Origin of the sequence: Defluviitalea phaphyphila (assembly GCF_001466305.1) — a bacterium.
Taxonomy (GTDB): domain Bacteria; phylum Bacillota; class Clostridia; order Lachnospirales; family Defluviitaleaceae; genus Defluviitalea_A; species Defluviitalea_A phaphyphila.
Map to the genome: position 1 here is coordinate 1 of NZ_JWID01000008.1, position 57671 is coordinate 57671.

Consider the following 57671-nt stretch of genomic DNA (forward strand, 5'->3'; position numbering starts at 1 on the left):
ATTGTAACGTCGTACATGTTTTTTACATTTGTATCTGCTGGGATAAAGGCATAGTATTGTTGGTCGTCGCCTACATCAAATTCTACTAGCTTGGTTTTTTCATCTCCCCAGTAATTTTTTATATTTAAATATTTTGTGGAAAATTCTAAAATTAGCTAGATTTATTAAGTACGCCCAAAAATAAGAAAAAATATTAAAATTTAATTTATACATTAAAATAAGCTTAAAATCAATAATGGAGCGAGATTTAAAATAATCCCACCCCAACTATTGACAACGAGTCACAATATTATCATATTCACTCTGTAAAGACGATATAAATTTAAGTATTTCTTCCTTTGTCACTTCCATTTTTAATCCAATTTTTGATTCAAATATCCAATCTATTGAATTATTTATATTAAATTGATCTGAAAATATCTCTATAATATATTTATCTTTATTATTTTTAAACTCTAACCTAAAATCTTTTTCATCAATTGGTTCAAATATAAATTTATTTGTATTTTTATTAATAACCGATAATAAACCTTTACATATCTTAGGTACTTCTGGTTCAAGAAATGCATCCAAATATAACTGTGAATTATTTAATGATAATACTGTCACATATTTATAATTTTGTTTAATTCCCAAATTTAAAATATATTTGAGCCAAAAATTATTTTCTTTATTATTCTTTAATTGTAATTCTATAAATGTATCATATTTAGTATTATGTAGATATGCCATTTCATTCTCCTTTCTATTGAGCAGTTAAAATAGTATTTAATTGCCATACATCTGAATCTTTTGCTTTGTATAATCTTACCCCAATCTTTAAATTACCTCCTCCAGTTTTAGGCATTATACCATTTATCTCAAGAATATCACCATTTGGTATTTTTTTATATGTTCCTTCACCTGTTGTTGCTATTTTATTAATATATTGCATCCACTTATCTGTATTACCTTTTGGGTCAATAACTTTAAGACTGTATTTACCATTTCCGAAAAAATGTTTCTTTTTGGCATGTTTTAATCCATGAAAAAATTTTACTTTTCTTAATGTGCTACCATCGCCTATTAATTGAAAACTTTTATTTATACCCTTTACATCATCATCTGCTTTATTCGGAATATCAATTTGATTTTTATTGTTTTGATTTTTGTTATTTCTATTTTTATTATTTTGATTTTTCCATTGATCGTTTGTATCGTCTAAGCCAACGACTTTTCTTTCTTGTTCAAAGTTTTCATTTAATAATCTATTAGATTCACTATTTATGCCTTCTCCTATATTATCTCCTTTTTTAAGGGNCTTTTCTTTCTTGTTCAAAGTTTTCATTTAATAATCTATTAGATTCACTATTTATGCCTTCTCCTATATTATCTCCTTTTTTAAGGGTTATTTCTACTCCGTCGTCTGTGTTTTTTAAACTTGTTTTTAAACCATCATCAGCAAAATTTCTTGTTTGAGAAATTCTCTTATTAGAGAAATTATTGAGTTCATTTTGAATTCCTATTCTTGTATTATCCCATAAATCACCACCTTTTTTAAAGGTTATTCCTTCATTTACATTTCTTAATTGTTTTGTAATATTATTTTGAGTTGTATTTTTAAATGCTTGAGTTTGCAATTTGCTATTTGTCCTTATATAGTCTACTGAAGAGTCTATTAATTCTAGTTCTTTTTTAGATAAGTTATCTATATTCTTTAATACACCCTTTTTAACAGGTTTTGCTCCTATTATCATTTTACCTAATTTGGATTTTGAAAGCAACTTTAGTAAGTCTTTTAATATATTATCTACATTTTTAAACAAAAATTTTCCTAAGGGTGTTTTTAGTAATTTTGTTCCTATTTTCCCTAATCCTATTACATCTCCTATAAATGGTATTGCAGCTATACATGATAATCCCGCATCTGACCAGTTTCCTCTTGCTGCTGATATACCTGCGTTAATTAAATCTGGTACTACTCCTAAAACAGTGAACATACCTGCTATATCTAATCCTAATTGTAATGCATCTAAATATGTATCTGGATTTTCTTTTACATGATTTACTACTTTTTCTCCTATGTCTACTGCTTTATCAAAAGCCTTTTCTCCTATGTCTATTGCTTTATCAAATATATCTTTTGGACTAGGTATATCCCAGTTTTTTAATGCATTACTTACACACGACCTTATATTTATCATTTTACCCCTCTCTTTTATTCCTTTTACATTTTAAACTTTTCTTACCTCCTATAAGTGTGTATTATATTCTTCCTTTCATAGTTATCTTTGAGCTTTTGAATTCCGTTTTTCCATAAAGCCTTGCTGTACTTAGAAAAGCTTCTTTTCTTATTTCTTCTTTATCACTTACATTTATCTTATTTCCTGTTATTGTTATGTCGCTTTCTGATATTATTTCTATTTTTTTATCACTTTCTAGACTTATACCCTTTTCTTCTTCCATGGATATATGCATTTTACCTTTTTTTTCTTCTTTTGCTGTTATTTTTAGTTCTGATTTACTCATTTTTATTTGTTTATGATTTATAGTTCCTAAATATTTTGTACTTGGGTCTTTGGTTAGGGGATTACTTTTCCCATCTGTCCTATTTATAACCCTTACATAGGCTTTGGTTTCGTCTGCCTCTGGTATATATAGTTTTGCACTATCTCCTTCCTTTGGCATTACATACCAGCCTGTTGTTCCTTCTGAGGTATATGGTGTGTTATATTTATAGGGATATGCTTCTTTTTCTGTTTGTTCTTTGTCTATATTTAAATGCAGCTTTATGGTGTCTTTTTCTACTTTTAATATTTTCCCGTCAAGGCTTGCTCCTCTTATTTTTTCATTGTATATTTTTCTTACTTTTATGCCTTCTGGTTTTTGAAATTTATAGTTTAGATACACTAAGTCTTTTTCAAAATTAAATTTTATTTCTTTTACTATAAAGGGAACTTCTTTATAAGTTACTTTATCTCCTATGTTATATAGATTTTTACTTTCGACTTCGTATATTATATGGTTTAAATGGCTTTGTTTTCCTACATTTTGGTCTATAATTCCAAAGGTTTTTATGTCTTTTTCTATGGTGTAGTATAATTCTTCTTCTTTATAGCTTTCTCCATTGGGTATTCCTATCCATATCTTAGGAGTATCTCCTGTGGTTTCGGGAACTATTACTCCATTAAAATGGGAGGCTAATCGTTTAATAAATTCCCAGTCTGTTTCTTGATATTGTATAATGCTTGCCCCTTGAGAAGCTTTTTTAGTTAAGGTATCTATGTAGTCCCCTTTATATTCTTCTCTTATTATTTTTTTGAATATATTTTCATAGGTGTTGTCTTTATTTTGAAAACTTCGGCTTTTCTTTTTTATATCCATTAAAAAGCTATGACTTAAAGCCTTTATTTTTATGTATTTTACTTTGTTTACATGTTTAAGCTTTATGTCTATTACTACTCCAGTAAATATTGTTTGTTCTTTTTTGGCTTTACATTTTATTTCTACTTTATCTTTTAAACTTGCATTCATTATTAGGTCATCTTGTACATCTTCTTCTAGTATTCCTTGTATTTCTGCTTTCCCATGTTCATTTATTTTTTTCTCTACTGCTATTTTGGTTATTGTTTTTATCTTATAAGGTATTTCTACCTTTATATCTTGATATGTAAGCTGATTTTTTGTATCACTCATTTTATCCCCCTTTTAATACTGTTTTAGCTTTTTCATTCTTATCCCTGATAGATTATTTCTTAGAATGCTTTCTGCTAAGGCTAAAGGGACTATGGTTATTTTTTTGAATTTCCCCAATTTTGCTATAAATAATGTCCTATCTTCTAATTCTTCTTTTTTTATTTTTATCTGTTTATCTTCATCTTCTTCTACAACTTCTTCTACTATTTCTTCCTCTAACAGCCAATACACTAAATTTTTATCTTTTGTTACGACAAATATAGGCCTCCAGTTTAAGTCTGGATAATATGTGGATGCTATATCTTTGAATTTATCTGAGAATAGGGGAATGGGACTTGATATAAAGTCTACATATTCTACTTCACAAACCATTCCTTCTTGGGATACATTTATTTTTTTTGTTATAGGTTCTTCACTTTTTAGTTCACTTTCTAGTAATGATATTTTTAAGGGTTTTGATCTTCTATCATCAGTTTCTATAACAAAATATTCCACTGTCATCTCCCTTTTCTTTTAGGTATTAATTATGTCTTCTTCTTTTGTTTTTTCATATAAAATGATGGTATTGTCCATATATTCTCCTATTAAAAGTTGAAAGTCATCTTCTACTGATATGGTGTTCATTAGAGTTTCCATATCCATCTCTTCTACTGCCTCCATGTATGCATATACCATAAAGTTATGAATTTGTTCTATTAATATTTGTATTATGTTATCTACATCATTTGGTGTAACATATAAAAAGTATTTTTTAGCTTCTTTATAAAGGGTATCCCACATGGTATCTAAATCATTATAAAAATAACTAACATCTATATCCGTTATATCTTTTGGATTAATATCAAAGTATAGGTATTTGTTATATGCTTTTATTCTGTATTTGTAGTTTCTTTGGGCTATTTCTGTTCTTAACATGGTGATTATTAGATATCCTAAGGTTTTTAATTCTCCTTTTTCTTGAAGTTCTTTTATGATTTCTACTGTTTCTTCTAGGTTTCTTTTGAAGTCTTTTTTTATTTTGTAAATATCTTTTCTTAAATTTTCTACTAATTTATTCATTATTTCCTGAAATAAAGGCATTACATCTTTATTTAAAAACTGCTCTATTCTTTTTTCTTTCAATATCATTCCTCCAAATTAACAGTTGTTTTTTATCTTTCTGCCTTCTATTACTATATCTTTACCCATTTGTATTTTGCTTTCTTTACATTCGTATTTGATCTCTTCCTTGGCTGATATATTTATTTTTTTTGCTGAACTAATACTAAGATTTGATTCTGTATTTATTGATATAGGTTTTTTACTAAATATTGTTATTCCCGTTTTTTCATTTATTTTGATATATATTTCTTCATCTTTAGCTGTTATTAGTATTTCTTCTGGACTTAATTTGATTTCTTTTCCATCTTTGGTTCTCCAGTACTTTGTTGCAGGATCTGTTATTTTATCACTGCTATTTTCTTGAGTTCTTATGGAATTTATGGATACAGCTTCTTCTTCTTTATTACTAGGATGATATATATATACTGTATCTCCTATTTCAGGCATACAGTACCATCCACTATTGCCTTCTGCTGTATAACTAGTAGTGTATTTAAATAGATATGCTGTATTAACATCTTGTTTTTCATCGATTGGGAATATATGTACTTTTACACAATCATTTTTTACTTCTAATACTTTCCCTTGAAGGGAAACTCCACAGATTTTATCATTATAAATTTTGTCCACTGAAAGCCCTTTTTTAGTTGTTAGTACATAGGTATTAACTACTAAAGAATCCTTTATTTCATATGTTAGTTTTCTGACATATAATTTAATGTTTTTATATTTTACTGGTTCAGCTAACTGTAAATACTCTGTTGTTTCAACTATGTATTCTGTTCTATCTAATTCAGTAATATTTGGATTTGTATTTTGAGAACTTATGGCAAAGTCTTTTATTCGTTTTCTTAGGCTATAATTAAAATCATCTAATTCTTTTTTACCATCTAATTCTGGTATTCCTATATAATATTTGGGTTCATTAAATTTGCAATCGGGTAATATAGGACTATTAAAGTGAGAAGCTAGTCTTTTTACAAACATCCAATCTGTTTCTTTATACTGGATTATATATTTCCCTGTGGTACTTCCATTAGTTGCTTTATCTAGGGAATCTCCTTTGTATTCCTTTGCAATATTGTTAAATATTTCTTTGTAGGTTTGATTTATATCTTGAAATGTTCGGCTTTTTTCTTTTATATCCATTAAATAAGTGTTTGATACTGCTTTTATTTCTAAATAATAGGTATCATTTACATTTCTAATTTTTATATCTTGTACTAATCCTTTAAAAAGTATTTCCTGCTTTTTATCTATATTTTGATATACTTCTACTTGATTCCCTAATTTAGTATCTTCTATATATTTATCTTTGTTTTCCTTATCAATCATTCCTGTCAAATGTAGATATGCATGGTCATTTATCTCTTGAGTTATTTTAAGGTTTTTGAGTTGTTTAAATTCAAAGGGATATACACTTATATCCATATATGTATTGGTAATGATAACTACCACCCCCTTTATACTATTGTTTTAATCATAGCTTTTGCTATTTTATGCCAATCTTCTTTATCTGATATTAAACAATTAAAGGTTCCCATTGTAAATTTTTCTTTGACGGATAAAAAAAACATAAGATTATATATATCTCCATCAAAGGCAGAGGTCTTTATCTCAAAATAAGGTATATCTAAAAATTCAGCTTCTATTACTCCTTCTCCTAAAAATTCGCTGGTAGGATTCATTATTTTAACTGCATTTTTAAAGCTATCTCTTATTTCAACTAAATCTTCTTCTTCTACATTTTCTTCATAAGGTTTAAAGGTTAAATTTATATCGTAAGTTTTATTTGCATAAATATATTCTGGTCTATTTTCATTGGGATATTTTAATTTTTTTATTTCTTCTGGTATTAATTTAAATTCATCTGGAATGTACATTTTTAATTTTTCAGGTATTACTTCTACTTCAGAAAATTTTATTATTTCTCCATCTATATTTATATCTTCTACTTTAATATCTGGTATAGCATCTTCTTCCTCTATTATCATTTGTGCTATACTTTCTTCTACTTTATTTATTAAATCAACTATTTCTTTTTCATCTTTATTGGCCATACTATCCCTCCTTTTATTGACCATCATCTACAATACTTATGACTCCCCCTATTGAACAAAAGCATTTAGAGCTTTTTAGTAAAGCTTTATCATTCCCCACATAGACATCTCGTTTTGTTAATATCCATTTTGAGTTAGTTGCTACCACACATGGTGGTGGGGGAGAAGAAATTAGACAATTTCCAAAGCATCCTATATTTTTTATGGGTATATGGTCGCTTGCATTAGCTTGTTTTTTATTTTTTAGATATACTCCATGCCCTTTTGGTAAAGTAAGTTTTGATAATTTTGTTCCTAAGGAGCATTTTAATTTTGCTCCTTCTACAACATATGAATTCATAATATGCCTCCTTTTTATAAAATTTTATTCTTTATACTCTAGCTACATTTTTTACATGTTTAAAACGCAGTTCCATTTCTGTTACATTATCTTCAAATATAATATGTAGCCTGTCATCATAATGAAGTATTTCTTTTTTGCCTCTTGGTACAGTCTGATTTTTAAAGGTTATTATGCAGTCTGTTTCATGGTAAAATATTACTGTTCCATTTCTTCCTGCTTCAAAGTATATCTTATAAGCTTCTCTTAAGTTTTCATTTACATCTAGCATAGAAAATAAGTCCCCTAAACTAATAAAATGTATATCTTCTATATAAGCTGCATTCCAATTTAATACTGGGATTTTATTCCCACTTAATGTTTTTAAAAAATATCCTTCAAATTTAACTCTGTGAAAGCCTATTCCTTTTCTTATTGGCAATGCTTTTGATAGTTTAAATTCAACTGATCTTGATTTTTTTAAAAAAATCAAATATATAATTAGCAAAATACTAAAAATACCCAATACTCCTAAAATAGGTTTTTTGTAATATATCCAAAAGGGCATAATATCTAATTGTATATTAGCTTCTATAATACCCCCTCTATTATCAGATACTTGCAACTTAACACTATCTAATCCACTTTTTATAGGAGTTAATATAAGCATATTATCTTTAATTTCTGCTTTAGCTAAATTTTCATCATGATTTATTATGGTATATGTTAATAAATCTTCATCAATATCAGAAAAATAATCATTTAAATCAAATGTAATTTCCTTATTTTGTTTTAAAACATTAATTTTTTGCTGTTTTGATTGTTCTGGGTTATTATTTTTAAAAACTACTTCTTGTATTGTTGATTTTTCATTATAATCTTCTCCTCTAACATTTACCTGTAAAGCATATGTTTTTGGATTTTTATTATTATATATAGCCAAAAAATTTGTACCTGTATTTTCCATGGGTAAAACTTCTATTGTATTGTTTTGTAAATCTTGTATAATTAATTCTGCAGTTAAACCATCATAAAATGTATTATCCGATACTGGAACTTTATCTTCTAAATCAAATAATTTTACTTTAATTGGTATCTGAGCATTGTTTAATTTTTCTGATATTTCTATTTTGGGAATTACATTGGCATAATTTATCACATTGATTTTTATGGTATCTCCTAGAGCTGCATAAAAATTAAGGGTAAGACTATCTGTCATAGGGTCATTTATTTTTATCCCTGTATATCTTTTAGAATTATATAAATTCATATCTGATGAAGAATACTCAGTTTTTACCTTTCCTATGGATTTATTATGTTGTATTAATATATTAGTTTCACTTATGTATTTATTAGGAATAGATAAAGTAATTTTTTGTTCTGCTCCACTTCCTTCTATTATTCCATTAGTTATGACTGGTACTTTTGTGACATCTTCAAAAAGGGTGTTAAATAGTTCAAGAAGTTCACTGGAATTTTGTATTTTGTATAATTTCCCTCCTGTTTCTTCTGATATTTTCTGTAAATAATCAGTATTTAAATTCCCATTTCGGCTTAATCCTATAGTATAGATAGGGCAATTTATATCCTTTGCTATTTCAAAAGCTAGTTCTTCATCCTTTTTTGAGTCTTCATAGGTTCTTCCTGTTTTTGAATATGTTAAATCTGTTTCTCCGTCTGAAAACAATATTATGGCAGGTCTAGTATTTTCCTTATAGGCTTCTTTTAACATTTCCATTCCATATCTAAGTGCCATACCTATATCTGTACTACCTTGTCTTTTTAATTTATCAATTTGAGTTTTTATATCATTTCTATCTTCTATTTTTTTAATGGAAGTTAAAGGATAAGATGATAGAACTTTATCACTATAACTTACAAATCCTATTTCTGTTTCTTCACTATAACAACCATCTATAAACATTTTAATTATTTCATTGGTTAACTTTTCTTCATCTTGATAATTCATAGAATTACTACAGTCTATTAAAAATAAAATACTATTATATTTTTTTTCAGTGAGTTCCTCACCATAAACTGCTATTGTTTTTATAGGCGATATTAATAAAATGAGTATTATTAAAAAAATATTTATAATCTTCCTTTTTGAATCCATTTGCCCACCCCTTTAGCTCATATCATCCTAAATTTTCTTGTATATTATTTTCTATTTCATACTTTTTTACTTCCCCATCTAATCCATATAAAAATTTTATTTCCATATTGTCAGACGTAATAATTTTTCTTATTTTATTAATGCTGTTATATGTATATGCTGTAACTTGTCCTGATTTATCAATAAATTTTGTTATATTATTTGCACAATCATATTCAAAAAGTTCATATTCTCCATTCGGATAAATTATTTTAACAATTCTGTTATATTTATCATATATATACTTTAAGTTTTGTTTTGTATTTATTTTTACTTTTTTAATATTATTATATTTTTTTTCTTTTTTTTGGCTTTGTAAGGTCAAATAAAAAGAATTTTTATAATCATATTCTAAAAATTCCGTATTACTAGAACGTATCATATCTCCATTTTTATCATATTCAATGACTAGGGTGTCTCCTGAAGGAATTGTAATTTTAGTTAAATTTCCATTTTCATCATATTCGTATAAGGTTTTTATTTTTGCTGATGACATATTCTTTATATCTATTTTTTCTGATTCCAAATCTATATCATCTATATCTATCAAATCTATTTTTTCTGATAATAATCCTATTTCATTATATTTATATATAATTTTTTGTTTGGTATAATCATTAATCTTAATGATTTCTTTTACTAATCTATCCATTCCTTCATATATATAATGTATTTCTTCTCCTGAATTAGAAGAAAAATAGGTTATATTATTCCCTCCATTATATTCATATTTTTTTATTTCATATGTTAATGGTTCTTCGTCTTTTAATACATATTCTGCTCCCTTTTTTTCTTGTATAATATTTTGGTTTTTATCATATGAATATTTGATAACTTGATATAAGGTTTCTTCATATTCATTTTTATCTACGGGAATACGTTTTTCTAATATATTACCTACATAATCATATTTAACTATAATATCAGTATCTATTTTCTCTACTAAACTTTTTTTATTTTCATCTTTATAATCATTTAATAATACCTTACCTGTAGGAGTTTTTATGCTAACTAGTATATTATTTTCATCGTAGTTATAAATGTATTTACAAGCAGGTCTTTTATTTATACTAGATTCTTTTATCTCCTTTGGTAATATTACTTCTTTAAGATTTCCCATAGGGTCATATTGTCTAAAATCATAAGTTCCATTAGGGGAAATGGATTGTACTAATAAATCTTTATTATTGTATATAAATCTTGTTTTAACTCCAAGATAATTTTCCATTATCATGCGAGAAACTTCATCATATTCTCTTTCTATTACTTCTTTTTTCTCTTTATCTTTCTCACTATAACGAATTATAATTTCAGGAAATACACTTTTTTTCGTCTTAAAAATATTTTCTGTGATATTTTTATTCGGATCTATGATTTTTGTTATTCTTCCATTTGCATCATACTCATATTTAGTTACAGCTATCATTCCTTTATATATTTTTTCTCTTACTTCTATTAAATTGTTATTTGAGTCATATGAAAAAAATTTTTCATATCCATTTGGTTTAATAATCTTAGAAACTAAATGTTTATTATTATAAAAAATATTTTCTATAACTCCATCTGAAGATTGATAAGATATCAACTGATTATACTGATTATATATATATATTTGCTTATAATCTTTTATATCTGTTTTTGATATGATATTTCCCCATGTATCATATTGATATGTATAGATATTATTATTGGTTATAATCTCCTTAATGAATCCTACATTATCGTATTTAAAAGTAATTGGAAAATCTTCATTATGAAATATTATCTCTTTGCTTTCTAAGTTATATGTTATATTCCAAAATAAATTATTAGAATAATATAATTTCTTAGGAGTCCCTAATTTGCTGTATTCCATATGAAATTCATTATTCCCATTACAATCTACAATCTTAAATATTTTTTTACAATTATCATCATAAAAAAATCTATATTTACCTCCATTAACTTGCTGAACCATTATTAAATAATTATCTTCGTAAAAATATTTTACCTTTCTTCCAATATTATCTGTTATTTCGGATATTTTGTTATTTTCATATTTAAAGCTTAAACTTTTTCCACATGAGGAAATAATTTTATCAATCAAATAAGAATTATTTATATATCTTAATTCTAAAAAGTTGTTATTATTATCTTTTATAGCTTTTAATCTTCCATCAAAACTATATATATATTTAAAACCTAATTTATTTACTGTTATTTCTTTTCTTTTGAAGTCTTCATCTTCTATAAAAACTAAACTTCTTTCATCTGTATTTATCCATTTTTCATTTTGTTTTAAAAATATATATTTTTCTCCATTAATTTCATAAACTATTAGCTTATCTTGAGAATAATCACAATATGTTTCATATTCTATAACCCAGTTATATCCTAATAATCCTATTCCTTTTGTTTTAGTAGACTGTAAACTCATTATTTTTTTAGAATTTGAGTTATAAAAACGTTTTATAGATAAATTTTTCCCTATACATAAAATGTCAAAATCAACATATTCTTTTGAAATATCTCCTTTTACAATATCCATAATACAATTTCCTAATTTTATGCTTCTTCCATTTAGCAATATAGGATCTTTATTATTTCCACAAACTTTTATATTTTTAATTTTATTTAAAATATAGGGTCTATCTTTATTGCATTTTTTAGCAATGTTATATGCTTTGGCAAAATCATATTGTTTTTCTGAAAGTAAATTTTCTGAAATACCATAATCTAATTTGGGTAAAATGATTTCTTTTTCATTATTAGGAGAAATAGGTATTTTTATAGTTTTTTTTATTATATTCATGTCATCACCATTTTCATATCCTGATCTCAATAAGCTTTATATTGATAAAAGAAGTTAGTCTAAAATAATTTTTCTTCCTGGTACTTTTGAAGTTTTTGAAATAGGATTTTCTTTTTTAATCATGTCTAAAATTTTAACCAATCTACTGTGAATTTCTTTATTAGTTAAAGATTTTATTTCTTCGCCTAATTTATATGAAATATAATTATAAATTACTTCTCTTTCTATTCTAGTGCTATTTAAACAAAGCATGGCAAAGTTAATATCTAATGGATTTTGAGTTCTGCACGCCATTACTTGCCTTGCAAAATATTTTAAAATAGTATTACTAATAGTGGGCTCTTTATATCCTGAATATTCAACATTTACTATATTTATAGTATTGTATTCTGTTGTAAAATCATATAAGTCTTGATAGTTACTGCGTAAATATGCACCTTTTTTTAATTTAAAACGTCCAAGTTCTTTTTGATTATCCATTAAATTCATATCTTGATCTATTTCTATTTCGATATATTGGGTTAAATAATCATGATCTTTTAATTCATCATAAAAATTTACTTTTATCATAACTTCAACTTCTGTTTCTCCATAAGTTATGGATGTTGGATTATTTAACACATAAAGTTTTCCATTATGTTTTATAATTCCTTTAGTAAAAGTTATAATATTTTCTTCTACTTTTGGTGTTAATCCACATACTATCCCATCAGATAAATTTTCATTATATATTTCTAATACATCTCTTGGATAATCTCTAAGATTTTCTAACATAGAACTTTTTAATATTCTACCTTTTTTAAAATATGGATACTTTATTTCTTGCATATCTCCTACTTCCTTCCGTCAAAAAAGTTAATCTCCCATTCTTCATTCTCAAATGGAAAATATTTTCTCTCTCCCATAAGTAGTACTCCTTCTTTTCTTGCTAAAGGTAGAACATAAAAACCCCATTTGTCTTCAAAAGCAAATGTAAATATTTTTATTTCTCCATCTTTAATACTATCTACATCATCTTGTAAAATTTTATCTCCATAGTGTTCTTTTATTTCTGTATATGTAGTTTTTTTGAAACGTTTTATATTAGTATATAAATAATATTTATGTAAGATGTTATTATCTCCATCTAATAAAGTTAATTCCACATCTTCTGTATTAATATTTCTAGAAACAAATCCATAGCTTCTATTGATCTTTTCTAAGTTTGAAATCATTGTGATTTCTTTTCCCATATGGTTTAATGCTATTAATTTATATGGAATGACTGGAGCTTTATTAATAATAGTTGGAGATATTAACCCTATTCTTTTAGCATTTTGATATTTTATAGCTCCCTCTAAACATATTAATTTAAAGTCTTGAACATTTTTTTCTTTTTTAGCCGATTGAATAATTCTTCCTGGAATAAATTCTTTTAAGGCATCTCTAAAAATATCTATTTTACAAGTTTGTCCAGTTAATTTGATAAAATTAATATCATCAAGTTGTCCATCTAGATAAATAGGCTCTATAAATTTTTTAATTACATAATAAATATCTCCTTTTATTAAAGTATTGATTTCTTCTTTTGTAATAATAATTTGAGGAATTTCTGTATTAAGTTTTAATATATTTTTTTGATCATATACATTAATTCTCCAACTTTCTTCTGGTATAATCTTAGAATCTTTTTCATTTGATTTTATTCCTTTAATATGAAAATCTGTCTGCCTTACACTTACTCCTTTATAGAAATCAATTTTGATTTTTTCTGCTAAATTCCATAAAAAATAAAAATTACTTCTAACCTTCATATATTCATTAGTGGAATTATTAATATAATCATTAAATCTAGTTGGTATGATAGCTTCACTCTCTTTATATAATTTTTCTAAAGGTTCGTATAATGTTTTATGTCCATATGTATCTATATATCTGTAAATATTTGAAATTTCAGAATCGAATATCTCATCTATTCTTATAATATCTTCTTTTCTATAATATTTTGAAAAAACTATTTTAAGGTATTGAAAAATTCTATAAGTTATATTATTTCCTCCATAATTTGTTTCTCCATTAGCATATGTAGTTGTAATATTTAACTCATATGTTATAGGGTCTTGTTTTATATAGTAACTACAATTTGTAAGATCAGTCGTTCCTCCTCCACAGTCAATAATCAATGCTTTATATTCTTCCTCATATCTAAAATTATTTTTTTCTATTTGATTTGAAATAGAATTGTATAAAACTGCAATTCCTTCATCTAAAGCATTATTAATCTCTACATTATAATCATTAAGAACCTCTTTATACATTTCAAGAAATTGTCTTTTTTGTTTTATTGGACTTGTTATATGTATATTTTTATATTTACATTTGTGCTGCTGTTCAGCAGTATGTATAAGATATTTAAAGTAAGCTCGTATAATGTCTTTTCTTGATATGGAAGCTATATTACCATTTTCATCTGATACCACTTCTTCTTTTTTATAATTATTTATCCATTTTTTATTCCATAAAATACTGTTTGTGGAGTATTATAACTATTTTTTCTAGCATGTTTTAATGCATCATATCCAAAACGATAAACTATATTATCTGGATCACTGCAGTCTTTTATACTCACTACTGTAGGAATAATTTCACTCATAGCCTGGTTAGGCAATAATACATTGCTAAATTTTACTTTGTTTATATTATTAAAATCTATACTATTTTGGTACCATTCTAAATTTTTATTATCATCTACATGATTTTTATCTAAATAAGCTCCAACAGCCGAATTGCTCGTACCAAAATCAATTACAAGAAAGGTATTAGTATTAATAGTATCTAAAATTATTAACTCTGAAATAGGTTTTACAATAACATTTAGTTTTCTATAAGGTTGATTGGAATTTTTATAATAAAAATCATAAATATATTTAGAAGATCTATTATCTAAAAAACCAAGACTATAATTTTTATATAAAGAAACTTTTAAATCTTCTTTTAATAATTTATGATTGCATACTAAATATAATTTATCTTGTAATTTTTTGCAGTTTAGAATTCCACATATTTCTTTATTTTCATTAAGAAGAAAAACATTCCCTTCTACAAGGTTTTTCCCCTTAATAATATGTTTATCATAAATAGTTGTATTAATTTCTTTATAAAGTACTATTCTGGCAGGAATTTGTATATCTTTTGTTCCTTCTATAAAATTTAAACGAGAATTATATTGTTCTATTAATGCTTCAAATTTATCTTGTTTATATGTATTAATAAAATTTTTAGGGTTTTTTCCCCTATATTTTAAAATTGTTTCTATTATATATTCTCTATCAAGTTTATATGCTACACCAATAACTATCTTTTCTTTCCTACATATTTCTCTTAATTGAAGGGTTGTAAGTTGGTTTAATTCTTCACGAGTATATGTGGCATTTTTTGGTTTTGTTTGGGGATGTAAATTATATGTATATCTCATATATTTCTACCTTCTCCTCTATGTATTAATAGTTTAATAAATTGTCTATAATCATCATATCTTCTACGCCTATTACACCAAAAATATTTTCCCAATATATTTCTACATTATATTTAAAATTAAGAAATAAATATTTTATAACTTCTATTTTTTCTTCTTTTTCTTTTGTTTTTTTAGTACGAAGAAATAATATAATTTCGTCTTTTTCTACAATATTGTAAAAAATATATGAATTAACAAATATTTTTTTAATTGTATCTCTTAATACAAAGATACTTTCTCCTGTCTTATAAAGATTAAGAATATTATTAGCCAATATTTTTTGTTCATTTTTGGTGAATATATCAATTTTATCCTTAATGTATTCGCCAAAAAATCCTTCATACATGTCTTTTATGACAAAATTTATATAATATTCTCTTCTATTCATACCCATAAATACATCTATATCTGCTAGATGATGAATAACTAAATCATGAATACAGTCTATTATTTCTTGATTTTCTACTAAGTTAGGATCAAATAAATTCTTAAAAATGCTGTAATATCTATAATATGGATTTATTTCTACTACAGGTAATATATCTACTTCATTTATATCTTCAAAACTTAATTCCATATATCCTGAAAAAGGTTGTCCTATCTTAAACTTTATTGTTTTGGGGTCTATATTTTTATCTTTTGCTTTAAGTATTAGTTCCCAAATGTAGTTCATTATACTAACTCTCCAATACAATAGTATTCTGGAAATAGTATTTGTAGTTCTGATACTAAAAAACTCATTTTATCTAATACTAAGAAATTTTCTCTATCTTCTGCTTTAAATTTAACTAATAAAATTTTTTTATTTTTATCAATTCTAAGATTATCATCTACAAAGCTATTATAATCTTGAGTTTGCTTTTCTCTGTCATATTTATCTAAAATTTCTACATCTACAAAATGTAAATCCTTTGAAATTTCATAGGATTTCATAAGTTTTGCTATCTCTCCCTTTGTTCGTATAACTATAGATTTTATAGATGAATATCTTCCTATAAATCCTAATGTTCTCTTATTAGACATTAATTCATATTTATAAGTTTTTTTATGAACATTAGATGGAGATTCTATTTTTATTAGATTCCAAGTATGCTGTTCATCACAAGAAGAAACAACAACTAAATTTTCTTTCTCTCTTTTTACATATAAAAAATCTATATTATCTTCATCTATCAAATATCCATTTTGAATTCCTGCTTCTATAAGAGGAATTTTATGTTCGTAATTTATTCTATCCCCTGCTGGCATTGGAAAAGATTTATCTTCAATAGATATTCTTCTTATATTCCATAGTGGAATAGCGTTAACTACCTTATATTTTTCATATTCTCCTAAATCAATACTGATCTCTTTTATTTTTTCTCCATCTTTTATCTTAAAAGATGATGCTAATATAATATCTATAAATTTATAAGCATAGGGACAATTAATGGTATTCCATCTAACAGCATTAAATTGAAATATTCTATAAAGTTTTTCTATTTCATTTATATATTTTTTACAATGTTTTAATTTAACATCTATTTCATACATATCTTTATCAGTTTTAATATATCCTTTATATTTTTTATTACTTGATACGATTTCTTTTAATGTTAAAAAATCGCATTCCATAAATACACTTGTTAAAACTACTTCCATATTGTTTTGTAATTTTTTATTAATTTCGTTCATATCATAAATTGGATTCTCTAAGTCAGATGGAATCATTGGATGAAGAAAATCATTAATAGGGTCAATATTAGAAACTAAATCCACACAGGAATATATATAAAATTTATCTAAAGGGTCTTCTATTTCATCGTATATTCTTTTTTCAAGACGTTCATACATATTCATGTTATAATCTATAACATTTTCATATACATCAACTAATATCTCCCTTAATAATCGTCGTTCATTTAAATCTGTTATTGATTTTAGTCTATCCTCAATAATGTCTTTCAATATATTCCTCCTTATCTACACAAATTTATTTAGCTATTATCTTTTGCTTCTTCTTCTAATTCAAGGAGTTCATCTATTTTTTCTATTTTTTCTTCTAATAAAAGTATCTTATCTATCTGATTAATATTTTGATAAAGAGTTTGGGCTTTTCTATAACTAGATTTTGCTTCTATTAGTTTATTTTCTTGAAGAAGTTTGTCTCCTTCTTCTTCCATATTTTTTGCTTCTATTAGTTTTTGAGTATCTTCTATCTCTTGTTGTTTAGAATTTACACTCTCTATTTTCTCATTTATTTCCACGATTTTATCAGTCATTTTTATTTGAGTATATATATCTTTAGCTAAATTATATTGATTAATTGCCTCATCAAATTTATTTTTTGATAAATATTCATCTCCTATTTTTTCATATCCTTCTGCTATTTTAGCTTGTTCTTCTATTTCCTTTTCTTTTATCTTTTCATTTACTTCTATTATTTTCTTTTCTACTGCTGATGCCTCTTCAAATAAAGAAAGTTCTTTATATATTTCTTTAGCTTGATTATAGTATTCCTTAGCTATACTATAATTTTCATTTCCAAGAGCTGTATCTCCTTCTAATTCAAGAGATTGACCGATTAATTTTTTTTCTTCTATTTTTTCTTCCTCTTTTTCTTTTTGGGCTTCTTCTTGTTCTTTTTGCTGTTCTTCTAACTTTAATTTTATTTCTGCAATTTTTAAACCAATATCATTTTTAGCCTGCTTATTTTTTGAACTAATTGCTAAATTTTGAGCTTCTTTATAAATATTCAAAGCAGTTTCATAATTTTCTGCTCCTTCATATACACTGGCTAAATCCATTAGATTTTCTATATATTGATAATTTTCACATAAATCCATTTTTTCTTTTAAATCTTCTATTTCCACTAATTCATAAAAATCAATATCTTTTTCTGCTTCTTTAATTGCTTTTTCATAACTTAACCTTGCTTCTTCATATTTACCTTGTTCAAATAAATCGTCTCCATCAATTACTAATTGAGTTAATCTTTGTTTTATTGATAATCTATCTTTTATTTCTTTATTTTCATTACCCTTTTTCCCTTTAGTTTCTTTTAATGATTTGCTTTCTTCGATACCATTTTCATATTCTACTAAAGCCCTGTCATAGTTTTTATCTTCTATATATGTATCTCCTTTTGCTTCATATTCTGAAATATAATTTATAGTTTCTATCCTTTTTTTATTTTTATTATAAAAATATAAAAATAAGATGATTCCTATTATTAAGATTACTATAAGTGCAATAACTATTATCTTTATTATCTTTTTCTTTTTTTCTCTTTCTTTAAAAGTTTTATTTATAAATACAGTAGCTAAAGTATAGTTTGATACACTTTTTTCTTGTTTACTTAAATATAAATCCTCTAATTCTTCTAAATATTCCATAGGCTCTTTAACATTTTCAAGAGCATCTAACATTTCTACTGTGTTAATTTTTTCCCAGAAACCACAAGTAGTCATTAATAAAATGTCTTCATCTTGTAATTTGATTTTTTTAGAAACCTTAATTTTTATTGGTCCTTTTTTGCCTAAATAACTAAATAAGTTTCTAATTTCTTCTCTACCTTCATCTCCATCATCGGGAACTTCTCCTTTATCTATCATTTCTTGATAAAGGCTTTGGTCAGGAGTTTTTAAAAGTATATTATCTCCTCTAAATATATGTAATTTGCTATTTCCACATACTGCCCATCTCATTTTTGTATAATCTGTTACAACAACTAATATACTTGCTTTTAATTGAAATTTACTGCTCTGATGTTTTAATTGGGAATGGGCTTGTCTTATATAACTTTTTATTTTTCGCCTGGATAAAGTTGGCTTTGATGTGAATAAACTTAAAACTGTATCTACTGCAATTTGTGCACTAAGCACATCATTATCATTATCATAACTTTCTGCAACTGCCCAACAAGCATAGTTGTCCATTTCTACAAATCCAAAATAATCTTTATTTTTATTTTGACTTCCTGCTTCCGAAATATATTTTGTTACAAATTTACTATTTATTCTCCTCATCCCTGTTCCTCCATAGGCCATAGGGTTATAATATTTTTAAATCTTAAACCATATCTTCTATTAGAATTAAGGTTGCGTTATCCTGATGTATATATCCCTTTTTTTGAATTTTTCTTGCAAGATTCATAGCTTTATCATACGGATGTAGATTTTTTTCAATTTCTCTTATAATTTCTACCTCCGTTAAGCTCTGATATACTCCATTGCTACATAATATGACTATATCGTCTTTTTTTAGTGAAATATTTTTTATATTATTTTCTTTTTGATTTATATCTGTTAAATAAATAATTTCTTTATCTCTGTATAAAAGCAGCATACAGCTCCCTATTGAAGTAAAATATAGCCATCCATTTTTAACAATAGCACAAGCTAAAGTAACTCCCACTTTATTTCCATATATATTATCATTTAGTCTATTATTTATTTCTTCAAAGGATACTGTAAAATATTCTTTTATATCATTTATGTCAAAAAAATTAGAGTTATAAAAATTTTTTTTTAAAATGTCCACGGTTATTACTGACGCATATTTCCCTATTTTTTTATTTGATATACCATCCGCAATAACTGCTAAAAGAGAATTATCTTTATTAATTACAGAAAAATAATCATTTTGTTCATCTTTCTGACCTATTAATTGCATATTCCCTATTTTTATACCGTTACTTAAAGAATAATCTATGGACTTATATGTACCAGAATCTAAAAATATTTGATCTTTTTTAATTAATATTATTTTTAATAATATTAATATAAATACCACAACAAAAAGTATAAAAAGTAAATTTATTTCATTTGTTTGAAATAATTTACCAATCATACCTTTTCATCTTTTCTATTTTGATTTTGATCTATGTCTGTCCACTCAAAATGGTCTCCACATAAAGGGATAAATAAAAACTTACTTTTACCTATTTCTATTTCATCATATGCAGAGAGTTCCACTGGACTATAAACAGCATCTCCATTAACATAAACAAGTCCTTGAGAATCTCCTGGTAATAATACAGTTTGTCTTTTCTTAGGGTCATATACAAAAACGGCATGATTTCTCTTTGCTATATGATTGTCTCCTAAAACTTGTATATCCATGTCATCTGCTCTACCTAAAAAATTCTTTTCAGTTAATATTCTATAATCCCTTCCTTTAGATGGCCCATCAATACAAACAAGCCATCCTGTCACTGGTTCCATAACTTCTAAATCTCCTAAATATGGAACATTTTCATTATAATTTCCCTGTGTATCTTCTGCTTCATAATTTTTATCAGATAAAACAACTGATTTATTACAATAAGGACAAATATTCCCGTATCTTCTTGAACTAAATAAATGACCTTCTGGACACCTTGTTAAACTCATATGTACCTCCACACTTCCAATTTTAATTTAGTGTTGTTTTTTAATAATCAGTTTTATATTTCAATATGTATAAAATAATTTTTATTATCTAACTAATAATTTTGCTTTTGATATATAAATTATATCTCCTTTATCTACTTTATATGGTGTGAAGGGTTTTAATCTAAATACAAATTGTTCTCCCTTCTTTTTTAACCCTACACCATTTAAAGATTCTAAATCTTCTATGTACCAAAAACCATTAGAATAATTCATAACTGCATGTTCATTTGAGATATATTCACTATACCTAGTATCTCCTAACTCAATATCTACTTCTGTCGTAGGAGTACTCTTTCCTATTAAAAATGATACTGCACCTTCAAAATACCATTCTTTTTCTCTACTCCCATCTCCATCCATAAGTATTAACTTTTTGATGTTTGAATTATATTGTAAAACTTCTTGTTTTCTTAATCTATATTCTATGGCAAACCACATAATACATAATATTCCGATAGCCATTGTTCCTGCAATTCTAACTGATATATCCTTATTGACAAAATATAAAATATATAAAAAAACTGCCATAATTAAAATAATAATACCTGTAATTAAATTTAGAAAAAATTGTTTAACTTTTCCATTTTCCTTATCCAGAGCAATTCATCCTCTCTGACAAAAAATTTATGATAGATCTTTTAAAATCTATTTTTCCCAAATATCGCCTCAAAAACATCTTTTGTTTTCATAGGTTTTACTTTTTTATTTTGTCTATTTAAATTAGGGGAAGTGTTATTAGGATTAAAACCAAAAAACTCTTCAAATATATCGCTTGTTTTAGAAAAATCATATGATGACATATTAGAATGATGATTTCTTCTTTTTTTCTGTTGATTATTTTCTTTTATATCTTCTGAAGAACCAAACATTTTTCTATCATATTCTGCTTTTTTTGTTTCGTCTCCTAATACTTTGTAAGCTTCTCCTATTTCTTTAAATCTTTCTTCTGCTTTAGGGTCATTATTATTAGCATCGGGATGAAATTTTTTAGCTAATTTTCTATATGCTTTTTTTATTTCCTCTATAGTAGCATTTTTACTTACTTGCAAAATTTTATAGTAATCTTTCATAAGTTATTTCCTCTTTTCAACATTTATCACATAAAAATTTATAGGGAAAATCCCCTTAGATTTAAATAAATATGTTTTTGCTGTGCAAAACAATAATTTAAATGTTATTTAATCTAAGGGGAATATGTATTAATTAACTAAACAGAATATCCACCATCGATGGTAGTAAATTCAAACTTATCTTTCTTCTGTCTTATAGTAAGGTCAAATTCACCTACCCCTTCCGTATCTCCATATCTTTCCGTGTAATCAACAATAAATGCATTAGGGAAATGAATTTTCCTTACTACTTGATTTGCTACTATAACTTCAACGGTAGCCTTCCTATAACTATCAGCACTTTCTGCTCTAACCATTGACCATTTTGCGATTTTCATAGTATCATCTGCTGGTTCACCATCAACTGCTGTTAAGATTTTACCAGTAATTTTAATTGTGTTTACAACATCAGTAGATCTTGCATTAGAGTCATCTGGAGTGTCAGTATAGAACTCACATGTCTTAATATTATGTTCATTAAGCTCAATAGTTTCTGCTCCTTCAATTTTTAGTCTTAATCCCATAATATCACCTCTTCTTTTATTTTTTTATTTTTTATTTTTACCCTATTTCTTATTGAAATAGGTTCTATTTATAAAATAGATTTGTACTTTTTTTCTTTATAAAATTTTGTACAAATCTATTTTATCAACTTACTTTAGTATTTTTATTAAGTACAATTTCAAGATTTTTGGTATTTCCATTAAAACTTAAGTCTATATTACAAATATTGTATTCTTCTTCAATATTATATGATATATCATCTCCTGGCATGATAATTGAATTTACTGCTCCTTGATTACTAAACCAAAGACTTCTTTGACTTTGAGGATTTGTACTAAAGAAGAATACTACATTATCATGCTTATAATCACTTGTTTGGGCTCTCATAATTCTAGATATGTATGTAGCTGTAAGCGTTTTATAAATACTTTCATATTCATTATCAACTAATTGCATACTTCTAGCTTTATACACAGTAATTTGTCTTAATTCTTTCCCATCTATTTGATGATTATCACTAGAAAATACAAATCCAAAATTCCTACTATTAATACTATCTTTAATTTTATTTGTATACCCACTAATTTCTTTTGCAAGAGTGGTAGGTACTTTAAGTGCATGATTTGAAGCTTCTATATCAAAACGTACTCCTGGGTAATCTCTTATAACATTTTTAAATCTTGTTCTTAAAAATTCTGGACACTGATATGCCGCAGTAATCCCAGCTGCTAAATAACTAGCTGGAATATAAACTCCTTCTATCCATAATTTCAAAAGATCTTTCTTTTCTTTAGAGATTTTTGCTCCTTCTTCTGTTGCTACCATATAAGAATCTAAAATTACACCGGATTTATTTTTAGGAACTATACTAAGATTAGGCAAACAACAAATAGCATATTCACTATATTCTTTTCTTGTTAAAACATTTGTACGTTCTATGTACTCGTCAATTCCTTTTGTTGCAACAGCTGTAAAAGATGTTTCTTCACAAGTTTCAAAACTGAAAAATGTCTGTATTTTATAATCACATATACCATGAAGTAGTGATGTAAGTGATTCCATGGTATTGATATCTTCTTTAACAACTTTCTTATTACCTTTAAATCTTTCTCTTGTAAGTTTAATATTATTGCCTTTGTTAAATTCTATATCTCCTACAATTCCAAACCAAATTGTATTCCTAAAATCATTTTTATTATTAACAGTATTTAAATATACTTGAAGTATTGGTAAATTACTACTTTTTGTAAGCATACTTAATGTATTATTGGTAATAAGCATAGTTGGAGCCATGCCTTTATTTTTAGATTGATATTGATCAAAAAATATAAATACTCCTAATATTTTTTCTATAAGAGGTTTTGCTACTTTTATAAAATCACTTTTAGATGTTTGATAAAACTCTAAATATGAATTATATTTTTCTACTTCTTTTTGTATGTCTAATTCTTCAGTATTTGTTACAGGTAATGGACAAAATGTCCTTACTACTAGTTCTGCTACATAATCAGATGGTTCTTCCGTTATATTTTCATAATCTTCTTTAAAAATTTCTGCAAGAGCATTTGTTGTTTGTTCCTCTGCAACTACAAGTTCAGTTGATTCTGTTTTTGGTCTTTCAATAATTTTTAATTCTCCATCATCTCCCATAGTAAGCTGTCCTGCAACAAATTTTTCTCCATCATCACTTTCACTAGTTCGTCCTGCAAGGAGTCTTTGTTTTGAATCTTCTATAGCTAGAGGTAGCATAGCCATAATATTGTTGTAACTTTTACTTGCTTCTTCAAATTTAACATTTAATTTATCTCCAATATCAAGTTTTAATGGATCTTCATCATCTAATTTTTCATATTTTTCATACAAGTAATGTATCTCTTTTCTGATAGCTTTAATATCATCCATCACCTTTTTAGGAGAAATCATATCTAAAATCTTATCAAAAGCAAAATCAACATTTTCTATTCCTTGTGAACGTTTAGTTTGAATCATTGTAAGCAACATTTTTAAGAAATCATTATTACGATCAATAGGTATTTCTTGAATACAATCTTCTGGAATTCCAGTAGGTTTATTAAGTGTATAAACTACTTTTTGATTTGCGGCATTAAAAAAACTATAAATAACTGGTTGAAACTTGTCTAAAAACTCATCAAAACTACTAACCAACAAATGCTCATTTATTTCTTTAATTTTGTCATCATCTAAACTTTCTAATCCCCTTACATCTCCAACTAATGTAAGTAAATCTAATTTTTCTGGGTTTATACAATCAAATAATATAGTCCGATTAGTTTGTTCAATGATGTCCATATAATTCCTCCTTTTGCATTTATTATTTTTGAATAAATTTTATAAGTATAATTACATTTAATATTTAAACTGTTTTAAATTTATTTTTATATTAAATTTTATTAATTAATATTAATATTTTCTTTTTTTGTTATTTTTCTATTTTTTTCATTATTATACCATCGATTAAAAAATTTTTCTATATATAAAAATACTTGTTTTTAAAATAATTTTTTGATATTTTGAACGAAATATTTAGTATATTTTTACATTTAATTTATTATTTTCTATTATTTTTGTATAACTTTAACAATTTTTTAAAATAAATTCTAAAAATATATGTAATAAGTTATAATTTGTAAAATAAATTAATTATTATTATATATAACAAAAAAAGTACTTTATCCCTCTTATAACTAGGGACAAAGTACTTTTTATTAATCAATATAAACTTTTTATATAATATTACTATCTTATACTTAAATAAGTTGAAAGAATTTCTTTCATTTTTTTTGAATCTTCTTTAGCTTCTATATTTATATGTCCTCCAGTAATATCTACTTTAAAGTTTTTAAATCCTTGGTCTTTTATATACTTTTCTAAGTCTTCTGGCTTATCAGTTTGAGTAAGTAATATTTTTTCTCCTACTTTATCTCCATTAACAAAAACTTGATATATATCTTTTAACAAACCTATATTATCTTCATCATTTTTCAATGCAATTATGTCAGGAATATATCCACTTCCAGTTGTCCCAGGATGTCCTGTATTCCCTATATAAGTTGGCATATATATAACCTCCATTTATAAGATTATATATATTAGTATTTCATAAAATATTATATTTACTCTTAAAAATAATTAAATATCCTTTTAAATAAATTGTGTTTTTATCATTTAGTTTTTAGGAACTTTTTCCCAATCTTTTAAAAAACGTTCTATCCCTATATCCGTTAAAGGATGTTTAGTCATTTGTATAATAACGTTATAAGGAATAGTTGCTATATGTGCTCCCATACGTGCTGCTTGTATTACATGAATGGGATTTCTAATACTTGCTGCTATAATTTTAGTATTAATATCATGTATATTAAATATTTCTACTATTTCTTCTATTATATTAATACCTTCATTTCCAATATCATCTAATCTTCCTAAAAATGGACTTACATAAGTCGCTCCTGCTCTTGCTGCAAGTAAAGCTTGAGTCGCAGAAAAAATTAAAGTTACATTCGTTTTTATATTTTCAGAATTTAAAACTTTAACTGCTTTTAATCCTTCTATAGTCATGGGAATTTTAATAACTATATTTTTATGTATCTTTGATAATTCCCTTGCCTCTTTTATCATTTCTTCTGATTTAAGACTAATAACTTCTGCACTAATGGGACCATCTACAATAGTTGTAATTTCTTTTACTACTTCAACAAAGTCTCTTCCTTCTTTTGCTATCAAAGAAGGATTAGTAGTAACACCAGATATAACTCCCATTTCATTAGCTTTTTTTATCTCTTCTACATTAGCTGTATCAATAAATATTTTCATTTTATTATCTCCCTTACCTTAATTTATTTTTATTTAGTTTTATTTATTTTTATGTGATTTTATATAAAAATATTTATTAAAAAAGGGCGAAGAAATTTCGCCCTTATCTTATATAATAAATATTTTATTTACAGAGTTCAGAAACTTTAACTTTTACAACAACCTTTCTAACTTTTCCCGGTGTATCAAAAGCACAAAGGGGTCTATGAATATCTTCTGGGAAAAATACTGCAAAATCTCCTGGAAATAATTTTAATTCCATTTCATTTGGTACTTCATTAGTATATTTTATTATATCTTTTTCTTTTAATTTATCTTCCTTTACTACTAATCCATCAGTTTTTTTAGCAAAACCTATAATCTCTTTTCCTGATACTAAAAATTGAATATCTACATAATCAACATGAGCTTCTGGAGCTCTTTCTTCTTTAGGAGAAGTTTCTTTATCCATTACCATTGCAAAAAGTTTATCTCCATCTATCTCATATTTTTTAGCTTCCATAGTAGTAAAATCATTTTCTTGTAAAAATTTTATGGCATTTTGAAGAATGTCAGGATACATACTACTTTCCTGATCCCAACTTTTTAAATTTCCAAATATCATATTTCAAACCCCCTATAATAAAATTTAATTTTTTACATTAATATTTTTTACGACATCTTTTAAATTATTAGATAACTGTAAAAGCTTTGAACTTAATTCTTTAAAATTTTCTATTAAAGCTAACTGTTCTTGAGTAGAAGCTGATACTTGCTGTGTACTTGCTGCATTTTGCTGAGCTGCAATAGATATAGTTTCTAATACATTTATAATACTATTAGTTTTCTTATCCATCTTTTCACCAGCAGTATTTAATAAGTTAGTCTTTTCACGAATACTTTCAATAGCATTAGCTATATCAATAAATATTTGTTCTGTATCTTTAATAGAATTAGTTTGTGAATTAATCATATTAACAGTATCCTGCATACTCTTAAAAGCATTTTCCATATTTATTTGTAATCCTTTTATAACCTCTTCTATCATTTTAATAGAATTAGAAGATTGTTCCGCTAATTTTCTTATTTCTTCCGCTACAACAGCAAAACCTTTTCCTGCTTCCCCTGCTCTAGCAGCTTCTATAGCTGCATTTAAAGCAAGTAGATTAGTTTGTTCTGCAATAGATACTATAACATCACTAGCTTCTCCTATTTTTTTAGTACTTTCCGTAGTATCTTGTATAACCTTTTCTAAATCTTTAATAGAAACATTTGTACCTTCTGTATATTTCATTAAATCTTTTAAAATATTAGAACCTTTATTTTTTAAATCTTCTGCTATTGAAGTAATATTTTCTAAAACCTCTGCTACTCCTAAAACACGTTTAACATTTCTTCCTAAACTTTCAGTTTCTTTTGCACCATTATCAATTTCTTGTGCTTGATTTGATGCACTAACAGATATTTCATTAATAGCACTGGCAACTTCATTAACTATATTAGAAATATTATCTGCAGAACTTCCTATTGTAGATACTGAAGAAGCAAGCTCTTCACTAGAACTTATCAACTTTTTAATAATTTCTTCTTTCATTAATTTTTCTCTATTAGTTTCTTCTATATAATCATTATTTTCTTTATTTGATTTATTAATAGTCCAAGTATTTATATATTGAACAATTATGGTAACAAAAATAACTCCAGCTGATATAAATAATCCTTCTCCTTTTAATTCTCCAGTGAATACATCTATTAATGTTGCTGTAATAATAATCAAACCATTTATCGTGGTTAATTTTTTATCTCCATATATTCCAAATAATGATATTAAAGGAAATACAAAGGCAAATGAAAATATTCCTCTAGCATAAGTTACTATAATTAAATAAGAGATTATAAAACCAGAAAAAATTATATATCTTAATATATTTGACGCCTTGTTTTTAAAATATAAATATGTAGAAAATACCAACGAAATCCATATTATACCAATCAAAATGCTCATTTCTAATTTGTTATTAGGAAAACTAACAGCAAATGCAGTCATAAATACTCCAATTATAATACTCATTATCCATAAACTTTTATTAAGCAGTTTTAAAGTATTTTTATCCATAGTTATATCTCCTTATATATAAATTTTGATATAAAGAAATTATTATTTAAAAATAAAATTAAATTTTATTACAATAATTATTATAAATGTTTTCTATGCCTATTTCAATAAAATATTTTTCAAATTATAAAAAATTTAGACTTTTGTACTATATTAAAATATCTTTATTACTTTTTTACTACTTTTACTCCATTCCCTATCATACTATATAAAAATACTACATTCATTAAATCTCCATTATGATTTACTTCATCTATGTCATAAGTATCTACTGCATAAATAGGAACTATAACTTGTGCATCATAATGATTATTAATAAAATATGCCTGCATGGAAACTGCTGCTTGATAAATGCATATATCTGTACAGTCTCCTATAATAACAAACTTTTTAATTCCTTTTTTATATAATTTCATAAAAGTTTCTCTAAATTCCTCTACTACAAAAGCATTTGTACAATTTTTCCCTATAACTATTTTATTATCTATATCTTCTAATTCCTTTATAATTTCTGCTTCTTTAGTTCCTGCTATACAATGAGGAGGATATGCTTTAAATTCCATAGAATCCTTTGGATGATTCTCATTAACAATTATAATAGGAATTTCCTTATTTTTATTAAAACTATGAGCAATGTTTGATACTTCTGGAATCAAAGCTTCAACCCTTTCACTGTATAAAGCTCCCTTTTTTGCAAATCCATTATTCATATCTATTATGATTAATGCTGCCTCTCCAACTAAATCTTCTACATTTAATACTTCTAAATCATTAAAACTATCTAATATATTTGCCAAAGTTTTTGATGCTTTATTAATAAATATATCTTTATTAATCTTTTTCATAATAATTCCTCCTAAATTTATTATAATATGAATATTTTAATCTCCATGATTTTTCATATGTATATACATATATTTTATATTAATGATATATTAATTACAATATTTTTACTATTAAAGTTATTTGATTAAATTTTTATTATATGCTATTATCATATTCAAAATTACTAAAAAGAAAGGTTTTATATAATGAAATTAAACTATGATATTGTATATGGGAAATTTATACGAAGACCTAATAGATTTATTGCTCATATTGATGTTTCTGGGAAAGAAGTTATTTGCCATGTACCTAATACTGGAAGACTAAAGGAATTATTATATTCTGGCGTAGAAGTTATTTTATCTTATCATCCTACATCTTCTAATAGAAAAACAAAATATGACCTTAGAATGATAAAAAAAGGAGATTATTGGATTTCTATAGACTCTCAGCTTCCCAATGCCTTAGCCTATGAAGCTATCTCTCAAGGAATTATAAAAGAATTAAGAAATTATTCTGAAATAAAAAAGGAAATTACATATAAAAATAGTCGTTTTGATTTACAATTAATTGGAGATAAGACTTATTTTATAGAGGTTAAGGGAGTTACTTTAGAAAAGGATAATTGGACTTACTTTCCCGATGCTCCAACTTCAAGGGGGCGAAAACATATTGATGAAATAATTGATGCTGTTAAAAATGGATTTAGAGGTGTAATCCTTTTTGTAGTCCAAGTTTCTTATGCTAAGGGATTTAGTCCTAATGCTGTCACTGACCCAGACTTTGCTAAAAAACTTAAAGAAGCTTATAAAGCAGGAGTAGAAATACTTGCTTATAGATGTGATATATCTACAGAAGAAGTTAAAATTGTAGAAAAAATACCTGTTGTTTTATAAATATTAAAACAAATAATACTATAAAAAACCCCATGTGAAGGGGTTTTTTTGTTTTCCTCCCTTATAGGGGATATATAAACTAAAGATAAATTTATTCAAAAAATTAATAATTCAACATTTTCCTCCCTTATAGGGGATATATAAACGATTCCACCAACTGACCAACAGACCCACTATATATTATTTTCCTCCCTTATAGGGGATATATAAACCCATTGAATATACTATAAAAACTGTGTTTGTGAATTTTTTTAATTTTTATTTAATTATGACAATAATTAAATATGCGATGATTTCGTGCTTTCTTTTCTGTCGAACCCCCACATTTTTTACACTACTAGGGGTCGACAGAAAATTATAAAACTCTAATATAATTATCCCATTTATTTATCTCATTTATTAATTCAATACAGCCAAATCCTTGGGAATTTTTATTGCCTAAGCCACAGCTATAAGCTATATCTATTATTTCAGGATTGCCAATTATTATAAATCCTCCTAAAAATCCTTCATAAGGATATTTTTTATAAAAATCTACTACCTTTTTTGTTTTTTTATAATCTAAAATTTTTACTTCCAAATTTCCCTTATAATCATGATTATAATAAGCCTTATATTTTTTTAGGAGATTTTCTTTCATTTTTTCTGTAAATAAAGGATCTTTTATATCATAAAAAATATCTTGTCCATTTTCAATATATTTTTTTAACACTACTGGCGAAATAGTTAGTCCAACTATTTTTCTTCTTTTAAAATCCTTTCTTGCATAAACCTTTTCTATATCCATTTTCCCTTCTCTAAAATTAAAATATCGTCTATTTATAATGCCATTTATAAAAGCAAATATAAATCTTTCATCTATTGTTGATATAGTTAAAAAAACTTTTCCTTTTTTTATATTTATTATATCTTTCATAACTTTCTTATTTGGAATTACTAGTTTTGAAAAAGTAAAAAGCTTAAAATTTCTTTTTTTATATTTATATCCTTCTTCATGCAGAAACTTACTATATACAGGTTCTAATATATCATATATATTTTTTTGAATTATATGGTTATAATGAAGGGGTAATCCTATATCCTCTTTTACATCAAAAACTATTTTTAATCTCATATTTTCTATCTCCCATTTAATTTTAACTTTGTTTTAGACAATACTTTATTGTTTTATAAACCATATTATTCTATATCCCATTTAATTCTAACCCATCCTGTAGGAATACCACTGCTTGCAGATACATTTATGGTATATGGTATAAAGTCATTATTGTTTATATTTTTATTATCGAAGACCATAAAGCTTTTAGATAAAATTCCCGAATGTCCTAATTTGAATACAAATTGATTTTCTTCATTATTTTTTTCTAAAAGCATATCATAAAAATTTTCTACTGTATTTGTATCTTGACTTTTAGTATCCTTTAACATTCGTCTTTCTACTTTTATTATTTTATTTGCCATTTTTTTTAGTCCTGCAAAGGCTTCTTCTACAGGAGTAATATAATCATTTTGCTTATTTAAACATTGAAATAAAGTAATTGCCTTTCTATTTTTATCATAATATTTATAATATATTTCTCCTTTAAAAATCGACCCAATATTAGGAGTTTCAAAATACTGTGGAATCCCTTTATTGGCATTTCTTTTTGTTTTCTTTCTTCTATCTATTCTATCTATTTTTTCTACTATCATTTCTCCTTCATAAAGTTTTAGATCACAGCATACTATATTTTTAAATATTAATTCTATAATATCTGACCCTTGATAATTTTTATCTTTAATCTTTACATTATAATCTTTTATGTTCGTAAGTTTTCTTTCTAATTGTTTTTGCTGATTTTTTTGTCTATTTTCTTTATTTTTTGATTTATTCTCCATATTATATTGTAATACTAAATTTTTCCCACGTCTTTTAAAATAATACTGCATATTTATATCCTTAGCTGCAATAAATCCAGTTCTTAACATTCCTTTTACTGTAGAACCAAAAATAGTTGGAACTTGTTTTACATGATTATCATCTATTATTACTGACTTACTAAATCGTGAAAGTTCTATTTTATTTTCTAGTTTATTTTTTAATTTTATAATTTCTAAATATTTTTTAGCCTCTTTCATATTTTTTATTTTTTCTAGCAATTCATCATATTTTTTATCCAAATCTTCTTCTTTTAATATACCTATATTTAATAAATTTAATATATCTTCTTCTTTTATAAAATAAATAGCATCATCGTCTATAATGTATTCATAACTATGATATTTAGTACTATCACTACCACCTAAATTATCTACTCCTTCAATACAGGTAGGTGATAAAATTTCAATTTCTAAAAAATATTTGTCCATAGAAGGAGAGAAACTCATCTCATCTCCTCCTCTCTAAATGATATAGGGAAAACACAATTATATATGTGTATTTTCTTTGTACCATTTTTTATAGTATGTATGTAAGTACCATTACCTCTTTTCTTTTCTATTTTGCTTCCCTTTTCAAATATATAATATACAGGCTTTATAAAGCTTAAACTTCTTCCATCATATCTATTTACTTTATACTTTAAAAATTTATAATCTCTTAAACATTCTTCTGTAATTATAGTAGATGAAATAGAAAATTTAGGATTAGTGTCATCTATATATCTTTTATACATTTTTTCATCTTTAATAAATATTTTTTCATCTTTTTTTATGAATTTAATTTCTCCCATACCAATACTTATATCAGTCCCTACTCCTGTTTTCTCTAGTATATTAAAAACAAGTTCTAAAAGCTCTAATACCTTTTGTTTTTCTGTATAAATAAATATAGAATATGTATTATCTTGACTATATCTTTTTTCATCCTGATAAAAAAGGTATGAGTCTTGAGCACATCCATTTTTTCTATCTATCCTAATTCTTATTCTTGTATTTGGAATTTCTTTAAGATTATATTTTTCTTTTTGGTATTTCTTCCACTCTCTATATGCTTCTCTTTTTTCTTTTAAGTTTCCCTCTTGAAAATCAAAAATATTATTTTCAAATTTAAAATAAGGAAATTCATTTTTTAATAACATATCACTTATTAATAAATTACTTGAAATCATATATTCTATTAATTCTTCTGCTTTTTTTTCGTCAAAAATTTCATATAATACCTTTGCAATATTTCCAAATATAGTAGGAGATATAAGACTTACATTTAAATTTTTTATTTTAAAATCTGCTCTATATATCATAGATTTCCCCTATCTATGGATAATTCTTTAACTTTCTTAGCTACATCAAATTCTTCATATTTAAGCTCTGTAAAAGTAACTTGTCCATATCCCCTACTTCCTCCACTACCTATATAATTATATTCAACTAATTTAAATGCTAAGTTTAGAGCATTTAGTAAATCTTCTTCTTTATCTTTATCTTCTTCAAATATTTTTAATGCTAAATTAATTTCAAATTCGCATCCTGCTGGAATTCTATCAAAAGTTCTTAGACTAGTTGATGTTCCTTTTATCCTATCTATAGAATTTTCTTTTTTTATTTCAACTCCAAAAGGAAGTATTTCATTTAGTATCATTTTACTTTTTTCTGTTAAAAATGAATCTCTAACTATTATCCTAGTATGGCTCCTTAAATTTTCTGTTTCTTTATTATTTGCCTTGCCAAATATTTTACATATTATACATTCCCCACAAGAACATACTTCTTCTTTACCACGGGCAATTTCAAGGGATGACCTTAAAACTCCTTTTAATGATGACCCCGGAATATATGGCAGTCCTGTTAATGGATCTTTTATTACAGGATTGTCTATCCCACCTATTTTTATTTCATCATCACTACCAACTATCCTTAACCCTGTTTTTAATTTCATTAATTTTGTTATATTAATTATTTTTATAAGTTTTCCCATTATAATTCCTCCTACTCCTCATATCTAAGATTCCCTAAAACACATTCAAATAGGTCTATAAAATAATCAAACTCTTTTTTGGATTTTATATTATCAATAAATGTTTCTATAAATTTTCTTAATAGTTCATAGCCTTTATCTTTACTTTTATCTTCTTTTTTCTTTTTTTGTAATATATAATTTGTTTTTCCCTTCATAAGTTTTATATAGACATAATATTTTTTGAATATTTCTTCTTCTACCACTTTTTTATCAAAGGATTCTTCAGAAAGCCTTCTTATAAAATCTCGCTGCATTTTAAGCTGTATGCTTTTAAAAGAATCAAATATATTTCTTATAGAACTATTAGATATAAATTTCTTATCCCTAAGAGCTGCTGCAAATTCTTCAACTAAATCTATAATATCTTTATTTAAAATATCTTCTTTTGTAAATTCCTTTTTAATCTTTTCTGAAAGTGCGTTCAAAATCTTATTGATACTATTATCAAAATTTTTACTATTATCCAATTTTTTTTGGTCATTTTTAATCTTCTGCATTTAATCCACCCCTTGTTTTACTTTTCCTTAAGACAAGTTCTAATATAAACTTTGACATATCCAAGTTTTCTGAATTCATAAGCATATTAAATTTATTTTTAACTGCATCTTTTATTTTTCTATCATTTTCTTTATTATCTTTATCCATTTCTTTATTTAAAACATTTCTATTAATATAGTAGGTATAAAGAGCTGATTTTTTTGCTTGATATATTGTCCCTTTCTTTGGCATTTCAAGAATTCTTAACATGTCATAAACAAATTTTCTTGATATATATTTTTTATCAATAAATTCTTTTATTTGTTTGCTATAAAATATCGCTCTTTCTAATTGGTTGTAACTAAATTTCATATTATTAATAACTACACTATTTTTAGATTCTTTTGCAAAATCCATATAATCATTTAAATTTTCTACAACTCTGTTAAATGGCTTGTTCGGTTTATGAAATAATATGGCTGTTGATAGGGTCATTTCTTTTTCTTTGTCTTTTTGTGATATATATTCTGTAAATCTTTTTTCAAAATCTACTACAAAATTTAATACTTCCTCATAATTTCCTGTTACTAAAAGGTCATCTCCTCCTGCATAAAGAAGTAAGAGCTTTTCATTGTAATAGTATTTTATGAAATTTTTAGTATAACTTACAAAAAAATTATCTATTATACTGGATAAAAAAGCTAATCTAGAAATAGAATAGGGATATCTTTCTTTTTTCTCTCCATTAATAAAGTCAAAAGGATATACTTCATAGAGTATAAAAGCTAAATCATCTACATCTATTTTAGATGTTGCTATTATACTGTCGTTTTCACTAGTATTAGAAAAACAATCTAGGCTTATATCTTTTCCATCTGATATATCACATTTTTCTTTTTCTAAACAATTAATACAAAAGGATTCATTTTTTTTAATTCTTGTTGAACCTATTTCTTTTATATCCATAACTAATTTTTTATGTTCTGCTAAATTATAATCAAAATAAATTTTGACTCCTTCTCCTTCAAAATTCTTTGGATTTTTAATATTTTTAATATCTAATTTATTATAAGGTATACTAAAATTTAAAATATCTATATCCATCCATTTATTTTCTATAGAACAAGCACTGCATAATTTTTCATGGGTAGAATTAATATCACAATTAGAACATTTATAATATTTGTTATTAAAATCAGCTTTAAGTAACTCTTGATTTCTTTTATATTTTTTAGAATTTAGCTTATATGCTGCTTGTTTAAAATATTTTTCAAAACTATATTCTCTGTTGTTTTCTTTAACCATCAAATCTTCTATAACATATTCAAAATAAAACTTGTTTTCAAATAATATGGAAATATGTTTTTGAATATCTCTTAATACTTCTTGAATTTTTGTTTCTAAAATTTGAGGAGCTACTATTAAAAAGCTTCCTCCTCCACTAAAGATTATATTAAAGGGATAAAGTCCTACTTCTTTTACAATTTGATTAGGAATTAAAACATTTAAAATAGTTATTAAATTACTTCTTGTAAGTATTCTTCTTAAAGGTTTTTCTATTTTTTTGTTTAAATTATGAAAAATATAATTTTGAATATCAAAAAATCTTCCATATATTAATTTATATGTTTGCTGTTTTTTTGAAGAATATGTTTCATAATCTAATAATCTGCAAATAGCAAAAGCTGCAGTAGTAAAAGTGTGATGATATAATGAAATATCTCTTATTATTTCTTTACCTGAAGATGTTATATAAGAAGCATATTTTTTAATTAAAAAATTTAAGGATATAATAAACTCTTCTTTTGAAATGTTTTGATTTACAATATCTTCAAACTCTTTTTTAAATTTTTCAAATTGTTCTTTAACTAAATTTGACTTTTCCCCTTCATATTTATCAGTAAAATTAAAAGGATAAAAATTTTTAGCATAATTTACTTTTATATCTTCAATATTAGAGGTATCAATAAATGCACTGTTAACAGATGATAATATATTAACTAAAGGTTCATGTTCCTTACTTCCTTCCTTATAGCCTGTATATTCTTTTCTTTCAGAAGCCGAATCACTATCTGAATGAATTAATATTTTTAAATATTTATTTTTAACTCCATTTTCTAAAGGACATGTTTCATTTTTATTATCATGATGAAATTTGGCTAAATTTGCTATAAACTTTACTTCTTCATCATTAAAAATACCTTTTCCTTTTAAATTATTTATTATAAAATCATGGGAAGCAGCATAATGAGAAATATATTGTTTAACAACTTTTGCTCTACGCATGAATTTACCTATATCATGCAAAAGAGAAGCAACAGCTAGACATGCTTTATCATCTATAACCAATAGATTTCCTCCTCTATATTTTATAATTAGTATTTTTATTTTTAATATATTTTCACTTTTTTAAATTATTTAATATTTTGATTTTATTTTACAAAAATAAAATAATTTTTTCAATAAAAAAACCCCCATAAGGGGGGGTATTAAGGGGGCTAATTGTATTAGCGAATGTCTATTTTTCTTCTATTAGTTTTACCTTTGTTTAATTTGGGGAGAACGATTTTTAATACACCATTTTTAAAACTTGCATCTATGTTGTTTTCGTCTACATTATCTATATAAAAACTTCTTCTAAATTCTCCATAGTGTCTTTCACGTCTTACATAGTTTTCTTTTTTGTCTTCTATGATTTCTTCATTTCTTTTTGCATTTATAGTTAAGTAGTTATTAGTGTAATCTATATCAATATTTTCTTTTTGTATTCCTGGTAAGTCTGCTTCTACTATATAATTATCATCTGTTTCTTTTAAGTCAACTCTGAAGTTTCCATTCATGCTACTCATCATTGGAAAAAAATCATCATCAAAGAAATGTTGAAAAAACGGAGCGAAAAAGTCGTCCTTTCTATTAAAACTGTTCCTTCTAAAAGGCATCATATCAAACATACTAATTCCTCCTTTATTATTTTTCTGTTAGCACTCACCTTTGGTGAGTGCTAATAATATTTTAGAAAATATTTAATCTTTTGTCAAGAGGGTAAAGAAAAAAATTTTAAGGTGGCTTAAAGCCACCTTAGTCCTTTTGGATAATGATTTTTTAATGTATTATTACTTAGTTTTCCCCATCCTATGGAGTATCCATCTACTTCTATTAAATACCAACCTTTTTCACCTTCTATTCTTATAGTTTCTCCTTTTAAATAAGATATTATTTCTTTAGAATCCCTATTAAAATTTATTTTATAATTAGCTTCTTTATCTTTTAAAGATAAAGCTAGGGCATGGGAAGGTTTAAAAATATTCTTTTTTATTGTTCCTAAATGCCATCCCGGTTTAATGATTTTTAAATTTTTTAGGGATATCATTTCTTTTGGCATTATATATAGTTGCTCTCCAAATAATATATATTCTCCTTTTGGAGTAATATTTAAATTTTCTCTGCAAAACTCAAAATAACTTTTTAATATTTTTGTATCTTTTAAACTATTAAAAGCTTTTGCTTTAGGTGTTTCCTTTCCATCAATCTTTTTTAAAACTGCTATATAATGTCCTTCTCCTTTTACCTTGTGAGGCCAAATTCTAATGGTCTTATCTATATTAATATTTCCATCATTGACCCAATCTCCTCTTCCTTTTGAAAAGCCTTCATAAGTTTTAATATCTTCTATTTCAAAATTGGGATTGAGTTTTAAAAATTTACTTATAGTTCCTTCATTTTCTTCAGGAGAAAAGGTACAAGTAGAATATACTAATCTTCCTCCTACTTTTAACATAGTAGCAGCTTCTTGTAATATATCTAACTGTCTATTAGCACACATTTTTACATTTTCAATGCTCCACTGATTACATGCTTCATAATCTTTTCTAAACATTCCTTCTCCTGAACAGGGAGCATCTACTAAAATCTTATCAAAATAAGCTATGAATTCTTTTGATAAATCACTTGGAGATTCGTTAGTTACTACTGCATTTTTTATCCCTAATCTTTCTATATTTCTAGCAAGAATTTTTGCCCTAGCTGGATGAATTTCATTAGCTAATAAAAATCCTTCACCTTGCATTTTAGAAGCTATATGAGTCGCTTTTCCTCCCGGAGCTGCAGATAAATCTAAAATTTTTTCTCCGGGATTTGGATTTAAAATTTCTACCACCGCCATAGCACTAGGTTCTTGGATATAATATAGTCCAGCTTCATGATAAGGGTGTTTTCCCGGTCTATCTTCTTCACCATAATAAAATCCCTCTTTTACCCAAGGGATTTTTTCTAAATTAAAAGGGTTTATTTTTATAAAATCTTCTATGGATATTTTTAATGTATTTATTCTAAGTCCTCTGCTTTTATTTTCATCATAACTTTTTAAGAAATCTTCGTATTCTTCTTTTAAAAGTTTTTTCATCTTTTCTGTAAATTCTACTGGCAAATTCATATCTATCTCCTACCATAATATATTTAATGTTAATATTTAATTTTTCTTATATACTATCTTAATCTTTAAGGGATATTACTGTTTAAAATCTAAATTTTTTGTTATGTTTTTATAATTAATACGATTTATTAGTTCGTTTTTCATCTTTTTATCCCTACATACTTTTTTTACATTATGACAAAATTCTTTTTCTTTATTATATCATATAATAATTTGTATTTTAAATTACTGTAACCTTTATATTTATTATGAATATTATATTATATAAACATTTATAGGAGAATTGATTGTGAAAAGCTTAGATCCTAATAAATTAATTATAAAAAAGCTAATAAAGATTTTTCCATGATTTTAATGGAATTAATCTTTATTAGCTTTTTTTATAAAATGTTTATGATAGTTAATAGACTTGTACTAGATAGGAGTATAAATAAAACTGTTCCTGCTAAAAGTGCTTTTACTCCTTTATTAACTATAGTTCTAAAATCTACTGATAATCCCATAGCTGTCATAGCCATTAAAATAAATAAAGAACTTAAATAAATTAGTATATTAGTTATAAATGCTGGTAATATCCCAAGAGAATTAATAATTCCTGCTATAATAAAATATAGTACGTATATTGGAAATTTAACCTTATTTTTACTTGCAGTATCATTTTTAAACATAAAACCTAATGCTAAGGAAACAGGTACTAACATTAAAACCCTTGCCATTTTAACAAATGTTCCTATTTCTCCTGAAGCATCTCCTAATGCAAAGGCTGCTGCTATTGCATGAGCAACTCCTTGCAGTGAAATACCTGACCATGCTCCATATTGAGTTGGAGTTAAATCAAATCCACTTACTGCAATAGCAGAATATATTAATACTCCTATAGCTCCTAAAAAACTAACAACGGATACTGCTATTACTGAATCATCTTCTTCGGCATTAATGCATGGTGCCATAGCAACCACTGCTGATGCTCCACAAATACATGAACCTACTCCTATTAGGGTAGATAATTTTTTATTTACTTTAAATATTTTCCCAAATAATATAGCCAATAAGAGAACAAGTGGGACAAATATTAATACCATTATAAGTATTTTAGGTCCTAATTTAAGTATGGCATTAAAATTTAACTTGAATCCTAAAAGAACTATTCCCACTTTTAATAATTTTTTTAAGGAAAATTTTATTCCCTCTTGAAAAATTTCTTGGGTTTTAACCGTATTGTTATAAATTATTCCAATAATTATTGCTATAGTAAGAGCTTCAAGGTTTATATAACTCTTTAATAAATCATTTATTAATATTGATGCATAAGATATAATTAGAACAAAAATTGTTCCAGGAATTAGTTTTTTAACTTTTTGCATTTTAATCACCTCATCATCTCTTTTTTTAATGACAGAGGTAATTATAACATTACATAATTATAATGTAAAATTATAAATAATTATATTTCTATAAATTTTTCTTATAATAATACACCTACTTCTTCTAATTTTTCATAAATTTCTTTAATTGTCATTATTATCTCCCTTCATTTTCTAAAAATAGCTGTAGTCTTTTAGTTTGAGGGTTATCTAATATATTAGGAGTTCCCTGTTCTACTATCTTTCCTTCGTCCATAAAAATAATATAGTCTGCAAATTTACGAACAAAATAGATTTCATGGGTGACAAATACAAATTTAGTTCCTAAATTTCTTAGTCCAATAACTGAATCAAGAACTTCTTTTGTAAGTATAGGGTCAAGAGCTGCGGTAGGTTCATCCATAAATACTACTTCTGGATCTGTTGCTAGGGCTCTTGCAATAGAAGCTCTTTGAGCTTGTCCCCCTGAAACAAATCTAGGACGCTTATTCATTTGATCTTTTAAATGAAGATTATCTAATAAATTAATTGCCTTTTCTTTGGCTTCTTTTTTGGGTAGTTTTTTTATTTTTTCTAAAATTAAAGTTATATTTTGAAGTAATGTTAAATGAGGAAAAAGGTTATGTTTTTGAAATACAATACCAATATTATCTTGATATTCTATCAAATTGCTTTTATTTAATTCTTTATCATTTACAATAATCCTTCCTTTATCAGGCATTTCTATTCCTGTCATTAATCTTAGAAGAGTTGATTTCCCACATCCACTTTTACCTATAATAGCAACTGCATCATATCCTTCTAAGTTTAAATCTATATTATCTATAACCTTTTTATCATAACTTTTTGAAACTTCTTTTAAATATATTTTCATAAAATCACCTTCAATAGTTTTCTTGTCTAGATAAGTATTTTGCTAGTCTTGATAAAGGAATAGTTATTATAAGATAAACCATCCAAAGTACAAAATATCCTTCTATATATCTATAACTTTTATTTGATAAAATACTTGTAGCGTAAAAAATTTCTGATATAGCAATGGTACTTAATATAGACGTTCCTTTAATAATTCCTGAAAGATTATTAATAAGTCCTGGAATAATTGGTCTAATCATTTGTGGAAGGATAATATAACGATATCTTTGATATAAATTAAATCCATAAAAATCCATTACCATAAATTGACTGCTGTCAATAGATTTATAAGCCCCTTCAAAAACATTTGTCATATAAGGACTCATATAAAAAGTAAGGGATAAAAATCCTAACATCATTTTATTTCGTATTCCTATGGCAACCCCTATAATATAAACTACAACAAAAACAAGCACTAGTAGAGGCGTTCCCATAATAATCTCTTTATAAATATTTGCAATGGTCTTTAGAAAAACTATTTTTGATTCTGTCATAAGAAATATAATAAAACCTACTATAGTACTACTTATAAAAGATGCTATGCTCATACCTATTGTAAGCATAGCTCCGTTAATTAACATACTTTTATTTTCTATTAAGAATGTAAAATCTAGGACATCTGCTACTTCATTAATAATAAAAACAAATAAAAATATATATAATAAAAATGCTAATACAATCTGTACCAATTTAAATTTTTTCATAAAATCACCTTAACTTTTGTATTTAAATAAATTAGTTTTTCTTAAGATAGTAATCCAATGTCTTAGTTTCATCAAACATTTTTTTTGCAATTTCCGCATCCCAATCCTTACGTAACTTATCATTTAAACCGCTAGATTCCATTTGGCTAATAAATTCGTTTACTTGTTTTAATAACTCTGTATTCCCTTGCTTAACTGCCATTCCTACTTCTGATATTTCTATAGGATTTTTATATATAATGGTTGTTTCTTTATTATTGGCATATTTGCCATATAAAGTATAAGATCCAACCAAAATATCTGCTGAGCCAGTCGCTATTTCCCTTTCAGCTACTGCATCCGTTGTTACTTCTCTAACTTCAAATCCATAGGATTGAGGAATCTCTGCAGAAATAGATCCTGTAATTCCAATGAATCTAGTATCTTTAATACTAAACAATTCTTCAACTGACATCTCATCATTAATACCATGCTTCTTAGCAAAATCCTTATTAACTAAAGCTACAATTTTTTGATATAAGTATGGATTACTAAAATCTACTGTCTTTTCTCTCTCTTCAGTTATAGACATAGAGCCTATAATAATATCTACTTCCTCGCTTTGTAAGGCAGGAATTAACATTGAAAATTCTGTATTAACGATTTGTACTTCTTTACCTAGATATTCTCCCAAAGCTTTAGCAATATCTACTTCTACCCCTACTGGATTTCCTTGTTCATCCATACCTGTAAACGGAAAATATTTTAAATCCATTCCTACTCTTAAAATATCCTTAGAATTACTTGAACATCCTGATAATAATATAATAATAATTGCTAATAAACTTAATATTTTTTTCATTTTAAGCCTCCATTTAAATATAAATTATATATTATTCTGAGCGATTTAATATGATATACTATAGTTTATCATCTTTAAGTTATTTTTTGAATACAAAAAAGGTTTTATTTTTTATTTTAAAACTAAATTTTATATTTATTATTAAACTAATTATTGATAGATAATTTTAAATATTTTATAATAGTGCTTTAATTTAATATTTTAATTTTATAGTATTGTTCAAATTTGCTTTTTATATCTTCTCTATTTAATTTTTTATATAAATAATTTTTTTATACAAAATAATTTTTTACATAAATAAATACAATTAATAGACATATAAAATTTAAAAATAAATTCTAATTATCAATTATGAAAGGGGCAGTAGAATGAATGAAAATATTTTTACTTTATTAAAAGAAGTAAATACTTTTTCAGTTATTGTAAGACTTACTTTAGCTGTAATATGCGGTGGTATTATTGGTATGGAAAGGGAACGAAAAAATAGAGCTGCTGGATTTAAAACTCATATATTAGTTTGTATTGGTTCTAGTCTTACTATGATAACAAATCAGTACATAGTAGAATCTTTAAATGTTGGAGGAGATCCTTCAAGACTTGGAGCCCAAGTTATTAGTGGAATAGGTTTTTTGGGTGCAGGAACTATTTTATTAACTGGTAAACATCAAGTTAAAGGACTTACTACTGCTGCTGGATTATGGGCTTCAGCTTGTATGGGATTAGCTATAGGCATTGGATTTTATGAAGGAGCTATTATTAGCTGTGCCTTTATCTTTGGAGTAATGACTATTTTAAATAAAGTAGATAATCAAATATTATCAAAATCTAAACTTGTTGATTTATATATTGAATTAAACAGTGGAAAGTATCTTAGAAAATTAATTAAATTTTTAAAAAATAATAATCTAGAGATAATCTATATGGATACAAATAAAGATACTATTGTAAAGGAAGGAAATTTAGGATGTTTTATCACTATTAAACAACCACAAAAAAAACATCATGAAGAATTGCTTTCTTTAATAGGAGGATTAGAAGGAGTTGAATTTATAGAAGAATTATAAAATAAAACTAAGCTTAAGCTTAGTTTTATTTTTGTGCTGTCACTACTGTGGCATAAGAATCCCATTGATAAGGAACTCCATTAAAATTTCCATACCATTCCATATTTTTAAATCCTAAATCATATAATATAGTCTTTAATTCTTCAAATCTCAAAGGGAATAATGATATTTCATTTTCAAATTTTAAATTTTCTTTTTTTACTTCTAAAGTAGTTTTAAATATAACTTTATTAGATTCTTTGTTATAATCATATTCTCTTATAAACGATATATCTTCATTTTCTATAAGAGGTAATTTTTTTATATCTTTTGCAATTATCCTATCATAATTAATTATTTGTAAAATTATTTTTCCTCCAGGATTTAAAAGAGAAAACATTTGTTTTAAAACTTTTTTTATTTTATAAATATCAGATAAATGAACTAATGTATTCCCAATACATATAACTATATCAAATTTATTTTCTGACAAATTTGTTTCTAATTCTTCCATATTCATCACTTTAAATTCTACTTTGAGAGCTTCCCCTTTTATTTTGTCTTTAGCAATTTCTATCATTTTTTTGTCTAAATCAATTCCTAAAACATTATGTCCTTTTTTTCCTAAAAATATATCTAGCTCTCCCGTAGAACATCCTACGTCTAATATGTCTAATTTATTTTTAGAGATATTTTTTTCTATAAATGTTTTACATGGAAGTGATAATGGAAAAACTTTATCATAATAATTACTTAAAGTATCATAAAACCCCATTATATTTCCTCCTTGATATTTTTATCGTCATCTTCCATTATCAACGAAAAATTTATTGTTCTTTGAATCATATCAGCTTTTATCAGTTTTACTTTTACTTTATCTCCTAATCTATAAATCTTTTTTCGTTTTTCTCCTATCAATAAGTAGTGTTGTTCATCAAAAATATAATAATCATCGTCCATCTCTGTTATATGAACAAGTCCTTCTACTGTATTAGGAAGTTCTACATACATACCCCAAGAGGTAATTCCTGATATTATTCCATCATATACTTCTCCTATTTTGTCTTTCATATATTCTACTTTTTTAAGCTGTTCTGTTTGTCTTTCTGCTTCTTCTGCAGTTCTCTCTTTTATGGAACAGTGTTTTGCTATTTCTGGCATCTTTTTCTTTAGGCGATTTTGTTTTCTTTCATCTAATGTTCCATTAATATTTGCTTTAATTATTCTATGAATTTGCAAATCAGGATATCGTCTTATAGGAGATGTAAAATGGCAGTAATATTTAGCAGCCAGTCCAAAATGTCCATCGTTATTTACAGTATATCTTGCTTGCTGCATAGAACGAAGAATTAATCTACTTATTACATTTTCTTCTGGTTTTCCTTCTATATCAGATAAAATTTTTTGCAAATCTTTAGAATGAATATTATTTGTTCCTTTTATATGATATCCAAAATTATGAATAAAAGTTGAAAGTTTTAATATTTTTTCAGGATCAGGGTCTTGGTGAGAACGATATATAAAAGGAGTTCCCTGCCAGAAATAATCCTCTGCTATAGTTTCATTACATACTAACATAAATTCTTCTATAATTTTTGTAGCAATATTTCTTTCATATGGTTTAATATCTATTGGTCTTCCTTCTTCATCTAAAATAATCTTTGCTTCTTCAAAATCAAAGTCTATAGCTCCTCTTTTTTCTCTTTTTTTATTTAAAATAATACATAACTCCTCCATTAATTTAAAAAAGTCTATATAATCCTTATATCTATCCATTAATTCTTTATCTTGATCTACTAATATTTTCTTTACATTAGTATAACTCATTCTCTCATCTATATTAATAACTGTTTCTACAATTCTATGGTCTTTAACATTTCCATTTTTATCAATATCCATTATACAACTGAGTGCTAATCTATCCACCCCTGCATTTAAAGAACATATTCCATTTGATAGTTTATGAGGAAGCATAGGTATAACTCTATCAACCAGATAAATACTAGTTCCTCTATTTAAAGCTTCTTTATCTAAGGGGCTATTTTCTTTTACATAATGACTTACATCTGCAATGTGTACTCCCAACCTATATAATCCATTAGGTAATTTTTCTAAGGAAATAGCATCATCTAAATCTTTAGCATCTTCTCCATCAATAGTAACCATTCTTACATCTCTAAGGTCTTCTCTTCCTATCATGTCCTCTTTTTGTACTTCTTGAGGAATAGTTTCTATATATTTCATTACTTCCTCTGGAAAATCTGTAGGAATGTCAAATTGTTTTATAATAGCTAATATATCTGTATTGGGATCATTTATATGTCCTAATATTTCAATGATTTCTCCCTCAGGATTTCTTCTATCCTTTCCCCAATTTGTAATTTTGGCAACTACCTTATGTCCATCAACAGCTCCTAGATTATGTCCTTTTGAAATAAAAATATCTTTTGCAAAATTCTTATCATCAGGAATTACAAAGCCAAAATATTTGCTTTGCTCATATGTTCCTACTATTTTATCTGAACCTCTTTCTATAATTTGAATAATTTCTCCTTCTGCGCTTTTTTCTTTTACTGCTGATTTTGTTATTTTGCATAATACTTTATCCTTATGCATAGCACCATTAACAGAAGATGCCGGAATAAATATATCTTTAGCATCAGGATCTTCTAATATTACAAATCCATATCCTTTAGGATTTCCTTGAAATGTACCAATAACCATATTTAAAGTTTCTGGTATGGCATATTTACCTCTTTTAGTTCTTATTACTTTTCCTTCTTTAATTAATTCTTCTAATATCTGCTCTAATAATTTTCTTTCCTTATTAGGAACTTGTAATATCATCATCAACTCTTTTATTTTCATAGGAACATAATCTTTATGTTTCATAAAGTCCAATATAAGTTCTTTTTTTTCTTTTATGTTTATTCGATCCATAACAACACATCCTTTTTTCTTTCTATATTTCTTATCTTTAGTATACCTATGAAATTAAAACCCTAAACATAAAACTTATATAAAAACACACTTTGATTAAACAAAGTGTGTAACTTTTTCACTACTTTATTTTGTATTTATTATAGCATAAAAAAGTTACTAGAATCTTTAATTTTATAAGATTTTAGTAACTTTTTTATGCTATATCTTCACAATAAGAATTTAAAAGATAAAATTAAAATTTAATATTCCATTTTCCACATATATCTTCTGACAGTTAATGGATGTCCGCGAAACTCTGCTAAAGCATTTGCATATTCTCTAAGAACAACTCCAACAACTATAGAAGCAAAATATCCTTTTAAATCTTCATCTATATCTTTCATATCAAAATCAGCAGCATCAATTAAAACTATCTTATCAGAAAATTTCTTACAAAATGCATGAGCTCTTTCATCTAATGGTCTTGTTTGATCAATACCCTTTACAATAATAAAAGGTACATCACTATCTGTTATTTCAAATGGCCCATGGAAATACTCTCCCGCATGAATAAAGCTTGAGTTAATCCACTGCATTTCCATTAGAATACAAATTGCAAAGGAGTATGCCGGTCCACTGCTGCCTCCACTAGCCATGGTATATATAATTTCTTCTTTTTTGTATTTTGAACCAAATTCTTTAGCAGCTTCTTTGTATTTTTCTTTATTAGCTTTAAAAACAGCATCCATTCTTTCTACTGCCCTACAAGCTCTTGCATATTTATCTGATGGAGAAATTGCATTAAGTATATTAAAAATTAATGAATATAAAATTGTATGATTATGATTTGTCATATCTTCTTCTTCTAACCAATCATAGTGAATTGGATATTCACAAGCATTCCATAAAGATGACCCCACAACGTGAGACATTGAAATTGTAAGAGCTCCTTTTTCTCTAGCTATCTTAGTTGCTTTAACTGTTTCAGGTGTTTCCCCTCTCATAGAACATGAAATTACAACTGAATTTTCATTTAACGCTTTTGGAGAACGATGAATAAATTCATTTGCAGTATAAACTGTAGCAGGTATTTCACATTCACAATCCATAATAAACTCTACTGGTTTAAATAATGCCATGGACCCTCCACAAGCTACAAAGTAAAAATGATTAATTTCTTTTCTTTTTTTAACTGCTTCAACTGCTGCATTAATTTGATCTATATGTTCTTTTTTCATATTATTACTCCTTTCTATTATAAATTTATTTGTCTATTTGATTATATAATGTTATATAACGTTATGTCAATGTTTTTTTTAAAATTAATTTCTATCCTTTTACAGCTCCAGAAGTTAATCCTTCTATAAACTGCTTTTGCATAATTAAAAACATAGCAATCATTGGTATAGAAGCTATAGTAATACCTGCAAGCATAACTGTATAATTAGCTTTCATATCTCCCTGAAATGTCATTAACCCTATGGGAATAGTCATAATACTTTTGCTTTCTAAAAATACATTTGCAAATAAAAACTCATTCCAAACAAAATTTAAATTTACAATTGCACAAGAAGCAAAAATAGGCTTACTAATTGGTACAATTATTTTATAAAAAATTTGAAAACTATTATATCCATCAATATATCCAGCTTCTTCAAGTTCCTTTGGTATAGAGAGAAAATACGCCCTCATTAGAAATACTGTAAACGGTATTCTAAAGGCAATATATGGCAAAATCAGTGCAAAATAAGTATTATATAAATTAAGATTCTGAAGTATTTTATATAAAGGTACTAATGCAACCTGCTCAGAAAGTGCCATTCCTCCTAATACAACAAAAAAGATTATTTTATTAAATTTTATATTAAAACGAGTAATGCCATATGCCAATAAAGAACTAAAAAATAATATAAAAATCAAAGAAATAAAACTCACAATAACTGAATTCTTAAAATATGAAAACAATCCTTTATCCCATGCTTCTTTATAGTTACTAAATAACCATTTTTCAGGTAGGGCTAAAGAATTTTTAAATAATTCTCTATTGGTTTTAAATGAATTAATAATTAACCATAATAATGGAAGAATAATCATAAAACTCAAAAATATAAAAAATATATTTAATAATATTTTTAAAATGTATTCTTTAGTAGGCTTTTTCTTATTTGAAGATTTATAGTTCATCGACTTCCCTCCTTCATCTATACTTCTCCAGATTTTGCAGCATTAATTTGAATAATAGATATTCCAACAGTTATTATAAAAATTAAAACTCCTGTTGCAGCAGCTAATCCCATATCATCGTGTAAAAATGCATTTTGATACAAATATACTCCTAACACTTGAGAACTATTGCCCGGACCTCCACTGGTAGTTGTATAAATCTCTGTAAATAATTTAAATGCTCCAATAATTGTGATAATTGAACATACTAATAACTGTTCTTTTACCAATGGTAACATTACATTTATAACTTTCTTTATTGGACCTGCTCCATCTATTTCAGCAGCTTCTAAATATTCCTTTGGAATATTCTGAACAGCAACCACCATTAGTACTGTTATATATCCTGTAAATTGCCATTGACTCATAGCAATAACACAGAAAATTGCTAATTTAGATTCTCCTAACCAAGCATGGGTCAATCCATCTAAATTTAAAAAACGTAAAGCAGAATTTAAAAGTCCTATGTCTGGAGAATAAACAAACTTAAAAAGTAATCCTACTGCTGTTAATGATATTAATGCAGGAATAAAATAAATATTTCTATATAAATTTCTAAATTTCCCACTATATTTACTTTCTATTAAAATAGCTAACATAGTACCTATCCCAACTTGAACAATAAGAGATATAACGGCATAATATATATTATTTCTAATCATAATCAAGAAAACTTCATCGGTAAATAATTTTATATAGTTTTCAAATCCAACAAAAATTTTTTCTGCAGAATAAGATGATAATCTAAAAAAACTGTATATAAAGTTTGATACGACAGGAATATATACAAAAAACAAAACCATAAAAAGACCTGGAATTATATATAAATAAGGAACTAAAACTTTTTTCTTCATCCTTATTTCACCCTCTTTCTTATAGGGCGCTCGATTATAAAATACTTTATAATGAGCGCCACATAAATTATGTTATAAATTAATTGTCTTCAGTATCTTGTACTAGTGTTTGAGCTTCTTGTGCTACCTTTTGAATTTTACTCATAGCTTCTTCTGGAGTCATCTCTCCATTTGTCAAAACAGAGGTTACGATAAGATACTCATTACAAACTGTAGAATATAAAGAACTATCAAACCAGCCTGCCATTTTTTCAGCACCTTCTAATATTTCATAAGCTTCTAATAATTTTTGATCCTCTAATCCATCAACAATACCCTTACCTGCATTAAACCAGCCAACTTCTTGAACTTCTTGTTTTCCTACTTCTGGCCCTGTTAAATATTTAAGAAAATCGATAGCTTCCTCAGGATATTTTGTATTTGCTGAAATAACAAAACCTTCTGGAGAACCAGTTAATAATGTAGGATCACCTTCTCCTTCTATTAAAGGAAATCCAAACATTCCATAATTTAAATCAGGATTTTCTTCTTTTATATAAGGAATTTCAACTAATTCAGCATAAATCATTGCTGCATTTTCTTGTGAAAAAATATTTCTAGCCATATCATGAGAATAAGCATTTGGTGAATCATTAAAATATGGAATAAGTTGTTGATAATAGTCTAGCGCTAAAACATAATTTGGATCTGTAAATTCTCCAGTCGATGGTTCTAAATCTTTTAGTCTTGTTTCATTATTTACAACCATTTGATTAATTGAACCAATATAATGTGATGATGGCCACTGGTCTTGATTACCATATGCAATAGGTGTTATTCCATTTTGTTTTAAAGTTTCACATACTTGAATAAACTCATCCCAAGTTTCTGGAACTTCAAGACCTAATTCATTAAATATATCAATATTGTAAAAAAACATTTTAGCATCTAATCTAAAAGGTAAACCATAAAGAACATCTCCATCACGATATTCATTTACTTGTGATAATAATAATGAAGAAGACCATTCCTCATCGTTATAAAATTCATCTGAAATATCCATAAGCAAGCCTGCTCTTATAAATCTTTCTGAAAATTCTCCTGCCCAACTAAAAAATACATCAGGACATTCATCACTTCCAACAACTACCTTGATTTTCTCCTTATATGCATTATTTTGAGCACTAGTTACAACAATATCGATATCTGGATGTTCTTCTTCATACTATGCTACTACTTTTTCAATAAATGAATTAAAAGGCTCATCTGGAAATCTATGAAAAAACTTAAGTACCTTTTTTTCAGATGAACTGGATGAACTACTAGAATTACTTGTTTCATTATTACTTTGAGAATCATTTTCTGAGCTTCCACATGCTGTTAAAGAAAATAATAATGTGCAAATCATCATAACCGTAGTAATTTTTTTCAATAAATTTAATTTCATAATTTTTCCTCCTTTTAAATTTATGTTTATATTAAGGCATTTAGTGCCATAATACCTCCTATAATAAAATTAAAATTCTATTCCATATCCAAAAGAACCCTCTTTTAAACAATTATTAGCTGAATAAATAGCTGCCTTATATAATGCAGATTTAACTAAATATTTTTGATACTTTCTAATAGAAACTAGTCCCTTTTCTTGAGATTGACTTGGAAAATCAGTAACATTTTTCATTCCTTCAATATAATTAACTAAAAAACAAGTAATAAAAGAATCTCCAGCTCCCATAGTATCTAATGGTTTTACTAAACAAGGGGACTGTTCATATATTTTCCCATCTACCATAACAATTGCTCCCAAACTTCCTCGAGTCGCAATAATAATATGTTTGCATCCATAATTTTTTATATCATTTATCAATTTTAAAATTTCTTCTAAACTTTTATCTCCACAAGATAGACAAACACAATCTAGATAAGGAGAACATTGTTTTAAATATTCTTCTGAATAATTATTTGAAAAATCCATGGATATAAAAGAAGATAACTTACTTAATTTAGGAAGTTCTTCTTCTATATAACTAAAACAACTTGTATGAACAATATCAAAGTCATTAATATATTCTAAATCTAATTTTTATAATATAATTGGATTATTTTTAGCTACTCCGCCTTTATTAGAGCCTATAAAAATACGATCTCCTTCTTTAATAGCTACTTTTGCATATCCATTTTCACCGCAATAATATCTGCAATGACTCATGGGAATGTCTAAAGACTTAAGCACAGAATATACATGCTTAGCTGGTTCATCATCGCCAAATACTCCTAAATATTCTGAATGCATCCCCATTAATTTTGAATACACTGAAAAATTTAAAGCATTTCCTCCAGGATACATTTTTTTTGTATGCATATATTTATCTACAACATTGTCACCAAGTCCCAATACTTTTATCATTCTCTATGCTCCTTTTGTTTATATTTATTATTCATTATATAACGTCTTTATTATATTTGCAATTGTTTTTTTATTTATATTATAAATTTTGTTTATATTTTAAGCGTTAAAATATTATTGTTTATACAATTATTATAATTTGTTGTTTTTTTGCTTTGTGCATTTTGTTTATATATAAACAAAAAAAGGCGCAAACTTCTTAAGTTATACGCCTTTATATAAACAAGAATTTATATCGTTATATATAGTATTAATATACTATATATCGAATAAATAATCAATAGAAAAATAAAAATTACTCTGACTAATTTGAGTAATTTTTATTTTGAAGGAAATAATATTATAAAATCATTTTAAATCTTCGTGGATTAATAATTTGCCTTGTATTATGAATAATAGTATTTTTCTTATCAAAAGTAACACTATAAAGTTTTAATAAAGGAACATTTAAATCAATATTTAAAAGTTCTGCTTCTTCTTCACTGGGGAAACATACATCCAATTCTTTATAAGCATCACAAGGGAAAATTTCGTATTTTTTTAATATTTTATATAATGATCCTGTTAAATCTTCTGTTAATAAAAAAGAATATTTTTTTGAAAATCGAGCATCCTCTATCATGACGGGTACATCATCACAAAATCGAACTCTTTTTATAGATAATACATTAGAATCATTCTCTAATTGCAAATCTTTTATATCCTTATTAGACGCCTCTTTTAAGCCAGCGAACAGCAAAATTGAAGAAGATTTTTTCCCGATAATCTCACAAGAATGAGTAAATCCCATAAATTTTGACATATTTCTTTCCATTTTTTGTTCAGCAACAAAAGTGCCAACTCCTTGTTGTTTAATCAAATACCCTTCTTCAACTAATTCTGCTATTGCTTTTCTAACTGTAATTCTACTAACATCATATTTTTCACTCAATTCAGTTTCTGTTAATATTCTGTCATTTGGTTTTAAAACATTATTTCTAATTTCTTCTTTAATAATCTCCATAAGTTGGCGATATAAAGGTGTACTAGAATTTTTATCAAGAGGTGTTACTTCCATAATTGTCCCCCTTATCATAAAATATTAAACAAAATCTAACTATGTATTCATATTATAACATATTGATACAAAAAAACAAGAGGCTGTATATTTATCATCTTTTTTGTTTATACAATAATTTAATATTCTTCATTTTTTAATAAGGAGAAGATGAAGCTAGATATCTTACTGATCGTGTTGAAAATTTTGTAAATCGAGTTAGTGCTAAAGTTACGGTTTTTGATACAAAAGATTATGCCTTAGAAGGAATCAATGGAAAATATAGTGGCTTATTATCTCCACTAGTTATAAAAGCTATTTGTCGTCGCTATTATCATAAATTAAAATACTAAATTATATTAAATAAAATATATAATTTTTATGTAAAATTAAAATTTGCCACTAAAATTCTATAAAAATAAAATTTTAGTGGCTTTTTCAAACCTAATGATATGCACTTTAATACTAAATATAAATCATAAATACTTAAAAAAGCACTTAGAACCTAAATTCTAAATACTTTTAATAACTACATAATTAAATTTAAAAAATTTGTTTTATTTAATTAGTATATTAAGAACTAAAGCCAATATAATAAAAAGAGCCGCACTAATTTTAGTATATTTCTCAAAAGTTCCTTCTAAAGAACGTGCTTTATTCTTTCCCCAATAGGTTTCTGCTCCTCCACTAATACTTCCAAGTCCTGCAGATTTTCCTTCTTGAAGTAATACAATACTTATTAATCCTAAAGCTAGTAATACATATATAACTGATATAATAATAGTAGCTATTTTCACTTTTACACCTCCTATTCCATTATTAATATCTTAACATAAAGTACTTTTGTATTCAAGAAAAACTCGGCAAGAGCCGAGTTTTCTATAATATATAATATAAATTCAAATTATTTTAAGTTAAACCAAGCATCAAGTCCTAAATACTCTGCTACATCTCCTAATTCTTCTTCAATACGAAGTAATTGATTATATTTTGCAACACGATCTGAACGGCAAGGAGCTCCTGTCTTAATTTGTCCTGCATTTACAGCTACAACTATATCTGCAATAGTTGCATCTTCTGTTTCTCCTGATCTGTGAGAAACAACTGCAGTCATCCCTGCTCTATTTGCCATTTGAATAGCATTGAAAGTTTCTGTTAAAGTACCAATTTGATTTACTTTAATAAGAATAGAGTTAGCAACTCCTTTTTCAATACCTTTAGATAATCTTTCAGTATTTGTTACAAATAAATCATCACCAACTAATTGAATTCTTTTACCTAATTTTTCAGTTAAAATTTTCCATCCTTCCCAGTCTTCTTCGTTTAATCCATCTTCTAAGGAAATAATTGGGAATTTGTTTACTAAATTTTCATAGTAAGCAACCATTTCTTCGGATGTTCTTACTACTTCTTCTCCCTTCATTTTACTTTCTCCAGGGAAATGATATTTTTTAGTTTCTTCGTTGTATAATTCAGAAGCAGCAGCATCGATAGCGATACGAATATCATCTCCAGGTTTATATCCAGCTTTTTCAACTGCATCTATAATAACTTGGATTGCTTCTTCAGAAGACGCTAAATCTGGAGCAAATCCTCCTTCATCTCCAACTGCTGTTGATAATCCTTTATCATTTAATACTTTTTTAAGGCTGTGATAAACTTCTGAACACATTCTTAATGCTTCACTAAAAGATTTTGCTCCTACAGGCATTATCATAAATTCTTGAAGGTCTACTGTATTATCTGCATGTTTTCCTCCATTTAAAATATTCATCATTGGTACAGGTAATACTTTAGCATTAAATCCTCCAAGATATTGATATAAAGGCATATCTAAAGCTTCTGCAGCTGCTTTTGCAACAGCCATTGATACTCCAAGAATTGCATTAGCTCCTAATTTAGCTTTATTAGGTGTTCCATCTAATTCAATCATTTTTTTGTCTATTGCTACTTGATCAAGAGCATTCATTCCTATAATTTCTTCAGCAATAATGTTGTTTACATTATCTACTGCATTTTTTACTCCTTTTCCAACATATCTTTCTCCACCATCTCTAAGTTCTACAGCTTCAAAAGCTCCTGTAGATGCTCCAGAAGGTACAGCAGCTCTACCTAAAACTTGTCTGCCCTCAGCATCAACTATTACTTCTACCTCTACTGTAGGATTAGCTCTTGAATCTAATACCTCTCTTGCAAATACATCTAAAATTTCTAAATATCCTTTCATTATTTTTCTCCTTTCGTTTTTTATTTATATAAAATATTATTATAACGCAAATTTCTATGACCTTACAAGAAGGGAATTACCAGTCATTTCTTCTGGTTTTTCAATACCCATTAAATCAAGAAGAGTTGGGGCAATATCTGCTAATTTCCCACCTTCTTTTAAATCTATTCCTTCTCCTGCATTTACTAAAATAAATGGTACAGGATTAGTTGTATGTGCTGTAAAAGGTTCACCATTTTCATAATCTATTAGTTGTTCTGAATTTCCATGGTCTGCACAAATAAACATTTGTCCATCTACTTTTAATATAGCTTCTACAACACGTCCAACGCAAGTATCTACAGTTTCTACCGCTTTTATTGCTGCTTCTAAAATCCCAGTGTGTCCTACCATATCAGGATTTGCATAGTTAATTATTATTACATCATATTTTTTAGATAAAATTGCTTCAACAAGACGGTCTGTAACTTCAATAGCACTCATTTCTGGTTGTAAGTCATAAGTTGCAACCTTAGGAGAAGGAACTAATATACGGTCTTCTCCTTCATTAGGCTTTTCTACTCCTCCATTAAAGAAAAAGGTTACATGAGCATATTTTTCTGTTTCTGCAAGTCTAAGCTGTTTTAATCCTTTTTGTGATATATATTCTCCGAAAGTTTTTGTAAGTTTTTCTGGTTTAAAAGCAACAGATTTATTTTTAATGGTAATGTCATACTCAGTAAAACAAACATATTTTACTGGGAAAAATCCATTTGCCCTTTCAAATCCTTCAAATTCTTCATCGCAAAAACATCTTGTTATTTCCCTTGCTCTATCTGGTCTAAAATTAAAACATATAATAGAATCATTTGGTTTAATTGTTGCGATAGGTTCTCCATCTTTAGTAATAACTGTGGGAACAACAAATTCATCATAAATTTCTTTATCATAAGATAATTGCACTGCTTTAACTGGGTCATCGCATTTTTCTCCACTACCTAAAACCATAGCATCATAGGCAAGTTTTACTCTTTCCCATCTATTATCACGGTCCATTGCATAATATCTACCCATAACAGAGACAATTTCTCCTACTCCTATTTCATCTATTTTATTTTGTAATTCCTGCATATAATCTTTACCAGAAGCTGGAGGAGTATCCCTACCATCTAAAAATGTATGAATATACACTTTAGATAATCCATGTCTTTTGGCTAATTCTAAAAGAGCATATAAATGTGTATTATGACTATGTACTCCTCCATCTGATAAAAGACCATATAAATGGAGTGATGAATTATTTTTCTTGCAATTTTCTACTGCCTCTATTAGTTCAGTATTTTCAAAAAAACTTTCATCTTTAATCGCTTTTGTTATTCTTGTTAGTTCTTGATAAACTATACGACCTGCTCCAATATTTAAATGACCTACTTCGGAATTTCCCATTTGTCCTTCTGGAAGACCTACATCCATGCCACTAGCATATCCTTTTACAAAAGGATATTTTTTCATCAGGCCATCTAAAACTGGAGTATTCCCTTTGCATACTGCATTTCCATCACATTTATCATTTAGACCAAAACCATCAAGCACCATTAATACAGTTGGTTTTTTTCTCATTATACTACTCCTTTTATATAAACTTTCTAGTCATTATAGTTTACTATTTTACTAAAATCTATTTTTAAACTTGCTCCACCAACTAATCCTCCGTCGATGTTATCCATGCTAAAAAGTTCTTTTGCATTTTTTGCATTTACGCTTCCACCATATTGAATACGAATACTATTAGCAACGGATTCGTCATAGATTTCTTTTACTACTTGCCTAATGGAAGCACAAACTTCTTCAGCTTGTTCTGATGTAGCAGTTTTTCCTGTCCCAATTGCCCAAATTGGTTCATATGCAATAACTATATCTTTAGCTTTATCAGCAGGTACATCTTTTAGGGCAATTTTTGTTTGCATACGTACTAAATCAACTGTAATACCTTGTTCTCTCTGCTCTAGAGTTTCTCCAACGCATATTATAGGAATTAAGTTATGTTCAATAGCTTT

54 protein-coding genes (1 of these 54 running past the window's edge) are annotated in these 57671 nt (G+C 26.1%); 2 read left to right on the forward strand and 52 right to left on the reverse strand.

Going from position 1 to position 57671, the window contains the following annotated elements; all coding sequences use genetic code 11:
- Window positions 1-267 precede the first annotated feature (267 nt).
- The 26 genes from OM90_RS06860 to OM90_RS06995 all read right to left on the reverse strand — a co-directional run bounded on the left by OM90_RS06860 (window position 268) and on the right by OM90_RS06995 (window position 29398).
- Window positions 268-732, reverse strand: coding sequence for a hypothetical protein (locus tag OM90_RS06860; protein WP_058486162.1), 465 nt, complete (start codon window positions 730-732; stop codon window positions 268-270).
- 1512 nt (window positions 733-2244) lie between these two features.
- Window positions 2245-3675, reverse strand: a complete 1431-nt coding sequence (locus OM90_RS06875; protein WP_058486165.1) for a contractile injection system protein, VgrG/Pvc8 family — start codon at window positions 3673-3675, stop codon at window positions 2245-2247.
- Between the two features lie 12 nt (window positions 3676-3687).
- A complete protein-coding gene (locus OM90_RS06880) occupies window positions 3688-4170 on the reverse strand; it encodes a hypothetical protein (RefSeq protein ID WP_058486166.1) in 483 nt (160 codons plus the stop codon).
- Window positions 4171-4188: 18 nt separating this feature from the next.
- On the reverse strand, window positions 4189-4797 hold the full coding sequence (locus tag OM90_RS06885; RefSeq protein ID WP_058486167.1) for a hypothetical protein: 609 nt from the start codon (window positions 4795-4797) through the stop codon (window positions 4189-4191).
- Window positions 4798-4812: 15 nt separating this feature from the next.
- Complete coding sequence (locus tag OM90_RS06890) at window positions 4813-6207, reverse strand: contractile injection system protein, VgrG/Pvc8 family (protein ID WP_058486168.1); 1395 nt, start codon at window positions 6205-6207, stop codon at window positions 4813-4815.
- Between the two features lie 32 nt (window positions 6208-6239).
- A complete protein-coding gene (locus tag OM90_RS06895) occupies window positions 6240-6836 on the reverse strand; it encodes a hypothetical protein (RefSeq protein ID WP_058486169.1) in 597 nt (198 codons plus the stop codon).
- A 13-nt stretch (window positions 6837-6849) separates the two neighbouring features.
- Entirely contained in the window at window positions 6850-7176 is a 327-nt protein-coding gene (locus OM90_RS06900; RefSeq protein WP_058486170.1) for a DUF4280 domain-containing protein, read from the reverse strand.
- A 31-nt stretch (window positions 7177-7207) separates the two neighbouring features.
- Window positions 7208-9271 (reverse strand): vWA domain-containing protein, encoded by a 2064-nt coding sequence (locus OM90_RS06905; RefSeq protein ID WP_058486171.1) that lies wholly within the window; start codon window positions 9269-9271, stop codon window positions 7208-7210.
- A 22-nt stretch (window positions 9272-9293) separates the two neighbouring features.
- On the reverse strand, window positions 9294-12101 hold the full coding sequence (locus OM90_RS06910) for an RHS repeat domain-containing protein (RefSeq protein WP_058486172.1): 2808 nt from the start codon (window positions 12099-12101) through the stop codon (window positions 9294-9296).
- A gap of 54 nt (window positions 12102-12155) precedes the next feature.
- On the reverse strand, window positions 12156-12929 hold the full coding sequence (locus OM90_RS06915; RefSeq protein WP_058486173.1) for a hypothetical protein: 774 nt from the start codon (window positions 12927-12929) through the stop codon (window positions 12156-12158).
- A 5-nt stretch (window positions 12930-12934) separates the two neighbouring features.
- Entirely contained in the window at window positions 12935-14560 is a 1626-nt protein-coding gene (locus tag OM90_RS12385) for an acetate and sugar kinases/Hsc70/actin family protein (protein WP_058486174.1), read from the reverse strand.
- Between the two features lie 20 nt (window positions 14561-14580).
- Window positions 14581-15555: a hypothetical protein gene (locus OM90_RS12390; protein WP_058486175.1), complete on the reverse strand. Its 975-nt coding sequence runs from the start codon at window positions 15553-15555 to the stop codon at window positions 14581-14583.
- 25 nt (window positions 15556-15580) lie between these two features.
- On the reverse strand, window positions 15581-16270 hold the full coding sequence (locus OM90_RS06930) for a hypothetical protein (protein WP_058486176.1): 690 nt from the start codon (window positions 16268-16270) through the stop codon (window positions 15581-15583).
- Window positions 16270-17544: a hypothetical protein gene (locus OM90_RS06935; RefSeq protein ID WP_058486177.1), complete on the reverse strand. Its 1275-nt coding sequence runs from the start codon at window positions 17542-17544 to the stop codon at window positions 16270-16272. Before OM90_RS06935 ends, OM90_RS06930 begins: the two co-directional genes overlap by 1 nt.
- A 29-nt stretch (window positions 17545-17573) precedes the next feature.
- Complete coding sequence (locus OM90_RS06940) at window positions 17574-19604, reverse strand: tetratricopeptide repeat protein (protein ID WP_058486178.1); 2031 nt, start codon at window positions 19602-19604, stop codon at window positions 17574-17576.
- A 43-nt stretch (window positions 19605-19647) separates the two neighbouring features.
- Window positions 19648-20427: a PP2C family protein-serine/threonine phosphatase gene (locus tag OM90_RS06945; protein WP_058486179.1), complete on the reverse strand. Its 780-nt coding sequence runs from the start codon at window positions 20425-20427 to the stop codon at window positions 19648-19650.
- Entirely contained in the window at window positions 20424-20969 is a 546-nt protein-coding gene (locus OM90_RS06950; RefSeq protein ID WP_058486180.1) for an FHA domain-containing protein, read from the reverse strand. Before OM90_RS06950 ends, OM90_RS06945 begins: the two co-directional genes overlap by 4 nt.
- Before the next feature lie 84 nt (window positions 20970-21053).
- Window positions 21054-21539 carry an FHA domain-containing protein gene (locus tag OM90_RS06955; RefSeq protein WP_058486181.1) on the reverse strand — a complete coding sequence of 162 codons (486 nt, stop codon included), beginning with the start codon at window positions 21537-21539 and terminating at the stop codon, window positions 21054-21056.
- 110 nt (window positions 21540-21649) lie between these two features.
- Window positions 21650-22081, reverse strand: a complete 432-nt coding sequence (locus OM90_RS06960) for a DnaJ domain-containing protein (RefSeq protein ID WP_058486182.1) — start codon at window positions 22079-22081, stop codon at window positions 21650-21652.
- Window positions 22082-22218: 137 nt separating this feature from the next.
- A complete protein-coding gene (locus tag OM90_RS06965) occupies window positions 22219-22644 on the reverse strand; it encodes a hypothetical protein (RefSeq protein ID WP_058486183.1) in 426 nt (141 codons plus the stop codon).
- 124 nt (window positions 22645-22768) lie between these two features.
- Complete coding sequence (locus OM90_RS06970) at window positions 22769-24934, reverse strand: hypothetical protein (protein ID WP_058486184.1); 2166 nt, start codon at window positions 24932-24934, stop codon at window positions 22769-22771.
- A 447-nt stretch (window positions 24935-25381) separates the two neighbouring features.
- Complete coding sequence (locus OM90_RS06975) at window positions 25382-25702, reverse strand: hypothetical protein (RefSeq protein ID WP_058486185.1); 321 nt, start codon at window positions 25700-25702, stop codon at window positions 25382-25384.
- Window positions 25703-25810: 108 nt separating this feature from the next.
- Window positions 25811-26458 carry a fructose-6-phosphate aldolase gene (gene fsa / locus OM90_RS06980; RefSeq protein WP_058486186.1) on the reverse strand — a complete coding sequence of 216 codons (648 nt, stop codon included), beginning with the start codon at window positions 26456-26458 and terminating at the stop codon, window positions 25811-25813.
- Window positions 26459-26582: 124 nt separating this feature from the next.
- A complete protein-coding gene (locus tag OM90_RS06985; protein WP_058486187.1) occupies window positions 26583-27062 on the reverse strand; it encodes a YhcH/YjgK/YiaL family protein in 480 nt (159 codons plus the stop codon).
- A 24-nt stretch (window positions 27063-27086) separates the two neighbouring features.
- Window positions 27087-28553, reverse strand: a complete 1467-nt coding sequence (locus tag OM90_RS06990) for a methyl-accepting chemotaxis protein (RefSeq protein ID WP_058486188.1) — start codon at window positions 28551-28553, stop codon at window positions 27087-27089.
- A gap of 167 nt (window positions 28554-28720) precedes the next feature.
- Window positions 28721-29398 (reverse strand): cysteine hydrolase family protein, encoded by a 678-nt coding sequence (locus OM90_RS06995; protein WP_058486189.1) that lies wholly within the window; start codon window positions 29396-29398, stop codon window positions 28721-28723.
- 186 nt (window positions 29399-29584) lie between these two features.
- Here OM90_RS06995 and sfsA point away from each other — a divergent pair, with 186 nt between their 5' ends.
- The gene (sfsA, locus tag OM90_RS07000; protein ID WP_058486190.1) at window positions 29585-30274 is read left to right on the forward strand and encodes a DNA/RNA nuclease SfsA; all 690 of its coding nucleotides are present in this window, start codon (window positions 29585-29587) and stop codon (window positions 30272-30274) included.
- Window positions 30275-30629: 355 nt separating this feature from the next.
- Here the strand turns inward: sfsA and cas6 are convergent, their stop codons facing one another.
- From cas6 to OM90_RS07060, 12 genes are all read right to left on the reverse strand, one after another.
- On the reverse strand, window positions 30630-31388 hold the full coding sequence (gene cas6, locus OM90_RS07005) for a CRISPR-associated endoribonuclease Cas6 (RefSeq protein ID WP_058486191.1): 759 nt from the start codon (window positions 31386-31388) through the stop codon (window positions 30630-30632).
- A 65-nt stretch (window positions 31389-31453) separates the two neighbouring features.
- Entirely contained in the window at window positions 31454-32641 is a 1188-nt protein-coding gene (locus tag OM90_RS07010; RefSeq protein WP_058486192.1) for an RAMP superfamily CRISPR-associated protein, read from the reverse strand.
- Entirely contained in the window at window positions 32638-33495 is an 858-nt protein-coding gene (locus tag OM90_RS07015; protein WP_058486193.1) for a hypothetical protein, read from the reverse strand. Before OM90_RS07015 ends, OM90_RS07010 begins: the two co-directional genes overlap by 4 nt.
- Window positions 33492-34169 carry a type III-A CRISPR-associated RAMP protein Csm3 gene (gene csm3, locus OM90_RS07020; RefSeq protein ID WP_058486194.1) on the reverse strand — a complete coding sequence of 226 codons (678 nt, stop codon included), beginning with the start codon at window positions 34167-34169 and terminating at the stop codon, window positions 33492-33494. Before csm3 ends, OM90_RS07015 begins: the two co-directional genes overlap by 4 nt.
- Before the next feature lie 11 nt (window positions 34170-34180).
- On the reverse strand, window positions 34181-34708 hold the full coding sequence (gene csm2, locus OM90_RS07025) for a type III-A CRISPR-associated protein Csm2 (protein ID WP_058486195.1): 528 nt from the start codon (window positions 34706-34708) through the stop codon (window positions 34181-34183).
- Window positions 34695-37037, reverse strand: coding sequence for a type III-A CRISPR-associated protein Cas10/Csm1 (gene cas10 / locus OM90_RS07030; protein WP_058486196.1), 2343 nt, complete (start codon window positions 37035-37037; stop codon window positions 34695-34697). Before cas10 ends, csm2 begins: the two co-directional genes overlap by 14 nt.
- 158 nt (window positions 37038-37195) lie before the next feature.
- Window positions 37196-37639 carry a heat shock protein Hsp18 gene (gene hsp18 / locus OM90_RS07035; protein WP_058486197.1) on the reverse strand — a complete coding sequence of 148 codons (444 nt, stop codon included), beginning with the start codon at window positions 37637-37639 and terminating at the stop codon, window positions 37196-37198.
- Window positions 37640-37755: 116 nt separating this feature from the next.
- On the reverse strand, window positions 37756-39120 hold the full coding sequence (locus OM90_RS07040) for an RsmF rRNA methyltransferase first C-terminal domain-containing protein (protein WP_058486198.1): 1365 nt from the start codon (window positions 39118-39120) through the stop codon (window positions 37756-37758).
- 380 nt (window positions 39121-39500) lie between these two features.
- Window positions 39501-40484: a YeiH family protein gene (locus tag OM90_RS07045; protein ID WP_058486199.1), complete on the reverse strand. Its 984-nt coding sequence runs from the start codon at window positions 40482-40484 to the stop codon at window positions 39501-39503.
- A gap of 157 nt (window positions 40485-40641) precedes the next feature.
- The gene (locus tag OM90_RS07050) at window positions 40642-41358 is read right to left on the reverse strand and encodes an amino acid ABC transporter ATP-binding protein (protein ID WP_058486200.1); all 717 of its coding nucleotides are present in this window, start codon (window positions 41356-41358) and stop codon (window positions 40642-40644) included.
- Between the two features lie 10 nt (window positions 41359-41368).
- Entirely contained in the window at window positions 41369-42103 is a 735-nt protein-coding gene (locus OM90_RS07055) for an amino acid ABC transporter permease (RefSeq protein ID WP_058486201.1), read from the reverse strand.
- A 31-nt stretch (window positions 42104-42134) separates the two neighbouring features.
- The gene (locus OM90_RS07060; RefSeq protein WP_058486202.1) at window positions 42135-42944 is read right to left on the reverse strand and encodes a transporter substrate-binding domain-containing protein; all 810 of its coding nucleotides are present in this window, start codon (window positions 42942-42944) and stop codon (window positions 42135-42137) included.
- A gap of 368 nt (window positions 42945-43312) precedes the next feature.
- Between OM90_RS07060 and OM90_RS07065 the strand changes: the two genes are divergently transcribed.
- The gene (locus OM90_RS07065; protein ID WP_058486203.1) at window positions 43313-44008 is read left to right on the forward strand and encodes an MgtC/SapB family protein; all 696 of its coding nucleotides are present in this window, start codon (window positions 43313-43315) and stop codon (window positions 44006-44008) included.
- Window positions 44009-44033: 25 nt separating this feature from the next.
- Here the strand turns inward: OM90_RS07065 and OM90_RS07070 are convergent, their stop codons facing one another.
- From OM90_RS07070 to tpiA, 14 genes are all read right to left on the reverse strand, one after another.
- The gene (locus tag OM90_RS07070; RefSeq protein ID WP_058486204.1) at window positions 44034-44762 is read right to left on the reverse strand and encodes a class I SAM-dependent methyltransferase; all 729 of its coding nucleotides are present in this window, start codon (window positions 44760-44762) and stop codon (window positions 44034-44036) included.
- A complete protein-coding gene (gene rnr, locus OM90_RS07075; RefSeq protein WP_144428555.1) occupies window positions 44762-46927 on the reverse strand; it encodes a ribonuclease R in 2166 nt (721 codons plus the stop codon). The genes OM90_RS07070 and rnr overlap by 1 nt, the downstream gene beginning before the upstream one ends.
- A 242-nt stretch (window positions 46928-47169) precedes the next feature.
- Window positions 47170-48147, reverse strand: a complete 978-nt coding sequence (locus OM90_RS07080; RefSeq protein WP_058486205.1) for an SIS domain-containing protein — start codon at window positions 48145-48147, stop codon at window positions 47170-47172.
- A gap of 91 nt (window positions 48148-48238) precedes the next feature.
- Complete coding sequence (locus tag OM90_RS07085; RefSeq protein WP_058486206.1) at window positions 48239-49093, reverse strand: carbohydrate ABC transporter permease; 855 nt, start codon at window positions 49091-49093, stop codon at window positions 48239-48241.
- A 17-nt stretch (window positions 49094-49110) separates the two neighbouring features.
- Window positions 49111-49986, reverse strand: coding sequence for a carbohydrate ABC transporter permease (locus OM90_RS07090; protein WP_058486207.1), 876 nt, complete (start codon window positions 49984-49986; stop codon window positions 49111-49113).
- A 79-nt stretch (window positions 49987-50065) separates the two neighbouring features.
- On the reverse strand, window positions 50066-51169 hold the full coding sequence (locus OM90_RS07095) for an ABC transporter substrate-binding protein (RefSeq protein WP_144428556.1): 1104 nt from the start codon (window positions 51167-51169) through the stop codon (window positions 50066-50068).
- 21 nt (window positions 51170-51190) lie between these two features.
- A complete protein-coding gene (locus OM90_RS12590) occupies window positions 51191-51412 on the reverse strand; it encodes a hypothetical protein (RefSeq protein ID WP_144428557.1) in 222 nt (73 codons plus the stop codon).
- Between the two features lie 69 nt (window positions 51413-51481).
- Complete coding sequence (locus OM90_RS13155; protein ID WP_242860873.1) at window positions 51482-51940, reverse strand: PfkB family carbohydrate kinase; 459 nt, start codon at window positions 51938-51940, stop codon at window positions 51482-51484.
- 108 nt (window positions 51941-52048) lie between these two features.
- Window positions 52049-52372, reverse strand: a complete 324-nt coding sequence (locus tag OM90_RS13160) for a PfkB family carbohydrate kinase (protein WP_242860874.1) — start codon at window positions 52370-52372, stop codon at window positions 52049-52051.
- A 340-nt stretch (window positions 52373-52712) separates the two neighbouring features.
- Entirely contained in the window at window positions 52713-53429 is a 717-nt protein-coding gene (locus OM90_RS07105) for a GntR family transcriptional regulator (RefSeq protein ID WP_058486208.1), read from the reverse strand.
- A 536-nt stretch (window positions 53430-53965) separates the two neighbouring features.
- The gene (gene secG / locus OM90_RS07110; RefSeq protein WP_058486209.1) at window positions 53966-54205 is read right to left on the reverse strand and encodes a preprotein translocase subunit SecG; all 240 of its coding nucleotides are present in this window, start codon (window positions 54203-54205) and stop codon (window positions 53966-53968) included.
- Window positions 54206-54312: 107 nt separating this feature from the next.
- A complete protein-coding gene (gene eno / locus OM90_RS07115) occupies window positions 54313-55635 on the reverse strand; it encodes a phosphopyruvate hydratase (protein WP_058486210.1) in 1323 nt (440 codons plus the stop codon).
- A 54-nt stretch (window positions 55636-55689) separates the two neighbouring features.
- Window positions 55690-57234, reverse strand: coding sequence for a 2,3-bisphosphoglycerate-independent phosphoglycerate mutase (gene gpmI, locus OM90_RS07120; RefSeq protein WP_058486211.1), 1545 nt, complete (start codon window positions 57232-57234; stop codon window positions 55690-55692).
- 26 nt (window positions 57235-57260) lie between these two features.
- A protein-coding gene (gene tpiA / locus OM90_RS07125) for a triose-phosphate isomerase (protein ID WP_058486212.1) crosses the window boundary here: on the reverse strand, window positions 57261-57671 show its 3' portion. Its footprint extends 339 nt past the window's final position; only the last 411 of its 750 coding nucleotides appear in the window; the start codon falls outside the window, past its right edge — the gene reads right to left on this strand; the stop codon is at window positions 57261-57263.

Bases quoted from the DNA above. Each gene is read 5' to 3' on its own strand.
- OM90_RS06975 (WP_058486185.1), bottom strand. From the start codon at position 25,702: ATGCCAACTTATATAGGGAATACAGGACATCCTGGGACAACTGGAAGT.
- OM90_RS07090 (WP_058486207.1), bottom strand. From the start codon at position 49,986: ATGAAGAAAAAAGTTTTAGTTCCTTATTTATATATAATTCCAGGTCTT.
- csm2 (WP_058486195.1), bottom strand. From the start codon at position 34,708: ATGCAGAAGATTAAAAATGACCAAAAAAAATTGGATAATAGTAAAAAT.
- gpmI (WP_058486211.1), bottom strand. From the start codon at position 57,234: ATGAGAAAAAAACCAACTGTATTAATGGTGCTTGATGGTTTTGGTCTA.
- OM90_RS07070 (WP_058486204.1), bottom strand. From the start codon at position 44,762: ATGGGGTTTTATGATACTTTAAGTAATTATTATGATAAAGTTTTTCCA.
- OM90_RS06960 (WP_058486182.1), bottom strand. From the start codon at position 22,081: ATGAAAGATTACTATAAAATTTTGCAAGTAAGTAAAAATGCTACTATA.
- OM90_RS06905 (WP_058486171.1), bottom strand. From the start codon at position 9,271: ATGGATTCAAAAAGGAAGATTATAAATATTTTTTTAATAATACTCATT.
- sfsA (WP_058486190.1), top strand. From the start codon at position 29,585: ATGAAATTAAACTATGATATTGTATATGGGAAATTTATACGAAGACCT.
- OM90_RS06915 (WP_058486173.1), bottom strand. From the start codon at position 12,929: ATGCAAGAAATAAAGTATCCATATTTTAAAAAAGGTAGAATATTAAAA.
- OM90_RS12390 (WP_058486175.1), bottom strand. From the start codon at position 15,555: ATGAGATATACATATAATTTACATCCCCAAACAAAACCAAAAAATGCC.
- OM90_RS06990 (WP_058486188.1), bottom strand. From the start codon at position 28,553: ATGGATAAAAATACTTTAAAACTGCTTAATAAAAGTTTATGGATAATG.
- OM90_RS06985 (WP_058486187.1), bottom strand. From the start codon at position 27,062: ATGATATTTGGAAATTTAAAAAGTTGGGATCAGGAAAGTAGTATGTAT.
- OM90_RS07015 (WP_058486193.1), bottom strand. From the start codon at position 33,495: ATGATATATAGAGCAGATTTTAAAATAAAAAATTTAAATGTAAGTCTT.
- OM90_RS06955 (WP_058486181.1), bottom strand. From the start codon at position 21,539: ATGGCAGTTTTTTTATATATTTTATATTTTGTCAATAAGGATATATCA.
- hsp18 (WP_058486197.1), bottom strand. From the start codon at position 37,639: ATGTTTGATATGATGCCTTTTAGAAGGAACAGTTTTAATAGAAAGGAC.
- OM90_RS06945 (WP_058486179.1), bottom strand. From the start codon at position 20,427: ATGATTGGTAAATTATTTCAAACAAATGAAATAAATTTACTTTTTATA.
- csm3 (WP_058486194.1), bottom strand. From the start codon at position 34,169: ATGGGAAAACTTATAAAAATAATTAATATAACAAAATTAATGAAATTA.
- eno (WP_058486210.1), bottom strand. From the start codon at position 55,635: ATGAAAGGATATTTAGAAATTTTAGATGTATTTGCAAGAGAGGTATTA.
- OM90_RS07050 (WP_058486200.1), bottom strand. From the start codon at position 41,358: ATGAAAATATATTTAAAAGAAGTTTCAAAAAGTTATGATAAAAAGGTT.
- OM90_RS06965 (WP_058486183.1), bottom strand. From the start codon at position 22,644: ATGGGATTAAGACTAAAAATTGAAGGAGCAGAAACTATTGAGCTTAAT.
- OM90_RS06900 (WP_058486170.1), bottom strand. From the start codon at position 7,176: ATGAATTCATATGTTGTAGAAGGAGCAAAATTAAAATGCTCCTTAGGA.
- OM90_RS13155 (WP_242860873.1), bottom strand. From the start codon at position 51,940: ATGGATTTTTCAAATAATTATTCAGAAGAATATTTAAAACAATGTTCT.
- OM90_RS06970 (WP_058486184.1), bottom strand. From the start codon at position 24,934: ATGGACATCATTGAACAAACTAATCGGACTATATTATTTGATTGTATA.
- OM90_RS06930 (WP_058486176.1), bottom strand. From the start codon at position 16,270: ATGAACTACATTTGGGAACTAATACTTAAAGCAAAAGATAAAAATATA.
- OM90_RS07065 (WP_058486203.1), top strand. From the start codon at position 43,313: ATGAATGAAAATATTTTTACTTTATTAAAAGAAGTAAATACTTTTTCA.
- OM90_RS07080 (WP_058486205.1), bottom strand. From the start codon at position 48,147: ATGAAAAAAGAACATATAGATCAAATTAATGCAGCAGTTGAAGCAGTT.
- OM90_RS06950 (WP_058486180.1), bottom strand. From the start codon at position 20,969: ATGAGTTTAACAAGGTGTCCAGAAGGTCATTTATTTAGTTCAAGAAGA.
- OM90_RS12590 (WP_144428557.1), bottom strand. From the start codon at position 51,412: ATGAAATTAAATTTATTGAAAAAAATTACTACGGTTATGATGATTTGC.
- OM90_RS07040 (WP_058486198.1), bottom strand. From the start codon at position 39,120: ATGAATTTGCCAGTAGAATTTACAGAAAAGATGAAAAAACTTTTAAAA.
- OM90_RS06940 (WP_058486178.1), bottom strand. From the start codon at position 19,604: ATGAGGAGAATAAATAGTAAATTTGTAACAAAATATATTTCGGAAGCA.
- OM90_RS07055 (WP_058486201.1), bottom strand. From the start codon at position 42,103: ATGAAAAAATTTAAATTGGTACAGATTGTATTAGCATTTTTATTATAT.
- cas6 (WP_058486191.1), bottom strand. From the start codon at position 31,388: ATGAGATTAAAAATAGTTTTTGATGTAAAAGAGGATATAGGATTACCC.
- OM90_RS06910 (WP_058486172.1), bottom strand. From the start codon at position 12,101: ATGAATATAATAAAAAAAACTATAAAAATACCTATTTCTCCTAATAAT.
- OM90_RS07105 (WP_058486208.1), bottom strand. From the start codon at position 53,429: ATGGAAGTAACACCTCTTGATAAAAATTCTAGTACACCTTTATATCGC.
- rnr (WP_144428555.1), bottom strand. From the start codon at position 46,927: ATGGATCGAATAAACATAAAAGAAAAAAAAGAACTTATATTGGACTTT.
- OM90_RS06860 (WP_058486162.1), bottom strand. From the start codon at position 732: ATGGCATATCTACATAATACTAAATATGATACATTTATAGAATTACAA.
- OM90_RS07010 (WP_058486192.1), bottom strand. From the start codon at position 32,641: ATGAGTTTCTCTCCTTCTATGGACAAATATTTTTTAGAAATTGAAATT.
- OM90_RS06995 (WP_058486189.1), bottom strand. From the start codon at position 29,398: ATGAAAAAGATTAATAAAGATATATTTATTAATAAAGCATCAAAAACT.
- fsa (WP_058486186.1), bottom strand. From the start codon at position 26,458: ATGAAAATATTTATTGATACAGCTAATGTAGAAGAGATAAAAAAAGCT.
- OM90_RS06875 (WP_058486165.1), bottom strand. From the start codon at position 3,675: ATGAGTGATACAAAAAATCAGCTTACATATCAAGATATAAAGGTAGAA.
- OM90_RS07085 (WP_058486206.1), bottom strand. From the start codon at position 49,093: ATGAACTATAAATCTTCAAATAAGAAAAAGCCTACTAAAGAATACATT.
- OM90_RS13160 (WP_242860874.1), bottom strand. From the start codon at position 52,372: ATGATAAAAGTATTGGGACTTGGTGACAATGTTGTAGATAAATATATG.
- OM90_RS06890 (WP_058486168.1), bottom strand. From the start codon at position 6,207: ATGGATATAAGTGTATATCCCTTTGAATTTAAACAACTCAAAAACCTT.
- OM90_RS07060 (WP_058486202.1), bottom strand. From the start codon at position 42,944: ATGAAAAAAATATTAAGTTTATTAGCAATTATTATTATATTATTATCA.
- OM90_RS06895 (WP_058486169.1), bottom strand. From the start codon at position 6,836: ATGGCCAATAAAGATGAAAAAGAAATAGTTGATTTAATAAATAAAGTA.
- OM90_RS07045 (WP_058486199.1), bottom strand. From the start codon at position 40,484: ATGCAAAAAGTTAAAAAACTAATTCCTGGAACAATTTTTGTTCTAATT.